General features: G+C 31.6%; 58 protein-coding genes, 1 tRNA gene, 1 pseudogene and 1 riboswitch (1 of these 61 cut by a window edge). Of the genes and pseudogenes, 53 read left to right on the top strand and 7 right to left on the bottom strand.

The genetic code is table 11. The features are described from left to right. The first annotated feature begins 651 nt into the window (after positions 1 to 651). The 17 genes and pseudogenes from ABDZ69_RS04605 to ABDZ69_RS04685 form a co-directional block, all read left to right on the top strand. Positions 652 to 1023: a PH domain-containing protein gene (locus ABDZ69_RS04605; RefSeq protein WP_343767113.1), complete on the top strand. Its 372-nt coding sequence runs from the start codon at positions 652 to 654 to the stop codon at positions 1021 to 1023. A gap of 69 nt (positions 1024 to 1092) precedes the next feature. Continuing rightward, on the top strand, positions 1093 to 1563 hold the full coding sequence (locus tag ABDZ69_RS04610) for a GNAT family N-acetyltransferase (RefSeq protein ID WP_343767114.1): 471 nt from the start codon (positions 1093 to 1095) through the stop codon (positions 1561 to 1563). Positions 1564 to 1649: 86 nt separating this feature from the next. After that, positions 1650 to 1834: riboswitch (cobalamin riboswitch) on the top strand. Positions 1835 to 1954: 120 nt separating this feature from the next. Further along, the gene (locus ABDZ69_RS04615; protein ID WP_343767116.1) at positions 1955 to 2275 is read left to right on the top strand and encodes a CGGC domain-containing protein; all 321 of its coding nucleotides are present in this window, start codon (positions 1955 to 1957) and stop codon (positions 2273 to 2275) included. A 32-nt stretch (positions 2276 to 2307) separates the two neighbouring features. Further along, the gene (locus ABDZ69_RS04620) at positions 2308 to 3321 is read left to right on the top strand and encodes an ABC transporter substrate-binding protein (RefSeq protein WP_343767119.1); all 1014 of its coding nucleotides are present in this window, start codon (positions 2308 to 2310) and stop codon (positions 3319 to 3321) included. Between the two features lie 2 nt (positions 3322 to 3323). Beyond that, complete coding sequence (locus tag ABDZ69_RS04625) at positions 3324 to 4412, top strand: FecCD family ABC transporter permease (RefSeq protein ID WP_343767120.1); 1089 nt, start codon at positions 3324 to 3326, stop codon at positions 4410 to 4412. Continuing rightward, complete coding sequence (locus ABDZ69_RS04630; RefSeq protein ID WP_343767122.1) at positions 4412 to 5182, top strand: ABC transporter ATP-binding protein; 771 nt, start codon at positions 4412 to 4414, stop codon at positions 5180 to 5182. Before ABDZ69_RS04625 ends, ABDZ69_RS04630 begins: the two co-directional genes overlap by 1 nt. Positions 5183 to 5280: 98 nt before the next feature. Continuing rightward, positions 5281 to 6114: a response regulator transcription factor gene (locus ABDZ69_RS04635; protein ID WP_343767123.1), complete on the top strand. Its 834-nt coding sequence runs from the start codon at positions 5281 to 5283 to the stop codon at positions 6112 to 6114. Positions 6115 to 6384: 270 nt separating this feature from the next. Next, positions 6385 to 7131 (top strand): sensor histidine kinase, encoded by a 747-nt coding sequence (locus ABDZ69_RS04640; RefSeq protein WP_343767124.1) that lies wholly within the window; start codon positions 6385 to 6387, stop codon positions 7129 to 7131. A gap of 16 nt (positions 7132 to 7147) precedes the next feature. Further along, positions 7148 to 8581 carry an ATP-binding cassette domain-containing protein gene (locus ABDZ69_RS04645; RefSeq protein ID WP_343767126.1) on the top strand — a complete coding sequence of 478 codons (1434 nt, stop codon included), beginning with the start codon at positions 7148 to 7150 and terminating at the stop codon, positions 8579 to 8581. A gap of 124 nt (positions 8582 to 8705) precedes the next feature. Next, complete coding sequence (locus ABDZ69_RS04650; protein WP_343767127.1) at positions 8706 to 10223, top strand: sugar ABC transporter ATP-binding protein; 1518 nt, start codon at positions 8706 to 8708, stop codon at positions 10221 to 10223. A gap of 27 nt (positions 10224 to 10250) precedes the next feature. Beyond that, a complete protein-coding gene (locus ABDZ69_RS04655; RefSeq protein WP_343767130.1) occupies positions 10251 to 11258 on the top strand; it encodes an ABC transporter permease in 1008 nt (335 codons plus the stop codon). A 65-nt stretch (positions 11259 to 11323) separates the two neighbouring features. Continuing rightward, positions 11324 to 12250 carry a substrate-binding domain-containing protein gene (locus ABDZ69_RS04660; protein ID WP_343767133.1) on the top strand — a complete coding sequence of 309 codons (927 nt, stop codon included), beginning with the start codon at positions 11324 to 11326 and terminating at the stop codon, positions 12248 to 12250. A gap of 79 nt (positions 12251 to 12329) precedes the next feature. Beyond that, positions 12330 to 12986, top strand: a complete 657-nt coding sequence (locus tag ABDZ69_RS04665; RefSeq protein ID WP_343767135.1) for a D-sedoheptulose-7-phosphate isomerase — start codon at positions 12330 to 12332, stop codon at positions 12984 to 12986. Next, positions 12983 to 13933 carry an ROK family protein gene (locus tag ABDZ69_RS04670; protein WP_343767138.1) on the top strand — a complete coding sequence of 317 codons (951 nt, stop codon included), beginning with the start codon at positions 12983 to 12985 and terminating at the stop codon, positions 13931 to 13933. Before ABDZ69_RS04665 ends, ABDZ69_RS04670 begins: the two co-directional genes overlap by 4 nt. Before the next feature lie 29 nt (positions 13934 to 13962). Next, positions 13963 to 14832, top strand: coding sequence for an ROK family protein (locus ABDZ69_RS04675; protein ID WP_343767140.1), 870 nt, complete (start codon positions 13963 to 13965; stop codon positions 14830 to 14832). Between the two features lie 52 nt (positions 14833 to 14884). Further along, positions 14885 to 15409, top strand: a complete 525-nt coding sequence (locus ABDZ69_RS04680) for a hypothetical protein (RefSeq protein WP_343767143.1) — start codon at positions 14885 to 14887, stop codon at positions 15407 to 15409. A 25-nt stretch (positions 15410 to 15434) separates the two neighbouring features. Further along, positions 15435 to 15617 (top strand): annotated as a pseudogene (locus tag ABDZ69_RS04685) (diguanylate cyclase); the annotation flags it as partial. Positions 15618 to 15728: 111 nt separating this feature from the next. Here ABDZ69_RS04685 and ABDZ69_RS04690 read toward each other — a convergent pair. Then, positions 15729 to 16697, bottom strand: coding sequence for a choloylglycine hydrolase family protein (locus tag ABDZ69_RS04690; protein WP_343767146.1), 969 nt, complete (start codon positions 16695 to 16697; stop codon positions 15729 to 15731). A gap of 280 nt (positions 16698 to 16977) precedes the next feature. On the opposite strand from ABDZ69_RS04690, the gene ABDZ69_RS04695 reads away from it, so the two are divergent. From ABDZ69_RS04695 to ABDZ69_RS04750, 12 genes are all read left to right on the top strand, one after another. Next, the gene (locus tag ABDZ69_RS04695; RefSeq protein WP_343767148.1) at positions 16978 to 17709 is read left to right on the top strand and encodes a hypothetical protein; all 732 of its coding nucleotides are present in this window, start codon (positions 16978 to 16980) and stop codon (positions 17707 to 17709) included. Positions 17710 to 17802: 93 nt separating this feature from the next. Continuing rightward, positions 17803 to 18447 carry a hypothetical protein gene (locus tag ABDZ69_RS04700; protein ID WP_343767151.1) on the top strand — a complete coding sequence of 215 codons (645 nt, stop codon included), beginning with the start codon at positions 17803 to 17805 and terminating at the stop codon, positions 18445 to 18447. A gap of 18 nt (positions 18448 to 18465) precedes the next feature. Continuing rightward, the gene (locus ABDZ69_RS04705; protein ID WP_343767153.1) at positions 18466 to 18843 is read left to right on the top strand and encodes a GntR family transcriptional regulator; all 378 of its coding nucleotides are present in this window, start codon (positions 18466 to 18468) and stop codon (positions 18841 to 18843) included. Continuing rightward, a complete protein-coding gene (locus ABDZ69_RS04710) occupies positions 18833 to 19453 on the top strand; it encodes a hypothetical protein (RefSeq protein ID WP_343767156.1) in 621 nt (206 codons plus the stop codon). The genes ABDZ69_RS04705 and ABDZ69_RS04710 overlap by 11 nt, the downstream gene beginning before the upstream one ends. Positions 19454 to 19469: 16 nt before the next feature. After that, the gene (locus ABDZ69_RS04715) at positions 19470 to 20378 is read left to right on the top strand and encodes an ABC transporter ATP-binding protein (protein WP_343767159.1); all 909 of its coding nucleotides are present in this window, start codon (positions 19470 to 19472) and stop codon (positions 20376 to 20378) included. After that, positions 20350 to 21030: a hypothetical protein gene (locus tag ABDZ69_RS04720; protein WP_343767162.1), complete on the top strand. Its 681-nt coding sequence runs from the start codon at positions 20350 to 20352 to the stop codon at positions 21028 to 21030. Before ABDZ69_RS04715 ends, ABDZ69_RS04720 begins: the two co-directional genes overlap by 29 nt. A gap of 289 nt (positions 21031 to 21319) precedes the next feature. Continuing rightward, positions 21320 to 21904, top strand: a complete 585-nt coding sequence (locus ABDZ69_RS04725; protein ID WP_343767165.1) for a DUF5698 domain-containing protein — start codon at positions 21320 to 21322, stop codon at positions 21902 to 21904. A gap of 129 nt (positions 21905 to 22033) precedes the next feature. Beyond that, positions 22034 to 23002, top strand: a complete 969-nt coding sequence (locus ABDZ69_RS04730; RefSeq protein ID WP_343767168.1) for a Rieske 2Fe-2S domain-containing protein — start codon at positions 22034 to 22036, stop codon at positions 23000 to 23002. A gap of 141 nt (positions 23003 to 23143) precedes the next feature. Beyond that, positions 23144 to 23815: a PspA/IM30 family protein gene (locus tag ABDZ69_RS04735; protein WP_343767170.1), complete on the top strand. Its 672-nt coding sequence runs from the start codon at positions 23144 to 23146 to the stop codon at positions 23813 to 23815. 89 nt (positions 23816 to 23904) lie between these two features. Next, positions 23905 to 24927: a TFIIB-type zinc ribbon-containing protein gene (locus ABDZ69_RS04740; protein ID WP_343767171.1), complete on the top strand. Its 1023-nt coding sequence runs from the start codon at positions 23905 to 23907 to the stop codon at positions 24925 to 24927. Further along, positions 24924 to 25736: a TPM domain-containing protein gene (locus ABDZ69_RS04745; protein WP_343767173.1), complete on the top strand. Its 813-nt coding sequence runs from the start codon at positions 24924 to 24926 to the stop codon at positions 25734 to 25736. Before ABDZ69_RS04740 ends, ABDZ69_RS04745 begins: the two co-directional genes overlap by 4 nt. Positions 25737 to 25777: 41 nt before the next feature. After that, entirely contained in the window at positions 25778 to 26752 is a 975-nt protein-coding gene (locus ABDZ69_RS04750; RefSeq protein ID WP_343767176.1) for an SPFH domain-containing protein, read from the top strand. Positions 26753 to 26846: 94 nt separating this feature from the next. Here ABDZ69_RS04750 and ABDZ69_RS04755 read toward each other — a convergent pair whose 3' ends face one another. Further along, complete coding sequence (locus tag ABDZ69_RS04755; protein ID WP_343767178.1) at positions 26847 to 27503, bottom strand: GntR family transcriptional regulator; 657 nt, start codon at positions 27501 to 27503, stop codon at positions 26847 to 26849. 531 nt (positions 27504 to 28034) lie between these two features. On the opposite strand from ABDZ69_RS04755, the gene ABDZ69_RS04760 reads away from it, so the two are divergent. The 8 genes from ABDZ69_RS04760 to ABDZ69_RS04795 all read left to right on the top strand — a co-directional run bounded on the left by ABDZ69_RS04760 (position 28035) and on the right by ABDZ69_RS04795 (position 34383). Then, positions 28035 to 29045 (top strand): TRAP transporter substrate-binding protein, encoded by a 1011-nt coding sequence (locus ABDZ69_RS04760; protein WP_343767179.1) that lies wholly within the window; start codon positions 28035 to 28037, stop codon positions 29043 to 29045. A gap of 42 nt (positions 29046 to 29087) precedes the next feature. Further along, entirely contained in the window at positions 29088 to 29585 is a 498-nt protein-coding gene (locus ABDZ69_RS04765) for a TRAP transporter small permease (RefSeq protein ID WP_343767181.1), read from the top strand. A gap of 1 nt (position 29586) precedes the next feature. Then, the gene (locus tag ABDZ69_RS04770; protein WP_343767184.1) at positions 29587 to 30864 is read left to right on the top strand and encodes a TRAP transporter large permease; all 1278 of its coding nucleotides are present in this window, start codon (positions 29587 to 29589) and stop codon (positions 30862 to 30864) included. 45 nt (positions 30865 to 30909) lie between these two features. Beyond that, on the top strand, positions 30910 to 31782 hold the full coding sequence (locus ABDZ69_RS04775) for a DUF6282 family protein (protein WP_343767187.1): 873 nt from the start codon (positions 30910 to 30912) through the stop codon (positions 31780 to 31782). Between the two features lie 36 nt (positions 31783 to 31818). Next, positions 31819 to 32193 carry a cupin domain-containing protein gene (locus tag ABDZ69_RS04780; protein WP_343767190.1) on the top strand — a complete coding sequence of 125 codons (375 nt, stop codon included), beginning with the start codon at positions 31819 to 31821 and terminating at the stop codon, positions 32191 to 32193. Positions 32194 to 32238: 45 nt separating this feature from the next. Beyond that, complete coding sequence (locus ABDZ69_RS04785) at positions 32239 to 33000, top strand: HpcH/HpaI aldolase family protein (protein ID WP_343767193.1); 762 nt, start codon at positions 32239 to 32241, stop codon at positions 32998 to 33000. Between the two features lie 89 nt (positions 33001 to 33089). Further along, the gene (gene atoD / locus ABDZ69_RS04790) at positions 33090 to 33743 is read left to right on the top strand and encodes an acetate CoA-transferase subunit alpha (protein WP_343767197.1); all 654 of its coding nucleotides are present in this window, start codon (positions 33090 to 33092) and stop codon (positions 33741 to 33743) included. Between the two features lies 1 nt (position 33744). Continuing rightward, complete coding sequence (locus ABDZ69_RS04795; protein WP_343767200.1) at positions 33745 to 34383, top strand: 3-oxoacid CoA-transferase subunit B; 639 nt, start codon at positions 33745 to 33747, stop codon at positions 34381 to 34383. A 60-nt stretch (positions 34384 to 34443) separates the two neighbouring features. Here ABDZ69_RS04795 and ABDZ69_RS04800 read toward each other — a convergent pair whose 3' ends face one another. Continuing rightward, the gene (locus ABDZ69_RS04800; protein ID WP_343767201.1) at positions 34444 to 35574 is read right to left on the bottom strand and encodes a diguanylate cyclase; all 1131 of its coding nucleotides are present in this window, start codon (positions 35572 to 35574) and stop codon (positions 34444 to 34446) included. Between the two features lie 577 nt (positions 35575 to 36151). On the opposite strand from ABDZ69_RS04800, the gene ABDZ69_RS04805 reads away from it, so the two are divergent. The 8 genes from ABDZ69_RS04805 to ABDZ69_RS04840 all read left to right on the top strand — a co-directional run bounded on the left by ABDZ69_RS04805 (position 36152) and on the right by ABDZ69_RS04840 (position 42537). Continuing rightward, a tRNA-Gln gene (locus tag ABDZ69_RS04805) sits at positions 36152 to 36226 on the top strand. Between the two features lie 207 nt (positions 36227 to 36433). Beyond that, a complete protein-coding gene (locus ABDZ69_RS04810) occupies positions 36434 to 36745 on the top strand; it encodes a PadR family transcriptional regulator (protein ID WP_343767202.1) in 312 nt (103 codons plus the stop codon). 13 nt (positions 36746 to 36758) lie between these two features. Then, entirely contained in the window at positions 36759 to 37364 is a 606-nt protein-coding gene (locus ABDZ69_RS04815) for a DUF2812 domain-containing protein (RefSeq protein ID WP_343767204.1), read from the top strand. A gap of 140 nt (positions 37365 to 37504) precedes the next feature. Continuing rightward, positions 37505 to 38746, top strand: a complete 1242-nt coding sequence (locus ABDZ69_RS04820; protein ID WP_343767206.1) for a hypothetical protein — start codon at positions 37505 to 37507, stop codon at positions 38744 to 38746. 163 nt (positions 38747 to 38909) lie between these two features. Next, complete coding sequence (locus ABDZ69_RS04825) at positions 38910 to 39635, top strand: ABC transporter ATP-binding protein (protein ID WP_343767209.1); 726 nt, start codon at positions 38910 to 38912, stop codon at positions 39633 to 39635. Next, a complete protein-coding gene (locus ABDZ69_RS04830; RefSeq protein WP_343767211.1) occupies positions 39622 to 40374 on the top strand; it encodes an ABC transporter permease in 753 nt (250 codons plus the stop codon). The genes ABDZ69_RS04825 and ABDZ69_RS04830 overlap by 14 nt, the downstream gene beginning before the upstream one ends. Positions 40375 to 40383: 9 nt before the next feature. Beyond that, on the top strand, positions 40384 to 41820 hold the full coding sequence (locus ABDZ69_RS04835) for a HAMP domain-containing sensor histidine kinase (RefSeq protein ID WP_343767213.1): 1437 nt from the start codon (positions 40384 to 40386) through the stop codon (positions 41818 to 41820). Positions 41821 to 41841: 21 nt separating this feature from the next. Beyond that, positions 41842 to 42537 carry a response regulator transcription factor gene (locus ABDZ69_RS04840; protein ID WP_343767215.1) on the top strand — a complete coding sequence of 232 codons (696 nt, stop codon included), beginning with the start codon at positions 41842 to 41844 and terminating at the stop codon, positions 42535 to 42537. Positions 42538 to 42583: 46 nt separating this feature from the next. On the opposite strand, the gene tlp is transcribed toward ABDZ69_RS04840, so the two are convergent. Continuing rightward, positions 42584 to 42817, bottom strand: a complete 234-nt coding sequence (tlp, locus tag ABDZ69_RS04845) for a small acid-soluble spore protein Tlp (protein ID WP_343767217.1) — start codon at positions 42815 to 42817, stop codon at positions 42584 to 42586. A 242-nt stretch (positions 42818 to 43059) separates the two neighbouring features. On the opposite strand from tlp, the gene ABDZ69_RS04850 reads away from it, so the two are divergent. The 4 genes from ABDZ69_RS04850 to ABDZ69_RS04865 all read left to right on the top strand — a co-directional run bounded on the left by ABDZ69_RS04850 (position 43060) and on the right by ABDZ69_RS04865 (position 48377). Beyond that, on the top strand, positions 43060 to 44829 hold the full coding sequence (locus ABDZ69_RS04850; protein ID WP_343767219.1) for a PAS domain-containing protein: 1770 nt from the start codon (positions 43060 to 43062) through the stop codon (positions 44827 to 44829). Positions 44830 to 44999: 170 nt separating this feature from the next. Further along, complete coding sequence (locus ABDZ69_RS04855; RefSeq protein ID WP_343767221.1) at positions 45000 to 46697, top strand: methyl-accepting chemotaxis protein; 1698 nt, start codon at positions 45000 to 45002, stop codon at positions 46695 to 46697. Positions 46698 to 46845: 148 nt separating this feature from the next. Further along, on the top strand, positions 46846 to 48096 hold the full coding sequence (locus ABDZ69_RS04860; RefSeq protein ID WP_343767222.1) for a DNA polymerase Y family protein: 1251 nt from the start codon (positions 46846 to 46848) through the stop codon (positions 48094 to 48096). A 17-nt stretch (positions 48097 to 48113) separates the two neighbouring features. Beyond that, positions 48114 to 48377, top strand: a complete 264-nt coding sequence (locus ABDZ69_RS04865) for a hypothetical protein (protein WP_343767224.1) — start codon at positions 48114 to 48116, stop codon at positions 48375 to 48377. 92 nt (positions 48378 to 48469) lie between these two features. Here the strand turns inward: ABDZ69_RS04865 and ABDZ69_RS04870 are convergent, their stop codons facing one another. Both ABDZ69_RS04870 and ABDZ69_RS04875 read right to left on the bottom strand, forming a co-directional pair. Next, the gene (locus ABDZ69_RS04870; protein ID WP_343767226.1) at positions 48470 to 49453 is read right to left on the bottom strand and encodes an asparaginase; all 984 of its coding nucleotides are present in this window, start codon (positions 49451 to 49453) and stop codon (positions 48470 to 48472) included. Between the two features lie 163 nt (positions 49454 to 49616). Then, entirely contained in the window at positions 49617 to 50909 is a 1293-nt protein-coding gene (locus ABDZ69_RS04875; protein WP_343767227.1) for a 4Fe-4S binding protein, read from the bottom strand. A gap of 236 nt (positions 50910 to 51145) precedes the next feature. On the opposite strand from ABDZ69_RS04875, the gene ABDZ69_RS04880 reads away from it, so the two are divergent. The 4 genes from ABDZ69_RS04880 to ABDZ69_RS04895 all read left to right on the top strand — a co-directional run bounded on the left by ABDZ69_RS04880 (position 51146) and on the right by ABDZ69_RS04895 (position 57193). Next, positions 51146 to 52864 carry a methyl-accepting chemotaxis protein gene (locus ABDZ69_RS04880; RefSeq protein ID WP_425544641.1) on the top strand — a complete coding sequence of 573 codons (1719 nt, stop codon included), beginning with the start codon at positions 51146 to 51148 and terminating at the stop codon, positions 52862 to 52864. Positions 52865 to 53139: 275 nt separating this feature from the next. After that, positions 53140 to 54204, top strand: a complete 1065-nt coding sequence (locus tag ABDZ69_RS04885; RefSeq protein WP_343767230.1) for an HD-GYP domain-containing protein — start codon at positions 53140 to 53142, stop codon at positions 54202 to 54204. A gap of 169 nt (positions 54205 to 54373) precedes the next feature. Further along, positions 54374 to 56119 (top strand): 5'-nucleotidase C-terminal domain-containing protein, encoded by a 1746-nt coding sequence (locus tag ABDZ69_RS04890; RefSeq protein WP_343767233.1) that lies wholly within the window; start codon positions 54374 to 54376, stop codon positions 56117 to 56119. A gap of 147 nt (positions 56120 to 56266) precedes the next feature. Then, positions 56267 to 57193, top strand: a complete 927-nt coding sequence (locus ABDZ69_RS04895) for a hypothetical protein (protein ID WP_343767235.1) — start codon at positions 56267 to 56269, stop codon at positions 57191 to 57193. A gap of 40 nt (positions 57194 to 57233) precedes the next feature. Here the strand turns inward: ABDZ69_RS04895 and ABDZ69_RS04900 are convergent, their stop codons facing one another. Then, positions 57234 to 57671, bottom strand: partial view of an EAL domain-containing protein gene (locus tag ABDZ69_RS04900; protein WP_343767238.1) — the end only. 2466 nt of this gene lie beyond the right edge of the window; only the last 438 of its 2904 coding nucleotides appear in the window; the start codon falls outside the window, past its right edge; its stop codon occupies positions 57234 to 57236.

A 57671-nucleotide genomic window follows, 5' to 3' on the forward strand; every position in this document is an offset into this window, starting at 1 on the left:
GCACCAAATAGGACAGGATTCGAAAAGCATTGTATTGATTTACTTAAATCCCGTTTTAAAAATTATATCTCGTTCCGATACAGGACGAGCTTTTATGGATTCGGGATTGCAAGTGCCTTCCAGAACAATATTGGGGCATATTTCAATATATTGGTACATTGGTTCAGTTGTAACCTTTATTATTTACGGCTTAATTTTAGATGGGTTTAGATACTTTCTCAGACATATCTCTAATACCACAAAATGAGCATAATCTGTATTGAATTTATTGTAAAATTTTCTTATAAGATGTTAGCTACAAAAACTAATAAGTATTCTAAACATCGCATTATTCATTAATTGAATTCTGGGGTGTTTTTACGTCATGATTCATTTTTTGAAAAGAGGTAGTTTCTTTTCATATAATAGAACCTGGCGTTAATTCTATAAGAATTTATACTAAGTAACAAGTATGATATAATATATAAAAAGGCAAGTAAGAAAAAATATATGGTTTGAAAGATTTAATGAATGGCTAGTTTCTGAATGGTGGTTTATAGAAATGTGTATTAACGAAAGGTGTGGTTTAAATGAGTAGATTAAATTTTGAGAGATTAAAATACATATTTATAAAGAAAATAGACAGTTTTTATAATATAGGAGGTAAATAAAATGGCAGAAACACAAAATATTTTAACATGGACACTGATAGCTGAATGCCCAATTCCAAACGACGTTAACGATTTATTGGTGGAAGGAGAAGTAGCGGTTGCTGCTTATAAAACATTCCGTGATAGCGCAGTTTTTACGAATAAAAGATTAATTGTAAGAGACTCACAGGGGCTTACAGGTAAGAAAGTAGAGATTTATTCTTTGCCCTATTCTTCTATAAATATGTGGTCTACTGAAAATGCAGGCAAGTTATTTGATCTTAATGCTGAAGTTGAATTATGGACTAGAGCAGGTCATATCAAAATCAACCTACAAAAGGGAGTAGATATACGTAAATTCGATAAGTTAATAGCTAATGCACTTCTAAGATAAAACAAGTAACAGCAGCAATTATTATGTGAAGTAAATTGTATAAATAAAAACTTTAAATGGGGTAGTATAGTGATTGAAACGGATAGATGTATATTAAGATGTTTTGAAGAAGAAGATTTAGATTCATTTATGACTTATAGAAACAATGAAGAGTGGATGAGGTATCAAAGTTTTAAGAATTTAACAAAAGACGAATATAGAAAAGCATTATTAGTTCCTTTAAATATGGAAAAGGGAATGCAAGTTGCTATTGCTGATAAAACCAAAGATAACCTTTTAGGGGATTTATATCTTTCAAAAAAAGAAAAAACTATTACAATTGGATATTCTATTAATCCAACTTATTGCCGAAAAGGATATATAACCGAAGTTTTAAAAGCCTTATTACCAAAACTTAAAATTGACTATCCTAATTGTGAAATAATAGCCATGACTGAGAAAGAAAACATACCTTCAAAAAACTTGTTACTTAAGCTAGGTTTTATATATGATAGATGGATAGAGGAGTGGCAGACAGAAGTTTATGTTTTTTCAAATTGATTGAAATGTTAGGATTATGAGTATAATCTATAGTAAATTTACTATTTGCCAAAAATAATTATCTATGGTAGACTTACTTGGTAAAATTGAATACGCAAAAATTAGGTTTAATAGATATTTAATCTATTAATTAAAAGGGAAGTGGGTTAGAATCCCACGCGGTCCCGCCGCTGTAATAGAGGAGTTCCTGCATTATACCACTGGGAAACTGGGAAGGTTGTAGGAATGTTGATGCTTAAGCCAGAACATCTGCCTAATTTTATTCACAGAAAACTCTACGAGCGATAGGGGGTGTAATAACTATGGAAATTTTCATGGATAAATAGCCCTTTAACTATATGTTAAGGGGCTATTATTGTTATGAATAAAATTTATAGTAAGGAGTTAGAAAATGAAAATAGCTATTGGAGTATGCGAAAAAATAAATGGAGTGTGTTCAACTATGGGGTGTTTTAGAGCTTTTAATAATAGAGAAAAACACTTTAGTATTTATGAAAATCATAGTGTAGAACTTATGTCATTTTTTTCTTGCAATATGTGTACAAGCAATTCAGATGAAAATTTAATAAAGATCGCGGAAAGACTAGAAGGAGAAGGAGTTACAAAACTTCACCTAGGTGCTTGCGTTGTTAAATGTAAAGCGGAAAGAACTAAGGAAATAAAGGGCATATTTGAGAAACATAATATATCAGCAGTAGAAGGTACCCATTAAAATTATTAAACTTAAGAGGGAGAGATATTGAAATGAAAAAAGTAATAAGTATTGTTTTATCAGCAATGATGGTATTAGGAGTAAGTGGATGTGACAACAAAAATGTAGCAAACTCATCCAAAACAGAAAATAAAGTAGAGGATATCAATAAGAACACATCACAGTATCCTCTTACAATTACAACCTATAATTATGAAAAGAAACCTGTTAATATTACATTTGAAAAGGCACCAGAAAAGGTAGTGGCAGTATACCAAAACTCGATAGAAACATTACTAGCATTGGGGTTAGAAGATAAAATCCTATTAGCATCAGGGTTAGATCATGAGGTTAAAGATGAATATAAAGATGCTTTTAGCAAGGTAAAATATCAGGAAAAGGTACCTACAAAAGAAGAGGTTATTGGATTACAGCCTGATTTTATATTGAGCTGGTATTCCTTATTTGGAGAAAAAAGATTAGGGGATGTAGGTTTTTGGCATGAAAGAAGTATAAATACATACATGTCACAAAATAGTGGTGTTATTAAACCAAATACTTTACAAAATGAATATGATGATATTTTAAATGTGGGTAAAATTTTTAATGTAGAAGATAAAGCTGAAAAAATCGTAAATAATATGAAAAATGAAATTGAGAAAGCAAAAGAATTTGTTAAAGGAAAAGAGCCTGTTAAAGCAGTGATTTTGGAAGTAAAGAAAGAGGGAGTATATAGAATTTACGGAGAAGATAGCATCGGGGGAGATATTGCAAAACAGGTTGGAGCAGACTTAGTAGCAAAATCAAACGGCGAAATAGGAAATGAAGATTTAGTAAAACTTAACCCTGAAGTAATTTTTACTGTTTATTACGGCAAGGAAATTGATAGGGATTCGGCATTGAAAAAAGTTATGGATAATCCAGCGTTTGGGAGTATTTCAGCGGTAAAGTCAAAGCGTGTTAATTCTATAATGTTAAGCGAAGTTTATGCAAGTGGTATAAGAACTTTAGATGGTATAAAGACAATTTCAAAAGGATTATATCCTGAATTATATAGGAATAAATAGTAATGAAAAGTATTGTTAAAAAAGATAGGGAAAGTGGTTTATTCAAAGGAACACCTACATACATAGGCATGGGGATTTTACTTATAATAATCTTAGCTTTTTCTATTGTAATAACAGTAACCATGGGCTCTTTTGATATCTCGATAAAAGATGTATACGGAATAATATTCTACAAGCTCTTTGGTATGGGCGATGGAGAACTTTTATCAAAGGGTCCCGTACACGATATTGTTTATTTTGTAAGACTTCCAAGAATTATATTGGCAGTTGCTGTAGGTATGGGACTTTCAGTATGTGGAGTGGTTATGCAGGCTATTGTAAAAAATCCTTTGGCAGACCCATATATACTAGGAATATCTTCAGGGGCCTCTCTTGGAGCCACTTTAGCTATTATGCTAGGTATAGGGATTGTTTTTGGAAGCAATTATGTAGGTATATGTGCTTTTATAGGAGCTTTTGTGATATCAATACTAGTGTTAATCCTTGCTAATGTAAAGGGGAGAGCTAATTCTTCAAAGCTTTTGCTATCGGGTATGGCATTAAGCACTGTATGCTCAGCATTTTCAAGCTTTATTATATATTTTGTTAATGACAGGGAGGGTATACAAACTATAGCCTATTGGTTATTGGGAAGCCTTGCAGGGGCAAAATGGGAAAATATTAGAGTGATTTTTCCTATTGTAATAATAGCTACATTATTTTTTATCACTCAGTGTAGAACTCTTAATTTGATGCTCCTTGGTGAGGAGGTTTCCATAACTTTAGGGACAGACCTTCATAAATATAGACAAGTTTATCTCGTAATTACGTCTATTGTAATTGGTTTTGTGGTGTACTCATCAGGGATGATTGGTTTTGTGGGACTCATTATTCCTCATCTTGCAAGAATGCTGTTTGGAACAGACCATAAAAAAATTATTCCTATATCAGCATTAATAGGAGCTATATTCATGGTCTGGGCAGATGTTTTGTCAAGGATTATGCTACCAGGAAGTGAGCTTCCTATAGGGATATTAATTTCCATGATAGGTGCTCCTAGCTTCATATATCTTATGGTAAGTAAATCTTATGGATTTGGAGGTAATTCTTGATGGAACTAAAAACTATAGGTTTAGAAACCTATTTGGGTGAAAATCACATATTAAAGGGATTAGACATAGATGTAGAAAAAAAGGAATTTGTAGGTATAATAGGGCCTAACGGAAGTGGAAAAAGTACGTTTTTAAAGTGTATATATCGTGTTTTAAAACCACATAAAGGAACAATATTCTTAGATGAGAAAAATATTAAGGATTTTTCTATTAAAGAAACCTCAAAGAAAATGGCTGTAGTATCACAGCATAATAACTATAATTTTGATTTTACTGTTGGCGAAATGGTTTTAATGGGAAGATCCCCTCATAAAAAAATTATAGAAAAAGATAATAAAAAAGACTATGAAATTATGGAAGAATCCTTAGAAAAGGTAGGAATGAAAGACTATGTTAAACGTAGTTTTTCAACTCTCTCTGGAGGGGAAAAGCAAAGGATAATTCTTGCCAGAGCATTGGCACAAAAAACAGAATTTCTTATTTTAGATGAACCTACAAATCATTTGGACATAAAGTATCAGCTTCAATTTATGTCTACAGTAAAAAGCCTTGGCATAACAGTGGTAGCTGCCATTCATGATTTGAATATGGCCGCTTTATACTGTGATAAGATTTACGCCATGAAATCAGGAGAAATTGTTAGATGTGGAACACCAAAAGAAGTTTTAACAAAAAACATAATAAGAACTTTGTATGAAGTTGAGGTTAAAGTTATTGAGGATGAGGAAACTGGTATTTTAAATATAGTTTATAAGCCAATTGTGAAATAGCTAGAAAACAACCATTGCACTTAGCAGTGGTTGTTTTGTTTTAAAGAAATAATATGGTAAAATTAATTAAAGGTTTAAATAGCTAAGGAGTGGGGCAAATGACTCGTGTAATCATAGCGGACGATGAAGTAAGAATATGCAAACTTATTATGAAACTCGTGGATTGGGACAAGATAGGCATGAATATTGTAGGAACTGCCCATGACGGAGTAGAAACTTTAGAAATTATTGAAAGAGAAAAGCCAGATATTGTAATTACTGATATTAGAATGCCTGGTTATGATGGCTTAGACATGATAGAAAAGGCTAAAATAATAAACAAGGATTTAGAATTTATTATAATAAGCGGATATAGTGACTTTGAATATGCCAAAAAAGCCATTGGATATGGAGTGAAAGATTATCTCTTAAAGCCCATTAATCAGGAAGAATTATTGAATGCACTTTTAAAAGTTAAAGAAGACATTATTAGAAAAAAAGATTATATACATTTAGAAAATGAGTATAAATCTTCTCTTAAAAATCACGGAGATATTATTAGAAAACCATTATTAGATAACCCCATGGCGGCAGGGGAAAATAATTTTGAAAATCATGTAGTGGAAGGTGTAAATTCATCACAAATGAATAGGGCAAAAAAATACGTACAGGATAATTACATGAATAGTATCACTTTAGAAGATGTAGGAGCATATATAGGCTTCAATCCAAGTTATTTTAGCAGTTTGTTTAAAAAGGAAACGGGATTTTCTTTTGTTGAATATCTTTCTAAGATAAGAGTGGAGAAGGCAAAGGAGCTTTTAAAAGAATCGGATTTAAGAGTTCAAGATATTTGCGTTATGGTGGGCTACAGTGATGTTAAGTATTTTTCTAAATTGTTTATTAAATATACAGGGCTTAAACCTAAAGAATATAGAAAAATATTTATATAGGAGATTATCATGAAGGATAGAAAAGTTGTTTATTTATTTCATAGGATTTTAATTATTTTTATAATGATGGTAATGATGTGTTTCATTACTTTCTTTTATATAATTTTTAGCCCCTTAAGAAGAAGTTCTTATATTTTTCTTTTTTTATATGCCAATTTTATTATGGGGGTTTTGTATCTTTTTTATAAGTGGGTATACAAGCCTAATAAAGAAATCAATAAGGTACTAAACCTTTTCCACCAGGGATATATTTTTAAAGGAGTTTTTCAAATGAGGGTGTTTTTTAATAAAGAAACCCACCTGGCTTTTGAAAAATTTAAGGAAATTATTGATACCAAGGAGCTAATTGAAGGATCTAAAAAACATGCTGAATATTTAGCTTTACAAAATCAAATTAACCCACATTTTCTATATAATACCTTAGAAGGAATACGGAGTGAAGCTTTAATTGAAGGAATAGATAGCATTGCCAATATGACAGAGGCCCTAGCAACCTTTTTTAGGTACACCATATCTAATGTGGATAAGCTTGTAAATTTAGAGGCGGAGATAAACAACGTTAAAAACTACTATAAAATACAGCAATTTAGATTTGGGGATAAATTAGAGCTTAATATGGAGTTTGAAGTTAAAGATTATGAGGAAATTTTGCAATGGAAAATACCTAAATTAACCTTACAGCCTATTTTTGAAAATGCTATTTTTCATGGGGTAGAAAGAAAGATAGGTAAGGGTATTTTAACCTTGAAGGTTTCTGCAACTAGTCAAAGGTTGATTGTTATAATATCTGATAATGGCGTGGGTATGGAAGAGGAAAGAGTTAAAAAGCTTAATCAAAAGCTTAGGGGAGCTACCCTTGAATATATGAAAGAGGACGGGGGAGAAAAAGGCATAGCTCTACTTAATGTTAATAATCGAATTAAACTTATTTTTGGAGATGAATATGGTATTTATATCTATAGCAAAATAGGAGCGGGGACCGATGTGGAAATAACCCTTCCCTTCATTAAAGATTAAACGAGAGGACAAAGCTATGAGAGAAGAAGTGTTAAGAATTCAAAATGTTATAAGGGAAATAGAAGGTATTATCTATCTTGATAATATAAACTTTAATATATTTAAGGGTGAAATCATGGGATTAATTCCACTGAATAATCATGGCAAAAGTGAGTTGATAGAATTAATATGCCAAAACATATCCATAGATTTTGGCAGAATATATTTTGATGAGAAATTAGTAAATAATTATGAACACAGTAACATGACTAACAATAAAGTTTATTTAATTGATAAAGAAAGACGGCTCATAGAAGACCTTAAAGTTATCGACAATATCCATGTGCTAAATCATAAATTTGATAACTATATTATAAGAGAGAAAGAATTAAAGGGTAAAACCCAGAAGCTGATAAAAGAGCTTAATATTAATATGGAAATCAACCAATTTGTATCAAAATTATCTCCCTTTGAAAAAATCCTAGTTGAAATGATTAAGGCAGTGACTAATGGGGCACAGTTAATTATTTTAAATGAATTATCAAATTTTTTAAGTATGGAGGAACTAAAGAGCTTTCAAAAATTAATTAAATATTATACACAGAAAGGGATATCGTTTTTGTATATGGTAAATCATCATGAGGAGGCCTTTGAGATATGCCATAGGGTAGCTCTTTTTGAAAATGGTAGAGTAATAAAAGTCATTGAAAAAAAAGATTTTTGTGATGAAATACTAAAACCCTATATTATATCCTTTGATAACAGTGTTGGATTAAAAGAAGTTAATGAGAATACAGGAAACTTTGAGTTTAGAAATTTTATTACAACGAATCTTAAAGATATTAGTTTTGACCTTAGGAGTGGGGAATGCATTACTATTCTGGATGTGAACAACAAAGGGATTCAGGATATTGCTGAAATTCTTAGTGGGAAGATTCAACCCATAGAAGGAAATATTATTTTGGATCATAAAAGGATTAATATGATAAATACTCATAGCTTATTATCAAATAAAATTATCTTTATGCCAGAAGATGCTGTTGATAAGATGCTGTTTTATGACATGTCCTATCTAGAAAATTTAACTTTTCTTATGGATTATAAGTTAAATAGGAGTTTAATTAAAAAGCAGGTATTAAAAAATATAAAGGAAGAATATAGATACATAGTAGGGGAAGACATAGAAGTAAAAGAGCTTAGAGGCTTAGACAAAAAGGCTTTATACAATCTAGTCTATTTTCGTGTTCAATTATTTAATCCGAAAGTTGTTTTTATTATGCAGCCTTTTTCAAATGCAGATATGTATTTAAGGGGTAGAATTATTGAACTTATTAATACTTTGAAGAAAAAGGGTATAGCCATTGTTATTCTTGCAGTAAGTATATCGGATACACTAATGGTTTCTGATAGGCTATTAATCATGGAAGAGGGTAGAATTGTAAAAAATTACAAAGAAACATCTAACAAATGACCTACTTAATCAAAAGATTGCCCCACTTATTATTATTTAAATTATGGTATTATAGATGTAAAGGACTACAGTAAAGAAAAACTTCAGCTCTGTAGCCTAATTATTGAGTGTTAGGGGGCTATATATGGATACTTATATTGCTGAACTAGAAAACGTTTTCAAAAGTTTCCCTGGAGTAAAAGCTCTTGATAATGTTTCTTTTAAATTAAAAGCAGGAGAAGTTCTTGCGCTCCTTGGAGAAAATGGTGCAGGGAAGTCAACTTTAATGAAAATTTTATCTGGCGTATATACGAAAGATGCCGGCACAATAAAAATATTTGGTGAAACCATTAATGACATGAGCCCACTTAAAGCTCAGGAAGTTGGAATAGCAATTATTCATCAAGAATTAAATATGTGCGACCATCTTACCGTTGCACAAAACATTTTTTTAGGACGGGAAATTACTAAAAATGGTGTGTTATCCGATAAGGAAATGAATCAAAAGACCAGAGAAATCTTAAGTAAATTAAATATTGATATTCATCCAGATGATATAGTAGGAAGTTTATCTGTATCAAAACAACAAATGGTGGAAATTGCAAAGGCTTTGTCTACCAATGCAAAAATACTTATAATGGATGAACCTACCTCCGCTTTAACCTCTAAGGAAATTGAAGAGTTATTCACCATTATTAAAAAATTAAAAAGCGAAGGCTGCGGAATAGTATATATATCCCACAGACTAGAAGAACTTGAGCATATTGTGGACAGGGTCATGATTTTGCGTGATGGACAGTATATCACCACCATGAATTATCAGGATACAGACCTTAAGGAAATTATTTCTCACATGGTGGGGCGTGAAATCACTGAAAAATTCCCCCGTATAGAGAAAGCTATAGGGAAAAAAGTACTGGAAGTGAAAAACTTAAATGCAGGAAATCACGTGCGTGATGTTAGCTTTTCCCTTTATGAAGGAGAAATAGTAGGCATAGCTGGACTAATGGGAGCAGGAAGAACAGAAACCACTAGAGTATTATTTGGTGCAGACCCTAAGGAATCAGGACAAATTTTCGTTGATGGGGTAGAAGTGAAAATAAATAAACCATTGGATTCTATTAAAGCAGGAATAGTACTTGTACCTGAAGATAGAAAGAAAGATGGACTTTGCACAAAGTTGAGTATAAGAGATAATATTTCACTGCCCAATTTAAATTTTATTTCATCTAAATTAGGAGTTATAAATAGAAAAAAAGAAAAGGATATGAGCAAAACCGCTGTAGAAAACTTAAGAATTAAATTGGCCAGTATAGAAAGCAATGCAGAAAGCCTTTCAGGCGGAAATCAACAAAAGATTGTAGTTGGAAAATGGCTTGCAAGAAACTCTCGAGTGGTCATATTTGATGAGCCTACTAGAGGCATTGATGTGGCTGCTAAAGTTGAAATCTATAATCTCATGAATGAGCTAAAGGCACAAGGAATTGGCGTGTTATTTGTTTCTTCTGAAATGCCAGAGATACTTGGGATTAGCGATAGAATACTAGTTATGGCAGACGGAAAGATTACTAAAGAACTAGATATTAAAGAGGCTACCCAAGATATCATATTAGAACATGCCACTAAATTCGATAAAAAAATTGAAACGAAAAAAGAAGCTTAAACAAAGAGAGTTGGAGGAGATTGATATATGGAAAATGAAAAAATATCAAAAAAATTCATGAAGCTATTTTCTCAAAGGGGAATGGGACAAGTAATTACAGTATCCATTGGGCTTGTTGTTTTAATAATAGTATTTGGAATATTAAATCCTAACTTTTTTTCAAACAGAAATATTTCCAATTTACTTAGACAGATTGCCCCAACTATATTAACTGGTGTAGGACAATCCTATGTGCTGATTACAGGAAATATAGACTTATCCATAGGTTCCGTAGTAGGAATGAGCTGTATGGTTTCAGCAACACTTATGACAAAGGGTATGAACCCATGGCTGGCAGTGGCTGTTTCTTACTTATCTGCCATCCTTATAGGATATTTAAATGGACAGTTAATATCTAAGGCTAAACTTCCAGCTTTCATAGCTACCTTAGGTACAATGACCATAGCTAGAGGTATTGCACAGATTGTAAATAATAACTATAATACAGACTCCATAGGAGCTAAAGCAGAAGGATTTAGGGACTTTTTCTACTATGGAAAAACTTTTGGCCTATATAACACCATATGGATTGCTTTGGTAATTTGGTTGATATTTAATTTTATACTTAGCAAAACTAGAACTGGAAGACATATTTATGCAGTGGGCAGTAATATCCATGCGGCAAATCTTTCAGGAGTGAATATTTCAAGTACCATAACAAAAACTTATTTAGTAAGCTCCATATGTGCAGCCACAGTGGGACTTATAATAACTGCCACCAGTGGAATGGGTACTATGGACGCTGGAAACTCTTACGAACTTTATGCAGTGGCAGCTTCCGTTATAGGGGGGGTAAGTACCCTTGGAGGACAAGGGATACTACTGGGAACAATTGTAGGTGCGTCAATTTGGGGAGTGCTTCAAAATGGTCTACAATTTGCTGGAGCACCCGTTGCTATCAGAAATATAGTTATAGGAATTATTGTTATCATATCCGTTCTTTTAGATATTGTGGTAAGGGCAAATAAAAATAGAGCCAAAACTAAGACAAAATAGGGATGGTAATTTTGTATTTAAAGCAATTGCTTTAAAATAAAATAAAAAATGAGGGGGAATATTTTATGAAGAAAAAACTTATTGTTTCACTATTAAGCCTATCACTAATTTTTACAGCGGTGGGATGTGCATCAAAGCCAAAGAGTGATGCGGTAGATGGAAAAAAAGCCAACCATAAAGTTTTCTTAATTACCATGGACCAAATGGACCAACACTGGGTTACTGTAGACCAGGGAGCTAAAAAGGCAGCAGGTGAATTAGGTAATGTAGACTACAAATGGCTAGCACCAGATGTAAAAGATGATGCTAAACAAATTGAAAGTATTAACAATGCCATTGCAGGTGGAGCAAATGCAATACTTCTTGCAGCTAATGGTCCCAATGCTGTAACAGCATCTCTTAAAGAAGCGGAAAAAGCAGGAATTAAAATTGTTTATGTAGACTCACCAGCAGATTTCCCAGCAGTACAAACTCTAGCTACAGATAATGAAGCAGCAGGTAAAACTGCAGGAGAAGAAATGCTTAAGGCTTTAAAAGAAAAGAATATAACTTCTGGTAAAATTGGTATAGTAAGCGTAAATGCATCCACAGATTCAACAGTAAAAAGAGAAAAAGGATTTAGAGCTGCCTTTGCAGGAACACAATTTACAATTCTTGAAACTCAATATGGAGAAGGAGATGCAGCAAAATCTAAGGATATAGCAGCAAACTACATTACTGAAGGTGTTGTGGGAATCTTTGGAGGAAACGAAGGTTCTACAGTGGGAACAGGAAACGCTATAAAAGAAGCAGGTGGAAAAGTTATTGGCGTTGGATTTGATAAATCTGATACCATCATGCAATTAATCAAAGAAGGACACTTACTTGCAACTATGGCACAAAACCCAGATGTTATGGGATATGAAGGAATGAAGACAGCAGTTAATGCCTTAGAAGGAAAAGCTATAGACAAAACTAATGTAGATACAGGAGTTTCTGTTCTTAAGAAGTAATAATTATTAAAGAGCATTAAAGAGGTTACCTAGGTAGCCTCTTTACTATATAAATTAAGCTTTAGGAAGGTGAGGGAATTTGAAGAAAAATACGGAAGCAATAATTAAAGAATTTAAAGAAAATTACCCTAATATGGATTATCTAGAAAAAGAGCTTAAAAGACTTATAGAAGAAGTGGTAAAGAGAGCAAAGACAGGGGGTAAAATATTAGTTTGCGGCAACGGAGGAAGTGCCTCAGATAGTGAACACATTGTGGGAGAACTTTTAAAGGAATTTTATATTAAAAGACCTGTAGAAGAGGAATTTAAAGAAAAACTTAAGGGTATTTTTAAAGAAGAAGAACTTAGTCACGTTGCAAAAAGTCTTCAAGGGGGTATTCCTGCCATATCCTTAGTTTCTCAGTCAGGGTTTTTAACTGCTTACGGAAATGACGCTAGCTTTGATATGGCTTATGCTCAACAAGTATATGTCTATGGGGAGGAACAAGATGTATTTATTGGACTATCTACTTCGGGAAATTCACAAAATGTTTATTATGCCGCTAAGATAGCCAGGGCAAAGGGACTTTTTGTAATAGGCTTTACTGGTGAGACAGGGGGCAAACTTAAAGAGGTAAGCGATGTTTTGTTAAATGTGCCAGCAAAAGAAACCTTTAAAGTGCAGGAGTATCATCTACCTTTGTACCACCTTATATGTAGAGCGGTGGAATATGAAATTTTTGGTGAAGAGCTATGATGGTATTAGGTTTTGATATTGGCGGAACTAAGTGTGCAGTAATTTTGGCAGAGGAGAAAGATGGTGATATTTTCTTCTTACATAGAGTTGAAATAAAAACTGTTGGAACATGGAAAACAGTTCTAGATAAACTAATTAAAGAGGGAAAAAAGATGCTAGAACTTTTTAGTGTGGAGGATAAAAACTATAAGATTGGCATTTCCTGTGGAGGGCCTTTAGATGGTAAGAAAGGAATTATTAAGTCTCCTCCTAATCTTCCAGGATGGGATGAGGTGCCCATTGTAGATTATATTTATAAAGCTTTAGGGGTAAAACCAAAGCTTCAAAATGATGCAGATGCCTGTGCTCTAGCAGAATGGAAATATGGAGCGGGTAAAGGCTATGAAAATATTATTTTCTTAACCTTTGGAACGGGACTAGGAGCTGGACTTATATTAAATGGACAACTATATACGGGGGCTAGTAATATGGCTGGAGAAGTAGGTCATATAAGGCTAGAAGAAGAAGGACCCATGGGATACGGAAAACATGGAAGCTTTGAAGGATTTTGTAGTGGAGGCGGTATTGCTCAAATCGCCAAAGATAAGGCCTATGCTCTTAAAGAACAAGGAATTAAGGCATCTTTTGTTAAAAGAAGCATTGATGAGGTTGCTACAAGGGATGTGGTGGAAGCTGCTAAAGAAGGTCATGAAGATGCTTTAGAGGTTTTAAAAATCTCTGGAAAATACTTTGGCAAAGGCTTATCCATATTAATTGATATTTTAAATCCTGAATTGATAATAGCAGGTAGTGTATATGCTAGGGCAGGAAAGTTTTTAAATGATGAAATGTATAAGGAAATTGAAAAGGAAGCCTTAGAATATTCTAGAAAAGCAGTTCAAATAGTTCCAGCAAAGCTTGGGGAACAAATAGGAGATTATGCAGCAGTAGTCACTGCATTGGTGTAAACATAGAGTAATTTATTGGAGGTGTTATCATGATAGGTGCTATTGAAGCTGGAGGCACAAAATTTGTTTGTGCCGTTAGCGATGAAAACTTTAATATAGTGGAAAGGGTTTCCTTTAAAACCACTCATCCAGAGGAAACTATGAAAAATGTCTTTAGTTTTTTTGATTCATATAAAGAGTTAAAAGCTATAGGAATAGGATCTTTTGGCCCTATTGATATTAATAAAAGCTCAACTAAATACGGTTATATTACCTCCACGCCTAAACCAGGGTGGAGAGATTTTAATTTTCTTGGAGAAATTAAAAAGCATTACAATATCCCTATTGGATGGACAACAGATGTAAATGCAGCTTGCCTTGGAGAATACGAAATGGGAAGTGCCGCAGAAAATAAGAGCTGCATTTACTTAACCATAGGCACTGGAATAGGTGGAGGAGCAATCTTAAATGGTAATTTTGTAGAAGGCTTTGGACACCCTGAAATGGGACATATACTTGTAAAGCCACATCTAAAAGATAATTTCAAAGGTTGGTGTCCATACCATGGTAACTGTCTAGAAGGGTTGGCCGCTGGGCCTTCAGTTGAAAAAAGATATGGTACAAAGGCTCAAAACCTAGAGAACAATCATGAGATTTGGCAAATCCTTGCCTATTACATAGCACAAGCCCTAGTGAACTATAGTCTTATCTTAAGACCAGAAAAAATTATTTTAGGTGGCGGAGTAATGAAAGGACCTGGTATGTTAGAATTAATTAAAGAAGAATTCAACGTACTATTAGCAGATTATATTGAAATACCTCCTGTGGATGAATACATAGTTAAACCTTCATTAGGTGATAATGCTGGTATTATTGGTGGGTTAATTTTAGCAAGGAAGTTAGCATTTGAATCCATATGATGAAAAGGGTAAAATATAGTTAAAATATTACTACAAGGAGTGGAGATGGAATATGAAAAAAACACATAAATATATAATCAGAATACTTCTTGTAATGGGAGTTATTACTTTGTTTTTTTATGGTGCAGGAAATATAGGTGTATCTAAAACAAGAATAGAAAGAGATGCACGTAAATCCCATAGGATTGAAGAAAACTATGAAGTGGCAAAATCTGTATCAGATACCATGGCTGCAATGCTCTTTTATCATAAAGATTTAGATAAATTCACATATTCTTTATACTTAAATCCCAAAGGTCTTTCTTTTGGATATTATTATCGTAGTGGTGGCTCAAGAGGTGAAATTAAAGAAGGAATTTGTGAATTTCGCTATGATGAATATGGCAGAGCATTACTTTCTATGAATAAAGAGAAGGTTCAACGTGTTGAAATAAATAACGGACAAGAAATTAAAAGCATTGATATAGATAGTGAAAAGCCTTTCTCTATTGTGTTACCTGAAAATTGTGGCATAGTGAAAATTTATGATAAAGATAATAATATTGTTCCAATAACAAGTACATTGATAAACGATTAAGTAACTAACTAAAAATTGGAGGAATAATATCAGAGAAACAGATATTATAGGAAGATATGGTGGAGAGGAGTTCATGATTATATTTAGCAATACTACAAAAAGTGTTACACAAACTATAGCTGAACAAATAAGAGTGGCAGTTGAAAACCATTATTTCCAAGGCAATATTAATATAACTATTCTCTTAGTTAACGTCGTAGAAGTATAGAATTGTACATTAGCAAGAGCCTGATAGCTCTTGCTATTATTTTTACGGAATGTATTATTTTGTCCATTTTTCATGTAAAGACAGTATGTCTGTTCAGTGGAAAGTAGTGAGTTAAACAGGGAACACAATGCTTCCAAGAAAGATTGGCTTCCTAGTATGAATATAATCCCAAAGACTTACCTTTATGATTTGATTGTTTTCATAGGTTTTAAAGAAATACTCACATGTATTAGTGTTTATAAAAGCAACATATTTCGTGTAATCATCAGTTCCTCTATCAGTTAATACAATTCCCTTAGGAATAAAAACGCTATTCATAATATGAAAGCATGTCATAAGTGCTTCTGATCTATTTTCAGGAACTGGCACATGTGTTTTTAGAAATGCTGTGCGAACGAAACGCTCTGGAGATGTGAAGCCACCAGGGAGACCTAGGGTTCCTGCACCTTGACCAAAAGGAGTTAATGATACGTTTTCCCAGTAAACTTCATTTTGTTGACTAGTTGATACATTCATATAATTTCTTAGATTGGTCATATGCCAATTAAAATCAGGACTATTGGCCATAACTCCTATAGGATTATCAATTACTTCAAGACCTCGTTTTGTTTGCTCAATAACAACAGATTTCCCACTTCTATCCGTAGCAATCCAATGCAAAGGAGCAGCTGTTTTGGTAACGGGGTCTTCTATACCCATTATGCGAATGTTTTTTAATAAGTCTCTTAAATCATCCACGGAACCACAACGTCCTAAAATATAATGTAGAAAATCTAGAGAGGCAATCTGTTCCTTACCACTTGTCGGTAAATCATAATAAGCATAACCTGCGAAGTACAAGACGGCAGCAGCAAATCCACGTTCATTAACGCCATCAAAAAAACCCAGCATTCCATCGGTTTCTTGACCAATGGAGATAAAGCTATAGTTATCAATATATTTTTTTCTTGTTGCAAGGCTATACCATTCATAATTTTTTGGTATTACATAAACTCCAGGTTCAATGGGATGGGAAAAATCCATGGTTCTTCCAAAGAAGTTTTCCTCTTGCATAGTTTGAAATGTAATAGCAGTACACATACTATAAAGCCTCCAATATTATACATATTATAGTTATAATGTATGTTCTCGCAATAAATAAGGTGAGCTTTTCTTTTTTGTAATTAGCCTACACTATGGAAATCATTCCACCTAACTTTTCAATGGCAAATACTTATAGGAATTATCTCAAGGGCAGGCTCAGGAATGTCTATTATAAAGTCACTTGGTATTAAATTATATTTTCCTCCTTGTAATTTAACTTGGTTAGTGGTATAGTTAGTTATATAAGTAACTAACTAAAAATTGGAGGGAAAGTTATATGTATAAAGAAGTCTGGAAGGAATATAGGAAAGGATTCAAATTTCTGATACCATTTATTTTAGTACTGGTGTTATTTGAAAGTGTAACTGATAACTTTAGTTTTAGCCCAATTAACTTTTTCGGAGGAAGTTTCTCAGCCTTTAAGGATGCAGCGGTAAATAATTTGGGGCAGGTTTCCATTGGTTTATTACTAGGTTCATTATTTTACCCCTTTTTAATGGTGGTTATGAAAGTATTAGTAAATGAAGGAAAGGTAAACTATAGGGAAAGCTTAAAAGAAAGCACAGGCCTTTATTTAAGGTATTTAGCATTGAATATAGTTACTTCAGCTATATTAATAGGCATAATGCTTTTAGGATTTTTGCCTATAGTAATGCCCCTTGCCCTTATTTTATTAACCTTGGTTAATGCGCTTCTAATTCCATGTAGTGCATATTTAATATACTATCATGCAAGTATAAAAGAAGCTTTAAAAAAAGGAATGTTAATAGGTAAAAAATATTTTTCAGAAATATTTTTATTAAGTATTTCAATGATTATTATAGGAACTATTATATTAGGTATAATGTCAGGTATAATGTCATTAGCCAATATTGATATAAAAACTAATCCCGCAGGCAATGTGCTTATAAATCTTATAAATGTAATTATAATGACCTATTTATACATGTATATAGTGGCTATTTGTAAAAGAGAAGAGGAAATACAAGGGAAAATACTAAGCTATTAATTCCTTAAAACTATGGGAGGGATAGCCCTCCCAGTACATATGAAAATTCATAAAAAGAGGTGGGGATTGGTGAGGTTTAAGGCTCTAATAAGTATGGCGCTAGCTGATACTAAAATGATATTAGGAATTCTGTTCATGTTGATTAATATGTTCTTTCTTTCCACAACGTTGACAACTAAAGTAAGATTTGTAGGTCAAGATTCTATTTTTAGTGTTTTTAACTTGATATTTTTCTTTGTTATAACTGCCTATTTCAGCGGATGTTTTATTATAAACTTTCGTTATTACACTCCTTTAGGATTTACAAGAAAGGAATTAATAAACAATCTATATTTAATTTATGGAGTTATAGTTTTAATAATTTCCTTTTTCGCAATTATCCATTTAAACTCTACGGTGGGGAATGGAGAGAAATTTTTGTTTTTTTCAAAAGAGATGGAAAAGGTAGGGGTATTATCGTCACTATTAGTTTTTATAAATTCCTTTATAATGCTATATTTTATATGTTCTTTAACGATTATTTTCCATATACATTCTAATAAGAAAGTTGCCATTTTTATATTGATATTTAACGCAGCTATATATTTTGATAAGACAGGTATAGTAATTAAGATTTTTCAATTCTTAACTAAGAATATACTTATTAACTTACCAATGAATAGCTTTCTATTGCTTGTTATAAATTACTTTTCCTATAAAGTTTCTTTAAATAAAATTACGAAAATTGATATTTTATAAGATAGAGGTGGTAAGTATTTGAGAATTATTTTAGATGACTCAAAGCCTATATATATTCAAATAGCAGAAGCTATAGAGGATGATATTTTAAATGACTTTATTAAAGAGGATGAACAGGTTATGTCTACAAATCAATTTTCTCAAGTTTATGGAATAAATCCTGCTACCTCAAGAAAGGGCATAAGCATTTTAGCGGATGAAGGAGTACTCTATAAAAGAAGGGGAATTGGAATGTTCGTAAAACCTGGGGCTAAGGAATATATTAAAGAAAAGAGAAGGAAAACATATTTTGATGATTATATAATAAGCGCTATAAAGGAAGGGGAAAAAATTGGGGTTTCCACTGATGAAATAGTAAAAATGATACAGGCATGGGGAGGGGAAAATGAAAAATAAATTAGAAATTTTATTGTTTAAAATCAAGGTTGGTAGTAAAGTAAGTTTACCATTAGTGATTTTTGTCATACTCTATCCATTTCTTTTATTTTTAAGAAGTGGTCAGCCACCAGGACAGCAAAGTGTACCAGTAGGAACTATAACTTTATTAATGGCTGTACTATTTTTTCAAAACGTTAAATTTCTAGAAACCTTTTTAAGATTTGGGGGAAGTAGAATTAGATATTTTAAATACAGATTAAGTGAAGCTTTTATAACTTCCTTGGCTTTCATAGTGTTACTTTGGATATATTATTATTTTATTATGAGAGAAGATATAAATTTTAATATTATGATAAAGCTATCTATCTATTATTTTGTTTATATTTTTCTTTGTTTTAGCACGAAGATTTTTGCAGAGATAGTTAATAAAAGTCAGTATTTAGCTATTAGCTATTCAATGATATTCTTTTATGCAATACTTTTCCTAAGATATGGAATTTGGCTCCTTGTAAGTAGTATAGATACTATTATGTTGAATTTTAATCAGGCTATCCTGTGGGAGCTGATAATTATTATTTTCAATATATGGATGAGCTATATTGCACTAAAAACTATTGAAGTACATTAAGTTAGGGGGAATTAAGATGGATTTAGCAGTAAGAATTAGAGATTTAAATAAAAGTTTTGGTAGAAAGAAGATATTGAATAATTTTTCAGTAGATATAGAAGAAAATAAAATATACGGTTTGGTTGGAAAAAATGGAGCTGGTAAAACCACTCTTTTAAAAATAATTAGTTGTTTATACGTAAGAAGCTCTGGAGCAGTAGAAGTTTTTGGTGAAGATCCCTTTGAAAATGAAAATATTTTATCTAAAATGTGTATGGTAAGTGACGGAGACATATTTATGCCCGGAATGAGTAGCTTTGAAATATTTAAAATGGGAAAAATATTTTATCCTAACTGGGATGAGGATTTTAAAGAAGAGCTAGTAGAGGAGTTTGCTTTAGATATCTCAACACAATATTCCTCATTATCCAAAGGGATGAAAAATGTGGTAAATATCATAGTTGGTTTAGCATCAAGAGCTCCTTTAACTATTTTTGATGAACCCTATTCAGGCTTAGATCCTACTAATAGGGATATATTTTATAGGGTGTTACTAACGGATTACGAAGAGAATCCAAGAACTATAATATTTTCTACCCATTATTTAGAGGAGTTTGGAAAGCTCTTTGAAAAGCTAATTATAGTGGATAAGGGGAAACTTTTATTATGTGAAGAAGTGGATGAATTAAAAGAAAGAGCCTTATATTTAACGGGAGTAAAAGGAAGCTCTGATAAAATTATAGAAAGATTTAATGTTTTAAATGTAGAAAGAGTCGGAGGAGTGGAGGTAATATCCATATTTCAAAAGCTAAATAGTAAGGAAAAACAGGAGTTAATAAAAGAGGGCTTTTCCATTGATAATATGCCAATACAAAAATTATTCATTAATTTAACTTCTAGCAAGAGGGTGGAGAGCCATGGACAAGAAAATAAAAACATTATTTAAAACTATATATTTAAATGATAATTTAATAGCATTTTTATTAGTTATTTCACTGATGTCCTTTTTTACAGCTGCATTCTTTCCTTATAGCATGGAAGAAGAAGTTAATAAAAGAGCACTATATTTTGGTATGGCCTTTGCTAGCATATATTTTTGCTATCCTGCCGAAGAAATAAAATTTAAGGAAGCAGGCTATTTTGTAAGATTTGGAGTTAGGAGAAAGGATTATATTATCAATGCTCTTTTAATAGAAAACCTAATAAGTATTACATTTTCAGTCAGCACTTCCATATTCGCTTTCATACTATGTGATTATAGTACCTTTGGTTATATAGGTTTCGAAATAAACAAAAATATGGTTGGATTTATTAAATTAATATTAGTAAATCACATATACTTTAGTTTCGTAATGAGTATTGGGAAGATTGTATTTATTATCATATCTATCATTGTAGATAAGTATATTTCAAAATGGATTAAAGGTTTTTCAGGAACGGCAATTATATATCTTATGGGAAGTTTATTATTTAATATGAAAATTAATGTGGATATAATCCATGTTAGTCAAGTTTATAAAATAATACTAGCTCTAATTCTAGTGGTTGTAACTAATTACTTGAATTATAAGGCTTGGTTAAAAAGGGATGTTAACTGATTATAGAAAAAACAATTTGCAAGTATTTTTTATTTATGATATACTTAATAAGTTAGTCTTAAAATAAATAAAAAATACTTTTCATTTTATCTCTAGAACTTGTAAGAAATTATAAGTTTTCAAATTATCTAATCATGAAAGTAAATTTATTCGATTCTTGAATTTTCAATATAGATTATTAAAACGAACAGAGTTTTTGAAAATACTGATTATTTGCTAACATGCTACTATGTTAGCTTTTTTTATTGAGTAACAAATTAAAAATTAAAAATTAAAAGGAGGTGTCATAATGACACAAAACTTAATATTAACACTTTTGGGATTGTTTTTGGTAACGGCATTTACCAATGTTTTGGCAACGCTAAAGAGCATATTGATGGCAAAGAGAATTATGAATCCAGTATATGTTTTAGTATTTGCAGATTCTATCATTTTTGCAACGGTAGTGGGTAAGGTGACTAGTTCGGAAGGAATTACCTTTGGAATTGCATATGCTTTGGGAAAAACCTTGGGAGTTTACATGGGTAATAAAATCGAAGAACGACTTGCACTGGGTATTTTAGAAGTAGATGTGTTTTTAAATAATAAAGTTAAGATGATGGAAATATCAGAAAAACTTAGAGAAGAAGGTTACACAGTTAATGACTTTTTAGCAGGAGGAATAAATGGGGATAAAAGATACAAAATTGAGATTGTTATAGCGAGAAAAGAGTTTAAAGTACTTCTAGATATTATGGATAAATGTGGTGTAACAGATCCAACTTTAAAGATTAAAAATCTTAACAAAGTAGAAGGTAAAATCACTGCAACAAGAGATATCAGAAAAGGATCAGACTCTCCTGGAGGCTTGATACCAAATGTTAAATATAGCTAAAAATTTATTGTTAAAAAAAGAAAAATGTGATATTATTTATTAATAACTAATATTTGTAGATAAGTATTATTTGCTGATATTCACCTTAGTGGAGGGTGTATTCATATAAATTGAAAGGGGCAAATAAATATGATATTAAATCAATGGTATTCAATTTTACCTTCAAAGTCTATTAAAAAAAATCAAATTGTTGCGGTAAGAAGGTTAAACTTAGATCTTGCATTGTATAGAAGTGAAAATGGGGAGTTGGGCTGTGTTGTAGATCAATGTTCCCATAGAGGCGCTGCTCTTAGCTTGGGAAAGGTAAAGGGTGATTGTATTCAATGTCCATTCCATGCTCTGGAATTTGATAAAAATGGAAAATGCACTTTTATTCCCGCCAATGGCAAATCTTCAACTGCAGATATGACTAGATACAATGTAAAAAAATATTTGGTAAAAGAAGCAAATGGTATTATATATTTATGGTACGGTGATGAAGAAAAAGCCACAGAGTATCTACCGTTTTTCTATGATTATGTGGATAATTCTTATGCATATAGTGAAATTGAGGATCATTGGAATTCACATTACTCTAGATGTATAGAAAATCAGCTAGATGTTGTTCACGTACCTTTTGTTCATTATAATACAATAGGAAGAGGAAATAAAACACTTATAAACGGTCCTAAAGTGGAATATGAAAACAATATATTGAGAACCAGTGCAAACAATGAAGTAGATGAAGGACAAACTCCTAAGTCTCCTGAGGAATGCACCATAAAAAAGACCAACTTAAATTTTATGTTCCCTAATATATGGATGAATTATATTACGGAAAAAATAAAAGTTATTATATACTTTGCACCTGTAGATGATGAGAACACAATATTATACATTAGGTTTTATTGTAAAATTTCCAAGATGAGGTTTATAAATAACATAATTGCATTTTTCGGTAAGTTTGCAAATAAAATAATAGAAAGACAGGATAAAAAGGTAGTTATAACACAAAAACCAAAGGCATCTTCTCTAAAATCAGGTGAAAAGCTATTAGTTGGTGATGGACCAATTATTATGTATAGGAAGATAAGAGAAGAACTGAAAAGTAAAGTATAATAAATATAAATGCCATAGCAGATAGAATTAACATTCTTAAGCTATGGCATTTTTCTATAAAATTTAAGAAAATTAAAGGAATAAAAACTTTGATATAGAAATAAATAATAATGGTATAAATAATATAAAAAGGAGTACATCATGAGTATTTTAATAAGATTTAAAGAGATTATGTTAAGTAACATTAATGCATTATTAGATAAGGCTGAAGACCCAGAGAAAATGATAGACCAATGCTTAAGAAATCTTAATGGTGACCTAGGTAAAGTGAAATCAGAAACTGCTTCTGTTATGGCAGAAGAACAAAGGGCAAAAAGAGCCTTAGATGAATGTACATCAGAAATTGATAAAATGCAAAAATATGCAATAAAAGCATTAGAAGCTAATAACGAAGATGATGCTAGAAAATTCTTAGAGAAAAAGTCTGAATTAGCAAAAAAAGAAACGGAATTAGGAGAAGCATATAATATAGCTTCCGCTAATGCTGCTCAAATGAGACAACTACACGACAAACTTGTTTCTGATATTGGAGAGTTAGAAGGACGTAGAGCCATGCTTAAAGGCAAGATGGCAGTAGCAAAGACTCAAGAAAGAATTAATAAAATTGGTTCATCAATGAACAGTGCTAATAAATCTATATCCGCCTTTGATAGGATGGAGGAAAAAGTAAACAAAGCTTTTGACGAAGCAAATGCAATGGCAGAACTAAATGCAGGTCCTAAAGATGATATAAAAGACTTAACTGCTAAATATGACAATGATATAAACGTAGAGGATGAATTAGCTGCTCTTAAGGCAAAATTAAACAAGTAATTGTGCCTTATGCATAAAAGCTGTAGCCAAAGCTACAGCTTTTATGATAATAAAATATCTTCTTATCAATAATTAGAGGTGAAAAATTTATGGTAATACATTATAAATGTCCTAGCTGCGGTGGTGATATGGCATTTGATAGCGGATCAGGAAAGCTATCTTGCCAAAGTTGCGGAAGAAAAGATAACATAGAAGATTTTTCTGAAGAATTTATTACCACTACTTTTTCAGAAGATGAAGCAAAAGAATACCATTGTAAAAACTGCGGAGCAATAATTATGACAGATGCAGAAACTACAGCAACAACCTGTAGTTTTTGTGGTGCAGGAGTTGTCCTTGGAGATAGATTATCTGGAGCAATGACTCCAGCAAAAATCATTCCCTTTACCATTAGTAAAGAAGAGGCCATGAAAGCATTTACCTCTTGGTGTAAGAAAGGACGTCTCACTCCAAAGGGATTTATGACAGCAGATAGAGTAAAGGGTATAACAGGGATGTACGTTCCATTTTGGTTATACGACTTAAATAGCAGGGCTAAGGTAAGTGCTCACTGTACTAAGGTTTCAAAATACACCAGCGGTGATTATATATATACAGAGACGAAACATTACGAGGTGTATAGAGATATCAACATTGATTATGTAAAGGTACCTGTGGATGCTTCTCAAAAAATGAATGATGAAATCATGGATAAGTTAGAACCTTATAGCGGTTTTAAAGATTTTAAAACACCTTATCTTGCAGGTTATATTGCAGAAAAATACAATTTTAATGATAGAGATTTACTGCCAAGGGCTAAATCTAAAATAGGAAAATATATAGAGTCCTATATAAGCTCTACCATCACTGGATACACTTCAGTTAACTATAATAGTAAGCAAATAGATATCAGTCAAAAGAAAGCTTATTACACTTTGCTTCCTGTGTGGATGGTTTGCTATGATTATAATAAAGCGGAGCATACCTTTGCTATGAATGGACAAACAGGTAAGGTTGTAGGTAAACCACCTCTTTGTTTTAAGAAAGTATCCATGTGGTTTGGAGGAATTGCAGGGGTTACATTTATAATACTAAAAATAACATCATTGATTATGGGAGGTGGCCTTTGGTGAAAAATAAAATATTTATAAAAGCTATACTATTTTTCATTATCTTAATTGTGGTATCTCCTTTCTTCACAAATGTAACAGCAGCTGCTCCAAATGAAAAGCAAAGAATTTACGATTTTGCGGGTCTTTTAAGTGAAGAACAAGTAAAAGACCTTGAAGCCATAGCTAATAAATACTCTTCTAAAAGAAAGACAGATATGGTTATACTAACCTCCAATGATATGAAGGGGAAAGATGTAGTAAAATACATGGAAGACTTTTATGATGAAAAAGCCTTAGGATATGACAAGCCTCATGGTAATACTGCTATATTAACAATTGACATGGAAAATAGGGAAGTTTATTTAGCTGGTTTTTATCTAGGAAAGGAATATTTAGATGACAGCAGGCTTGATCTTATAAGAGATAAAATTACACCTGATTTATCAAAAGGAGATTATTATAACGCATTTAATGATTTTATTAAAACTTCCTATAAGTATATGGGAATAAGGCCAGGAGTTAATCCGGACAATATACTGTTCAATTTATGGTTTCAGATCATTGCGTCCCTTGCAACAGCTGGAATTGTAGTTGGCGTTATGGCTTATAATTCAGGGGGCAGGGTAACTGTTAAAGAAAGTACTTATAGAGATTTTGGTAATTCTAGAATAATTCAAAGAAGAGACGATTATATAAGAACATCAATTACAAAAGTCAGAAAACCACCTAAAAATACTTCTAGTGGAGGTCGTGTAGGAGGAGGCGGTGGTGGCGGAGGTGGAGTTTCATCTGGTGGCCACTCACATAGCGGTAGTAGAGGAAGTTTTTAGATTCTCGTAATAATAGGATGAAGTGAAAGGAATGATAATATATGGCGTTTTTTAAGAATCAATTTGCAAACGTAGTTGAATGGGAAGAATTTAGAGATGATATGATTTTCTGGAAATGGAGCAATCGTGAAATTAAAAGAGGGAGTAAATTAATTATCCGCCCTGGCCAAGATGCTATATTTTTAAATAATGGTAAAATAGAAGGTATCTTTAAAGATGATGGAGATTATGACATAGAATCTCAGATTATACCTTTCTTATCCACACTAAAAGGCTTTAAGTTTGGCTTCAACAGCGGTATGAGAGCGGAAGTATTATTTGTTAACACAAAGGAATTTACAGTTAAGTGGGGTACTAAAAATGCTATTAATATACCAACTCGCGAGCTTCCTGGAGGTATGCCTATCCGCGCCAATGGAACATTTAATTTTAAGGTCAACGACTATATTGCTTTAATTGATAAAATTGCAGGGGTAAAAAATAGCTACCTTGTGGAGGACGTTAAGCTAAGGATTACTTCTATTTTAGATCAACTTTTAATGAAGTGGATATCTAAGGAAGGGAAGGATATGTTTAACCTTCAAGCTAATGCCTTTGATATTTCAAAGGGAATTAGAGAAGACCTTGATATGGAAATCTTAGATAGCGGAATAACAATCACAGGTTTTAATGTTATGAGCTTTAGTTATCCAGAAGAAATTCAAGAGATGATTAATAAAAATGCTTCTCACAGTATGATTGGGGATTTAAATAAATACCAACAGGTATCTATGATTGATGCCATGGCTTCTGGTAATGTTAAGGGCGGAGGTGTTGCCTCAGATATGGCCAGTATGATGATGGGAATGAATTTAGCAAATCAAATGATGAAAAATATTGAGCAAAATCAAAGTACGCAAGGGCAGCCTAATAATATTGCTACTGGGAAGAGTGCAAAGCCTAATTTCTGCCCTAATTGTGGTGAAAAAACTGGACAGGCAAACTTTTGCCCTAATTGTGGGCAAAAGTTAGTATAAGGAGAGTATCATAGGACGTGTTAGGCATGGCACGTTCACTCTCTCATTAAGAAGTTATAAGGCTTCCACAAAAGTGGGAGCCTTATAAATAATGTTACTTTGAAGTTTGCGCTTTTTCTAATTGTTCAATATGAAGAGTTATAGCATTATGTTTCTGTTCCCTTAGTATTTGCGCAGCTTTTTCTCCATTTCTTTCTTTAATAGCTTCAAGCCAAGCCTTATGCTCCATAAGAGATTCTTCATTTCTAGATGCTAATAGTGTAAATACCTTGCGAGAATATTCTGAGCGATTCCAAAGGGTTTCAATTAGTTCGTATAAAATTTTATAAGGGCTGGCACCATAAATAGTCATGTGAAACTGTCTGTTTAATTTTCCATACTGAATATTATCCTTATTTTCAATACATATTTCCATTTCATTAATTAAATTTTCTAGTTTAGATATAGTAGGAGCATCAATATATTCTGTAGATAATTTAGCAGCTAATCCCTCTAATTCAACTCTAATCATCATCAATTCTTTATATTTCTCTATATTAAAAGTAGAAACACTAGCTCCTATATGAGGAATAACTTCAATAAAACCATCTTGTTGCAATCGGTTAATTGCTTCTCTGATTGGCATAGCGCTAACATTATATCTTTTAGCAACCTCAGATATGACAATTCTCTCACCGGGAATTAACTTTCCTTCTATGATCTCATCCTTTAAATTTTCATAAATATAATTATTTTTTGTACTAAACTCCATTGTATAATAGCATTCCTTTCTTATATATACTACAAACTATTATTAGCATACAATATTATACATCGTATATTATATATCATATCAAATATATAATGTATGAATATATTATATATTAATATAGAGATTTTGGCTAGGTGAAAAAAGATTATTTTGTTAAAAAATTCAAGTTAAATCCTACTAAAGCATTCACAAAATATTAATATTTAAGTTGACGCGGGAAAATATATTTGATATTATATATCATATCAAATATATTATATCAAATATCAAATATATTATATATTTGATATTGTTAAGAGTAACCGTATTGGGTATAATGTACTTATTTTATAGATTAGAATTGTGTGCTTTAGCGGAAGTAAAATTACATTTGAAACAAAGCAATGTATTTATACAATAATAGAGGTTACAAAATGTATATTCCAAAAAGAAGGGGGGATATTAAAGCAAATGTTTAAACGTTTGCAAAATACATGGAAAACTGTGTACTAATATATAGGTTGTGAAAATAATAGTAGGAGGTTATATAAAATGAAAAAGAGAGCAATATATCCTTTGTTGTTGTTATTAGTAGTGAGTTTGATTTTATCAGCATGCTCAAATAAGAAAAGTCTAACCACAAAAACTGAGCAAATTACGTTAACCTTAGGTGCTGCTGGACAAACTAGTCTGCCTGCCATTGGGGCTTCAGAAAGGTTTGCTGAACTTGTAGCAGAGAAGACAAACAATCGTATCAAAATTAAATTTTTTCCAAGCCGTCAGCTAGGAGATGATGATCAACTAATAGAACAGGTCATGATTGGAGCTGTTGACATAGCATCTATTTCCACCTCAAGCTTTAGTAAGTTTACCCCGCTTTTGCAAAGTCTACAGATGCCTTTTTTACTGAACTCTTATGAAAAAGAGTATAAGGCTATAACAAGCAAAGAAATGCAAGATATTTATAAAAAACTAGAAGAACTAAACATAAAAACATTATCAATTTATGATAACGGTATTAGACACTTTGCTAATGTGAAGAGGCCAATCAACAATACTTCTGATTTAAAAGGTTTAAAACTTAGAGTTCCCGGTAGTAAGCTTTTGTTAGATAGCGTAAAGGCATTAGGGGCCAATCCCACACCTATGGCTTATGGAGAAATATACACTGGGCTTCAAACAAAAGTAATAGATGGAGAAGAAATTAATTTAACATCTATATACTCAGAAAAGCACTACGAAGTTCTAGATTATGTATCTACTATAGGATTATGGCCATTCCCAGCATCTTTATGTATGAATCTAGAGGCATTTAATAAACTTAGTCCAGAAGATAGAAAAATAATTCAGGACTGTGCTGATGAAGGTTTAAAATATAACATGAATCTTTTTGAAGAAAAAGAAAAAACCGCCATAAAAGCAATGGAAGAAAAGGGTGTAAAGATTAATAAGATTGATAATACTAAGCCTTTTGTTGAAGCTACAGAACATATCTACGAGGAATATATGGCTAAGGATCCCCTAATTAGAAGTTTTGTAAATATGGCTCGTGAGATAAAGTAATAAATAATTAACTTATATATTATGAAGGGGGAGTATAATAATATGAATTTGTATAACAAAATTGAAGTTGTTTTAGAAAATTTGATTAAATTCATTGTAGTTCTTCTATTAGCTGTAATGACTATGGTTACAGTAATAGAAGTAGGACGTCGTTACATATTGGGACTATCTTTTCCTTGGGCTGAGGAACTAGTAAGATTCTCCTTAGTTTGGGTAACCTTTGTAGGAGCTAGCATGGCATTTAAAAAAGGAGATATGGTTGTGTTTGATATGTTTACGGGTAGCTTATCAGAAAGAAAAAGAAACATTCTCGCTGTGATAATGAATACCTTGTTAATAATATTTTTAGCTTTTCTATTTCATTATAGCTACAAATTTTCTTTTTCGCCAGTAATAGTAAAACAAATTAGTACAGGCCTTGGAATATCAATGGCAATTCCTTATAGTTCACTTCCTATTGGCTTTGCTTTAATGATTTTCTTTGGAGCAGGTAAATATCCTGCCTTGTTAAAGAATTGTAGAGGGGAAGGAGGAAATTAATATGGGATTAGTAGTAATAGTTTTTGTAGTATTTCTTTTACTGGGAATGCCTATAGCTTTCATGTTAGGTTTAACGGGAGTAGCTCATCTTTTCGCTATTGGTAATCCTACTTTTCTAAGCATTATTCCACAAAGAATGTTTGGAGGAGTTAATCAGTTTAGTTTATTGTGTATTCCATTCTTCGTATTGGCGGGAGACTTGATGAACAAGGGTGGAATTACGGAAAGAATTATGGGATTTGTTAGAGAGTGTGTAGGCTTTTTAAGAGGAGGTCTTGCATATGCCGCAGTAATCGTTGCTATGATTCTTTCAGCTATTTTGGGTTCTGCAAATGCAGTAGCAGCTATTCTCTGTGCGGTTTTAATAGCTGAAATGAAAAAAGATGGTTATGACGAGGATTTTAGCGCATCGCTAATCGCCAGTTCAGGTGTTTTAGGTCCTATCATTCCACCTAGCGTTACATTTATTCTTTATAGCGTTCTAACTGGAACTTCTGTAAATAAGATGTTCATTGCAGGTATTGTACCGGGAATTTTAATCGGATTAGGATATATATTAGTTATAAGATATTACACCAAAAAAAGAAATTATCCAAAAATAAAAGAAAAGTTTGAGCCTAAAGAAGTTTTTAAGGCATTCGTAAAAGCAGCGCCATCTTTAGTGGTACCAGTTGTTATTGTTGGAGGTGTTTTAGGTGGAGTATTTACACCTACTGAATCCGGAGCTGTAGCTGTAGCCATTGCTTTAATTAGTGGACTAGCCTATCGTACACTAAAGATTTCTGAACTACCTGAAATTTTACTTAATACAGGTATAACAACAGCAGCAATTATGTTTATCGTTGCCTTTGGAAATATCATAGGATGGACTTTAGCTATTGACCAATTACCTGCAAAAATGGCACAAGGAATATTAGGTGTTACTACAAATAAAAATTTAGTTATGCTTATGATTCTTTTAGCTTTAATTATTATTGGTTGTGTAATGGAAGCTTTTGCAGCATTATTAATCTTCGTTCCAGTTTTTGCTCCTATAGCTAAAGCGGTAGGCATTGACCCAATCCATTTCGGTATAATATTTAGCGTTATGATAAATATTGGACTTATTACGCCTCCGGTAGGCATGTTGCTCTTTGTAACCTCTAATATATCTAAGGTTCCTTTGGGTAAGATTAATAAAGCTATTCTGCCCTTTGTTGGTGTGGCCTTTGTTGTAACCTTTATTCTAGCCTTTGTGCCTGATTTAGTTATGTTTTTACCAAATTTGATTGCTAAATAAAAATACATATCCATATTAATAAATGAGAAAACGAGGAGGATAACTATGAAAGAAATTCTAAGAGGAGTTATTGATTTACATGTTCATGCTGGTCCTTCAGTAGCTAAAAGAGAAGTTGATGCTGCTGAGATGCTAAAAGAGGCTGTTGAACATGGCTATAGAGGATTTTTAATTAAGGATCATTACTTTCCAACAATGATGAGTGCACAGTTAGTTGAGAAACATTTAGGTAAGGATAATGTTAAGGTATTTGGAGCTATTGCGCTTAACAATTCTGTAGGCGGATTTAATCTTAAAGCTTTGGATGTTGCATATTCCATGGGAGCAAAAATTGTTTATATGCCAACAGTTTCTTCAAATCAGCATATTGAAGACCATAAAGGTCATAGCTTCCCAGGCTCTGGTAACGCTCAAGTGGAGGAAAAACCAATAATTTATGTTGATGAAAATGGAAATCTTCAAGAAGAGGTTAAGGATATATTAAAGTATGTTGCCAAAAGACCTGATTTAATTTTAGGTACAGGACATGGAAGTGCTAGGGAAGTTGATGCTTTGATTACTGAAGCTGTAAAGGCAGGAGTGAAAAAAATTCTTGTTAACCATCCTTTCTACTTAATAGGTGCTAGTATGGAACAAATAACAAAGTGGGGAAAAATGGGGGCATATATTGAATTAAATGCTTGTGTATTCCAACCATCAAACTTTGGAGTAACCCCTTTAGATATTGCTAGACAAGTATTAGAAAATGTGCCAATAGAGCAAATAGTTTTAGACTCAGATTATGGACAAAACAAGAATGGGTCACCAGTAGAAGGATTATATAAATTTATTCAGATATTAATGAATGAACTAAATGTTACTGAAGAACAAATTAATATTATGGCAAAAGAAACACCAGCGAAATTGCTTGGAATTTAAATATATTGATTATTTATTTATGAGGAGGAAAATATTATGAAAGCTGAATATGGAAATTGGAATGAATCAAAATGGCAACCAGTAAGAGAAGGTATTGATAGAGTGGTTTTAGGATTAACTGCTGAAACTATGAGCTGTACAGTGGCAGAATGCAAAAGCGGAAACGAAGTAAAACCTCACAGTCATCCTAATGAACAAATAGCTATTATTCTTCAAGGAACTTGTGATTATTATGTTGATGGGACACCTTATGCAATGAAACCAGGTTCATGGATAGTTGTACCAGCTAATGTAGAGCATTATATCCATGTATATGATTCAAAAGAGCCTGTATTAAATCTGGATATATTTGCTCCAAATAGACCGGAGTATACTGAATCTTTTAAGAAGTTTCTAAGCCAACAAGAGTAAAAATTATGAAATAAGAAGGTGAAAACAAGTATGCTTAAACCTGATTTGAAACAGAAACTTTCAAATGGAGAAGTGGTTTTTGGAACTTTCTTCAAGTTAAATTCAGCTAGTTTAGTAGAAATGCTTGGTTATGCAGGGTTTGACTTTGTAATTATTGATAACGAACATTCTAATTATAGTTTTTCGGAAATGGAAAATCTTATTAGAGCAGGAGACTGTGTTAATATGCATACTATCGTTAGAATACCAAGTGCTACAGAAGAAAATATTGCCCATGCTTTAGATTCAGGTGCCAGTGGTGTACAAGTCCCTGGGTTAACTACAGTAGAGCAAGTTAAAAAAGCAATGGTTCATACAAAATATTATCCCTTGGGAAGAAGAGGTTTAACAACTGTTCAAAGAGCTTGCAAATTTAGTTTTATGAATAAAAACGACTATATTAAAGCATCTAACGAGGATACTTTAGTAGTTGTTCACGTTGAAAATAAAGAAATGGTAGACCAAATTGAGGAATTATGCCAAATTTCTCAAATAGATGTTTTGTTTGCAGGACCTGCAGACTTAAGTCAATCCATAGGAAAGCCAGGAGAAGTAAATGATCCAGAGGTTATGGCTCTTATAGAAAAGATATTTACAGTAGCAGCAAAATACAAAAAGGCTGTTGGTATATATGTAGGAAATGCTGCCAGTGCAGAAAAATACATAAAGATGGGTGCTCAATTTATTGCATTCCAATCTGACGTGGCTATAATTTATGATGCAATTAAGAATTACAACAAGATTTTTAATGAGTTAAAAAATAAATAAGATTTTAATAGTAAGGATGTTGTCTTTAAGCCAGCATCCTTCCTATATAAGGGAACAAATATTAAAATAATTAGCTGGGAGGAAAGTGTGTGAATAAGTTAATTACTTTAGAAGAATCTGTTTCAAAGGTTAAGGATGGTATGTCAATAATGGTAGGAGGATTCCTTGCAGTAGGTAGCCCATGTAAAATCATTGACGGCCTAGTAGAAAAAGGAATTAAAGATTTGACAATTATCTGCAGTGATACCTCTTATGTAGATAGAGGGGTGGGCAAGTTAGTTGTAAATAATCAAGTTAAAAAAGTAATTACTAGCCATATTGGAACTAATGCTGAAACAGGAAGAAGGATGAATGCTGGAGAACTAGATGTAGAATTAGTTCCACAAGGAACTTTAGCTGAAAGAATTAGATGTGGTGGAGCTGGTCTTGGAGGATTTTTAACTCCTACTGGCATAGGGACAATAGTAGAAGAGGGAAAAGAAAAATTCACTGTGGATGGTAAAGAATATATTTTAGAAAAACCTCTTAAGGCGGATATAGCCATAATATTTGGTTCTAAAGTAGATACAAGAGGAAATGTTTACTATAATTATTCCACTAGAAACTTTAATCCTCTAATGGCTACAGCTGCTGATATGGTTATTGTGGAAGCTGAAAGTTTAGCAGAAGTAGGTGAAATTGATCCAAATCATGTGATGACTCCTGGAATTTTTGTTGATTATATTGTAAAGGAAGATAAGTAATATGGATAAGAAGAACTTAAAAGAAATAATTGCAAGAAGAGTAGCGAAAGAGCTTAAGGACGGGGATGTTGTAAATCTTGGAATTGGTCTTCCCACAATGGTTGCTAACTATATACCAGAAGGAATGGATGTTACACTTCAATCTGAAAATGGATTTGTAGGTATTGGGCCTGCACCTGAAGTAGGAAAAGAAAATAAAGATATAGCCAATGCTGGTGGGGGATTTGTAACTATTCATCCAGGAGCTGCTTTTTTTGATAGCTCAATGTCATTTACAATCATAAGAGGGGGTCATGTTGATATGACTGTTCTAGGGGCTTTACAGGTGGATGAGAAAGGTAATTTAGCAAACTGGACGATTCCAGGAAAAATGGTTCCAGGAATGGGGGGAGCTATGGATTTAGTCGTGGGAGCTAGAAAAGTTATAGTTGCTATGGAACATACTGCAAAGGGAAGTCCGAAGATATTAAAAGAGTGTACCCTTCCACTAACAGCAGCAGGTCAAGTAAATTTAATAATAACTGAAATGGGAGTTATGGAAGTAACTAATGAAGGATTAGTATTAAGAGAATTGGGAGAAGGATATACTGTGGAAGATATTAAAGCTGCTACAGGAGCAGAACTAATTATAAGATTATAAGGTGACAAGTAAAAGGACACAACCTTTGAAGGATACAATGGTTGGCCCTTTTATTTTGTTTTATAATATTATTTTATTCATATAGTAATTCTCAATATTTTCGTCATAAATAGTACACTGATTTTTGCCTTGAACCTTAGAATAATACATGGCTTTATCTGCATTATCAATTAAAATATTGATAGGGCTATCTCCTCCGCTTATACCTAAACTTAGAGTTAAATTTCTTTTATAGTTACATTCTTTTAGTGGCATTGAATTCACACTACTTTGAATCCTCTTAGCAATTAAATAGGCATCTTTAACACTAGTTTCTTCTAAGATTATTAAAAATTCGTCTCCGCCATAACGTATGACTTTTTCATTATCTCTAAGGCATTTTTTTATATTCTTACTAACCTGCCTTAAAATATCATCGCCAATTAAATGTCCTAAATTATCATTTATATTTTTAAAATCATCCACATCTATAAATATTAAAACAAGATGATTTTTTGTTAAGGGAGTTTTACCGGAAATTAAATCATTTAAATATCTTTTATTATAAAAACTTGTTAGTGGATCTATGCAAGACTGCTCCATTAATCTATCGTTTTCAGCTTTAATAGTTAATTTATCCTTTGTTATATCTATAATTTCTAATAATTTAATAGTTGATTTACTGCTTGTCTTAATAGGAAATTGCCATATATTCAAATAGCGTAATTCATCCTTTATTGTAATTGTAATCTCTTTTTTATAATAATCCTCATTAAATTGGTATTGTTCAATGAATTCACTAATTTTCATGCCTTTATTAATTTCGCTATTCCCTAAAATGCTCTTAGCAGCATTGTTAACACATATTATAGTTTTATATTTATCAATTAATAGTATACCTTTATTGGAATGTAAAAAAAGTTCTTCATATATATACTCCATTTCTACATTCAAAAACTTTTCCTTTGTTACGGCTACAACAAGAAATAAAACTAAAATTAAAATGGCAATATACATGAATGAATGTTCATCCAAAGCTGGTATAAAAACAGGAATTATATATTCGGAAAAATAACTAATTATACCTGCTAAGGTTATTCCAATTAAAACATACTTTAGCTGCTTTTTAACTCTTTTATTTTCAGTTAGCTTGTACTGTCTAAAGATTAAGTAGCTTCCCCAAATTAGAGGCAATGAAAAAACCGTTGACATAAATGTTGCAACTCCAACACTGCTTAGACGCCAAAAGTTAGGCTCGGAATAATTAATTGGATATAAAAAATATCTAGACAATATGGTAAGGGTATTTAACATAAAAACTATATAGTATATAAAATCATGTTTTCTTTCTAATAATTGATAAATGAAATTTAAAAAAACTATAGCTATATTAAGTAGGGATATCCAATATACGGATTGAATAATAAAATTTACTTTATAACTAAAATTATAAAAATTTATAAAACTCAATATCATCCATAATAATATAACACCTAAAAATAATAGAAAAGATGAATTAACTTTATCTTCTCGCTTTGAATTTGCAAAAACATAACTCCAAATAAACAGTAAAATAGTATAAATAATAATAAAGTATAAAGACTTTACCATGTAAAACTTATCCTTTCTAAAAATATTGATGTTACATTATAATATAACACTGATAAATACCATATCCAATACTAAATTTTAAAATTTTATAAAGTTTTTCATGAAAAATATTGACAAAATCACTTATACTTAGTAGAATAAAAGACGTCGCTGGAAATAATAGCGATGATAATTATATTGGGATGTCGCCAAGCGGTAAGGCACGGCACTTTGACTGCCGCATTCGTAGGTTCGAATCCTGCTATCCCAGCCAAAGTAAAAGCTCCATTTAGATATATTCTAAATGGAGCTTTTGTGTTATGAAGAAATTACAGATATATAAATGCGGTAGTTTATAGAATTAATATTCTTAGACTAACGCATTTTTCTATTGACATATACAGTCGAACTGTATATAGTTATATTATATAGTTCAACTGTATAGTATAACTGTATAAAATGAAAATGTTAGGAGAAAACAATGAGTTTAGATAAGTATTTACCATTAACTGAAACAACATTTTATATCATGCTGGCACTTACGGAGTGTGGGCACGGATATGTGATTATGCAAAGGGTAGAAGAACTAAGTGAGGGTAGAGTGAGAATTGCTGCAGGCACCATGTACGGTGCAATTGAAAATCTCACGAAACAGGAGCTAATAGAAGCGGTACCTACAGAGGATAAACGAAGAAAGGTTTACCAGTTAACTCATAAGGGTGGAGCTGTATTAAAACTGGAGATAGAGAGATTAAAAGGGTTAGTAAAAATAGCGGAACAAATAGGTTTTTAAAGAGGGGATAGAAATGAAAAAATTTAAAGTATTTGTAGACATGAATGAGGAAGAAAAGTATTTAAATGAAATGGCTAAGGGAGGACATATTTTAAAAAAATATTCAGCCTTTGGAAGATATCATTTTCAAGAGGGAATGCCTCAGGATTTGCGTTACAGAATAGACTACCGTGTCTTTAATAATAAGTCTGATTTTCAAGATTATGTTACATTGTTTGAAGATGCAGGGTGGAAACATGTATATGGAACAAGATATTCTGGGAGTCAGTACTTTTTGCCATTGTCAAAACAGCCATCAGAGGATATTTTTTCTGACAAAGAATCAAAGGCAAAAAGACATGAGAGATTACGAGAAAATTGTATGAACTCTGTGGCTATAATGATTATTTACTTTATCATAGTTTTAATAAGCATTAATTTTAATTTATCAAACTTGTTTTTCTTAACCCCTGGGTTATGGGGAATGCAGGGAGCACAGTTTTGGAAAGCCTTTTGGTTTGAGTTTCCCTTTATGCTGATGAGAGTTGTGCCACAAATAATTTTCATTATGATGGCTGTTATATATGGAGTTTGGGCTTCTAAAGCAAAAAAGGTTTATGAAGAATCAATGAAGAAGTAAAGGTGTTTTAATAAGAAGTTCTTAAAGTTAAGAATTTCTTTAGAATTGCTTTAGAAGATTTATAGATAATTAGTCTAGAATAAGATATAGGGAAAGCTTTCCTAGTTGATATTGAATAAAAGATAAGGAGATGTTAAAAATTGAAAATTAAAAAGAAAACCGCTATGGCCATAAGTTTTACCATGGGGATTTTAATGTTTGCAACAACTGCTATGGCTGAAATTTCATCAAAGAGCGGCTATGAGCAAGCAAAAGACGCATTAAAGTATTCTGCTGAAAGTTTTACAACCAAGCTTTCAAACTATACTCTTGATGTATCTATGATTATGAAGAGCAATGACAAGATTATTATATCGGAGAGTACATTAAATAAGTACGACTTAACAAAAAATGCTTCTGAAAATGTTTCAACAAGCGTTGAAGGAAGTAAAAAAACATCAGCATATTACTATTCAGATAATAACATTATGGTTAACAAAAATGACCAAGATGGTACCTACTATGTAACGGAATATGAAACTCCACGTAAAGGAAGATCCTTTACAAATCCATTTAAAGAAAAAGAAGCAGCAGATGTAGAAAAAATAATAGATGCTGTTGTAGGAAACTTAAAGGATTATGTTGTAGTAGATGAAAAAGCTGATGGAAGCAAAGAATTATCAGGTTCTATAAGTGAAGCTCAGATTCCTGCATTAATAAATGCAGTTGCATCCTATACTTTAAAAAATGAAACTGCTATAAATAGAATCAATGATGAAGAAAACATTATGCCTAAAATTACTAAGGATGTATATGTAAAAGAAGTTAAAGGTAAGATGACTGTAGACCAACATGGGTTAATGCAAAATTTCTTTGGTACAGGAATACTTGTGGGTAAGGACAATGAAGGTAAGGAACACAACCTAACTTTTGAACTACTTGGAAAAATATATGATATTAACTCCACTAATGTAAATAAGCCAAATCTTTCAGGTAAAAAGGTAGAAAAGCATATAGAAAAGAATAGAGATTCATTAGCAAATCTTGAAATGTATGTAGGTAAGTATAAAAATGATATCATTATAGAAAAGAACGGTAAGTTCCAAAAAATTGGGGAGAGAATTTTAGAGATTACACAATCTAATAATGAATCAATTGTTGGAAGATATCATGAAGAATATGTAAAGGGATATGAGAACTATTCAGAGAAGAAACAGGATATTAACTTCAATGCTAAATACACTGGAGAAGACAGACATGATGCAGAAATTGTTATTGAAGGTTATTCATCTAAGGGTAATATAAACCTTTATAGAGGGGACGCAAAGATTTATTTTGGAGTACCTACTTCATCAGACGGTAGAAGATGGTATAGTGGAGAGTTTTATAGAGTGTTTGAATAAAAAATTGTGAACAATTTTTATTAGTTGTTTAGATTTTTAGATTATTAGTTTTTTAGTTTTTGTGGAAATTCCCTTAAGGAATTTCTGCATTAACTAGGAAACTATTAACTATTTAACTAAAAAACTATAAAAATTGCTATGCAATTTTTAAGGAGGGTTACAATTGGAGACGGTTATTGAGATAAATAATTTAAGCAAAGTGTATAAAAACGGTAGAGGTATAACTGATATTAACCTTAAAATAGATAGGGGAGATATCTTTGGATTTTTAGGGCCAAATGGAGCGGGTAAAACTACGGCTATGAAAATTATGACAGGTCTTATTAAACCAGATAGTGGAGATGTTAAAATACTAGGGCATAGCGTATTAGAAGAATTTGAAAAAGCTATGGAAAAGGTAGGATGCATTATTGAAACTGCGGAGAGCTATCATTATTTAACCGCCTATGAAAATCTTAAACAGTTTTCAAGATATTATAAAGATGTAGATGATAAGAGAATTGAAGAGGTTTTGGAAATTGTAGGTCTTAGTAGGTTTAAAAATGAAAAGGCAAGGAAATTTTCCCTTGGAATGAAGCAGAGACTTGGCATTGCAGCGGCAATTATATCTAGACCAGAGGTTATTATTTTAGATGAGCCTTTAAACGGTTTAGATGTAGAGGGTATGATTGATATGAGAAACCTTATAAAAAAACTGGCTGACGAAGAAAAGACAACCTTCTTTATATCTAGCCATCTTATTCACGATGTAGAGCTTACTTGCAATAAGATAGGGGTTCTTTATAATGGAAGGCTACTTAATGTGGATACTACAAAAAATATATTAAATAATTATGCTTCACTGGAGAACTATTTTATAAGCGAGGTGGAACGAAATGGTAGAATTTAGAGCTGCTGTGATTAATGAAATTGAAAAGTTATATAAGAAGAAAAAGATTTTAGTGGCAGCCATAGTATCGTTGATTTTTATTGTCATGGGACAACTTGCTATTACAGGATTAAGAAGCGGCTTTGGATTAAGGGGAGCTTCTAGCATGGAGTTTCCAATAGTAGTGCTTTCTATGTTAGTTAATACTATATTACCTCTTTTTACTGCCCTTGTTACTATAGATAGTTTTTCGGGGGAATTTTCACAAAACACCATGAAGATTACCATTACAAGGCCAATCACAAGATTGAAGTTTTTTACCGCTAAAATAGGGGCTATAATGTTTTTTGTATTAGCTAATCTTTTATTTGTAATGATTCTTTCAACCCTTGTGGGAATTATATTTAATTCAAATTCTTTTAACCTACAAGGTATAACTAGAATACTTGTAAGTTATGCAGTTACCCTGCTTCCTATGACTGTTTTAGTATTATTAATAGTAATATTTACTAACCTTTTAAGAAGCGGAACTGGGGTGTTTTTTTTATCCGTTCTTTTTTTCATTGGGTTTAAAGCTATAGAGATTATTTTTTCAAAGTATTCAGGAATACTTTTTACATCCATGTTTGGATGGTATAATTTATGGATAATGAGTAGTTTCCCACTTTTAAAGATTTTCCGTCAGTTTATGATTATGGGTAGTTACGGAATATTATTCTTTACAATTGGTTATTATTTATTTGATAATAAAGAATTTTAAGGTGAAAAAATGGATATAAAAAAGAGGTTAATAATATCTAATACTATAACAGCTATACTTCCGCTCATTATAACAATCTTAGCTTTGTTTAGTTGTGTATTTATTTCTTCAAAAATTTTTAGAAAAAATGTTGATTATGATAAATTTAAAAATATAATATATGTAAGATCTGAACTAGTAAATGTTAAGAATGATATATTAAAACAAAATATTAAAAGTACTGAAGATGATAGTTTGCAAAAGGATTTAGAAGATAAGCTTTCGGGGTTAAATGGAAAATTTATTATTACTAAGGATAATAAGACTATAGCTAGTCCTAAAGAAATTAACAAAATAGATATAGAAAAAATTAAGGAAGTAGCTAGAGGAAACATCTTAGACAAGGGAATTATAGTTAATGGTATTTATTATATTATTGAGGGGATAGATTTAAATTTAGAAGGTGATAGGACACCAAATATAATACTGTTGGCTCCTATAGGAAAAAAGGTGCATATATTTAATAAACTTATGGTTTTAGCTATTGTGGTTTATATAATATCTTTTATAATAATAAACATAATTATGTCATATCTTTTTTCAAAGAGAATAATAAAACCTATTACCCACTTAAAGGAAGCCACAGATGAAATTAGTAGGGGAAATTTAAATTATGAGGTTATTGAAGAAGGAGATCGGGAGATTAAGGAGCTATGCCACGGCTTCGAAGCTATGAGAATACAACTAAAGGACTCTATAACGGAGAAGATGAAGTATGATGATAATAGAAAAGTTCTTGTTTCTAGCATATCTCATGATTTGAAAACTCCTATAACCTCTATAAAGGGATATGTGGAGGGAATTTTAGATGGAGTAGCAAATACAGCGGAAAAAAAGGAAAGCTACTTAAAGACCATATATTCAAAAGCGGAGCATGTTGACCATATGATTGATGATTTGCTTTTATATTCAAAGCTAGATTTAAACCAAATTCCTTTTAATTTTGATAAAGTTGATATTATTGAGTATTTAAATTTTTGTATAAGTGAAAGTGAACCAGAACTTATAAAGGACAATATAAAAATAAAGTTAAAAAACGATTTAAAAAATTTCAAATATGTTATCATGGATAGAGAGAGAATGAGAAGGGTTATTTTAAATATCATAGGAAACTCTCGTAAATACATGGATAAAAAAGAGGGAGAAATAATTTTAAATCTTAGAGAGACAAATTCAAGTATTATAATAGAGATAAGAGATAATGGGGCTGGAATTGACGATGCAGATGTAAATAAAATTTTTGATAGATTTTATAGAGGAGACCTAGCAAGAAGTGGAGCTAAGGGTAGTGGATTAGGCCTTGCTATTGCAAAACAAATTGTAGAAGGACATCAAGGGAGAATATGGGCCATTAGTCACGGAAATGAGGGCACAAGCATAATGATATCTCTTGGAAAAGTAAATTAACGTTTGGAGGTTGTTAGGTTTATGAAAAAAATATTAATAGTTGAAGATGACCCAAGCATTGCAGAACTTGAAAGAGATTATTTAGAGGTTGCGGGCTTTGAAGTAAAAATATGTATGGATGGGGTTTGTGCTTTAAATGAAATAAAACAAAATGAATATAATCTGATAATCTTAGATATTATGCTTCCTAAGATCGATGGTTTGGATATTCTGAGGACTATCAGTGAAAATAAGGATATCCCCGTTTTAATAGTTTCTGCTAAAAAAGAAGAAATCGATAAAATAAAAGGATTAAGCCTTGGGGCTGATGATTATATAACTAAGCCTTTTAGTCCTGGAGAGCTAGTGGCTAGGGTTAAGTCACACCTTCAAAATTATGAGAGAATGAGAAATAAGTTTTCCAACAAGCCAAGAGAGAAAAATATAGTTATCAGAGGACTTGAAATACTTAAAGACTCGAGACAGGTGTTTATAAATGGGAAAGAGGTTACTCTAACACAAAAGGAATTTGAATTGTTATATGTTATGGCTCAAAGCCCTAATAGGGTTTTTGGGAAAGATGAGCTATTTGAGAGAATTTGGGGTCTTGATTCCCTTGGAAATAGCGAGACCGTTACAGTGCACGTTAGAAAAATAAGAGAAAAAATTGAAGCAAACCCATCAGAACCACAGTATATTGAAACTCTATGGGGAGTTGGATATAGGGTTAAAGTATAGCGACAGGTTTTATATACCTGTCGCTTTTATTTTTCAAAAGTAGTTTTTATTTATTTATTCCAATTTTTTCATTTATTGCTTCATCTTTAATTTCGCTTCTCATACCCTCAAGGGCATCTAATCTTCTTTCGTTTTTTTCTTCTAAGGAATTTTTCATTTTGTTATCTTCAGTTTTTGCAATGGTTTCTTCTGTAAGTCTATAGTTTTCTATAGTATTGCTGATATTATATTGGATTTTCTCTACGTTATCTCTTCTATCATCTGGTTTGTTTTTGCTCATAATTCCACATCTCCTTATCTCTACAAAAGTTATATAAGGTATTAAGAAATACCTTCAGAATTATTATTCTACAAAAGATATTTATTATTCCACTCTATTTTTGCTAAATATCTGTATTAATAATATGAATTTTTCAAATAGTATATATTAAGTTGTTTACCTTGAAAAGGAGATATGGTACAATATAAATATAAATGATAATCATTATCAATTAATCCTAGATAAGAGAAAGGAGAATTTCTATGAAAAAAGATATAACTTATATAACTATAGATGGTAGAGGTGAGCATGACTCCTTTAGAGATTGTGTTACTAAAACCTTGGAGACTTTAAAACCTAATGAGGGAATACATGTGATTAAAGACTTCGAGCCCTTTCCAATGTATAAAATGATGGAGGCAAAGGGTTTTGATAAATATGTTGAAAAAATAAGTGACGAAGAATACCATGCTTACTTTTTTCCTTCCAATGACTTGGGGAATATTGAAATGAATAGTCACTTAAATAATATAGATAATTCAAAAATTAAAAAGATGCTGGATATAAAGCTTGATTATCTTAACAATGTGATTACCTTAGAAGAGGCTAAAAAGAAGATGTCTTCTTCTTTTCATAAGGTAACTGCAGAAGAGTTTGCTATAGCTGAACAACATATGCAATCCTTTGGAATATCAGATGATGTTTTGGCAGAAAGAATGGATGAAATATTAGAAATATATGAAGGTATATTAGTTTCAACAAAGTTAAATCTACCTAAAGGCCATCCTATAAGAACTTACCAGGATGAGAATTTAGAAATTACAAATGTTCTTAATGATATGGATGAGATGCTAAATAAAAAATTTATAAAGAATCAATGGCTAGAAATATATGATAAGCTTAGTGAATATAACATACATTTAAGTAGAAAACAAAATCAATTATTTTCTGCTTTAGAAAGAAAGGGTTTCGATAAACCTTCAAAGGTAATGTGGACTCTTGATAATAATATTAAATCTGCAATAAGCAAGTCAAAAGCTTTGCTTGAAGATAACAAAGATGAAGAGTTCTTGGAATTACAAAAAGAAGTTATAGAAATGATTAAGGATATGATAGTAAAAGAAAATGAGATACTTTTCCCTACTTCCATGGAACTTTTGACTGAAGAGGACTTTGTAAAAATGAGGATAGGGGATGATGAAATTGGGTACTGCCTTATAGATAGTCCCCCAGCTTTCAACAAGCCTGAGTCTGGAGTTGTGAATACCAGTGAGGTCAGCTCAGAATTATTAAAAGATTTAACAGAAGTTCTAAATAAGCATGGAATAATATCAAAATCTAAGGAAAGTGAAGAGTTAAATGTTAGCCAAGGGCTTCTAACCTTAGAGCGAATTAACCTTATTTTTAAGCATTTGCCAATGGACTTATCCTATGTGGATGAAAATGAAATTGTAAAGTTTTATAGTGACACAAAACATAGGATTTTCCCTAGAAGCGCAGGAGTTATAGGAAGAAAGGTTCAGAATTGTCACCCTCGTGAAAGTGTTGATACTGTAGAAAAAATAATTGAAGCTTTTAGAAATGGTGAACAAAGTGAGGCAGAATTTTGGCTTGAAATAGGAGGAAAGTTTATCTACATTATATATAATGCAGTTAGAGATGAAAATGGTAACTTTAAGGGCGTACTAGAAATGATGCAAGATGTGACTCACATAAGAAGTCTAACAGGAAGTCAGCGTTTATTAACTTGGGATAATAGTTCAAAATCAAAGCCCAAAGAAGAAATAGTATTAAAAGAAAATGAATTTGGAATTAATGCTGATACAAAAATTGGAGAGTTAATTGAAAAATATCCCTATTTAAAGGAACATATAGTTTCATTATCGCCAAAGTTTCAAAAACTAAACAATCCAGTATTATTTAAAACTATGACTAGCTTTGCTACTTTAGGCATGGTTAGCGACCGTGGCAATTTAAAAGTTGAAGAAATAATAGAAAGTTTGGTAAATATAATTAGAGATAAATCTAATTAAAACTTATAAAAGTTCATCTAATAGATGGGCTTTTTTATTTGTGGATAGTTACAATTGGGAATAATTACATAAAAAAATGTGCAGAATTTACTAAATAACCATTATATAGTTACGATAATAATGTATTATAATGTCATTATTTGACGAAATCTATTTAATGGGGTGGTAAAATGTCTATATCAAAATTTATTAAATTAACTAGTTCAATATTCATTACCTTGCTATTAATAATAGCGGTCAATACATATTTGTTAAACAAAAATTTTGCTAATGAGAGAGTTGCTGTTAAAAGGCAAGCAGAATTTAAACAATTAGGTATAGACTTGGTTAATTCATCAGACTACTTAACCAATGAAGTGAGAAGTTATGTTCAATTTGGGAATAAAAAACATTACGATAACTATTGGAGAGAGGTAAAAGAGACTAAAACACGAGATAGAGTAGTAGAAAAATTAAAGGAACTAAATGCACCTGAGGAAGAATTAGATTTAATTGAGGAGGCTAAGAAAAATTCTGACAATTTAGTAATTATTGAAGATGAAGCAATGAAGGCTGTAGAAAATAAGGACTTTGAAAAAGCGAGAACTTTATTGTTTGATGAAAGTTATGATAAGCATAAGAGTGAAATTATGCAACCTATTGATGAGTTTATAAATAAAATGAATACCAGAGCAGAAAATGAAACTAGTAAAATGAAAAAAGCTTTAGATATAAGTATAATTACCACTAATGCGTTATTGGGTGTATTGGGTGTATTTTTAATGATTACATTTTTGATATTAGGAAGAAAAATCTCTAATTTGAATGAGATATCAAAGAGATTAAGTGAATTAGCAGATAATGAGGGAGATTTGACTTCTAAAATAATGATTAATAGTAATGATGAAATTGGAATAATAGCTAATTCTTATAATAAAATGATAGAAAGTTTAAGAAATTTAATAAAAGAAATAACACATACAACGGACCAGGTATTAAGTGGCTCTGTTGAATTAAATTCTACTATAGAAGAAATAACCCTTGATATTAAAACTGTAAATGAACTTACTAAGCAAATATCCCAAGGTACAGAAGATTTAAGTTCTAGCACAGAAGAAATTAACGCCTCATCAGAAGAAATTAACTCTACTATGAATGAACTTGTAAATAGAGCTAAAGAAACAGATGATTCAGCAGAAATCATTAAAGAAAGAGCTATAAAAATAAAAGATAAGGCGGTAAAAGCTCTAGAAAATGGTAATAAGGTTTATAGTGAAAAAGAAGTAAACATAGTTAAAGCTATGGAAGAGGGCAAAATAGTTGGAGAAATTAGGATAATGGCTGACTCCATAGCAAGTATAGCAGAACAAACAAACTTATTAGCGCTAAATGCGGCCATTGAAGCTGCAAGAGCTGGGGAGGTAGGAAAGGGTTTTGCAGTAGTTGCTGATGAAATAAGAAAATTAGCAGAACAGTCCTCTGTATCAGTATCCAGCATACAAAATATAGTTAGTCGTATAGAGAAGGCATTTAAAAATATGTCAGATAGCGGAAAGGAATTGCTTGATTTTATGCTATATAATGTTAAGCCAGATTATGAGTTTTTGGCAGAAACAGGTGAACAGTATGAAAAAGATGCTGATTTAATAAAGGTAATGTCTAAAGAAACATCTACATCAATGACTTTAACCATGGAATCAATGATGCAGGTTAATAAAGCTATAGAAAATGTGTCAGCAACGGCAGAGGAAGCAGCGGCGGGCTCTGAAGAAATTTTAGCTAATGTAGAACAAACAACTATGCATATGAATAGTATAGTAAAATCATCACAATACCAGTCTGATATGGTAAAGAAACTTAGAGAAATGATAATAAAATTCAAGATTTAATATAAATAGTAACTATAAGTTTACCTCGTGGAGTGAATCTAGGGGTAGACTTTTTGATTTTAAAAATATTTTTTCAAAACCTATTATAAAATATGGAAATATAGTATATAATATAATATACGAACTAATGTTCTTGAGGTGATTTATTATGAGTAGATTAATTTTTCATATCGATGTTAATTCCGCTTATCTTTCTTGGGAAGCGGCATATAGGCTTCAACAAGGAGAAGAATTGGATTTAAGAACAATTCCATCAGTAGTAGGTGGTAATGAGGAAAGTAGGCATGGGATTGTATTGGCAAAATCAATGCCTGCTAAGAAGTTTAATATAAAGACAGGAGAAACTTTGTATAATGCTAGAATGAAGTGCCCAGATATAGTGGTTGTACCACCAAGGTACTCCCTTTACATGAAATGTAGTTCATCTATGCATCAGATATTACAAGAATATACTCCTCAAATTCAAAAATTCAGTGTAGATGAAAGTTTTTTAGATTTTTCTAATATGGAGCATTTATATCCAGACTATATGAAACTTGCTGAAACCATAAAAGAGAGAATAAAAAAGGAGTTAGGGTTTACAGTAAACATAGGAATATCAAGCAATAAACTCCTTGCGAAGGTGGCCTCGGATTTAAAGAAGCCTGATAAAATTATTACTTTATTCCCTCAGGAGATAAAGGATAAGATGTGGCCACTTCCCGTTGAAGATTTGTTCATGGTAGGTAGAGCCACAGCGCCCAAACTACATAAGATAAACATCAACACCATAGGCGATTTAGCCAACTATGATGTTAATATACTAAGGGACATTTTTAAGAGTCATGGTGAATTGATATGGAATTATGCCAATGGTATAGATGATTCAGAAGTGAGAAGGAGCAACTATATACAGATGAAGGGTATAGGAAATTCTACAACAACAGCTTTTGATGTTTTGGATAGAGAAATAGCGCATAAGATATTGTTATCTTTATGCGAAACGGTAAGTATGAGGCTAAGAGATTCCTGTAACTGCTGCACTGTAGTTTCCGTAAGCATAAGAGGTTCTGACCTAATTTCCTATTCGAGACAGAAGAAGTTAAATACAGCTACGGACTCTACTAGAAAAATATATGAAGTAGCTTCCTATTTATTTGATAATGTGTGGAAGGGTAATCCAATAAGGCATTTAGGGGTTCATATAACGGATTTTTGTAATAATGACTACCATCAATATTCTTTACTAGATACATTTAATTATGATAAGAATAGAAAGCTAGATAAGGTAGTTGATGAGATTAGGTTAAGATTTGGCAATAAATCCATTGTGAGGTCATGCTTTCTTCATTCTGGTTTAAGTTCCATGTGTGGAGGAATAGGAGAAGAAGACTATCCTTTAATGAGTTCTATGTTATAAGGGAAGGTGGTATTATAATGAAAATTGTAGCACGTCCAATTGAGGTAGTTTCTTATACTGATAACAAAGGTGATGTGAGGCCTTTGAAATTTAGGCTTCAAACAGAGAATGAAACAGAAATGGTAATAAAAGTAGATAAAATTATTAGTAGGGAAATTGAAAAATTAGCAGGAAATCCAATGCTCTTGTTTAGATGTCAAAGTTTAATAGATAATGTGCAAAAGCAGTTTGAGGTTAAATATGAACTACAAACTTGCAAATGGATGTTATATAAAATTTAGTAGGATGGGTATATTTATGTTGTTTTAGTTTTGCATATATTTAAAGTAAACTAAGGACAGTGAAAACCGTCTCTTAGTTTACTTTATAGTTATTAATAATAGTTTTTTTCGAAAATATCCTTTAGTTCACATATGCTATTGGTGTATCCAAGAGCAACCATAAGTTTAATTCTCGCTTTATGTCCATTAAGATTATCTCCGAGTATTACACCCTTTTGGGTAAGCTCTCGTCCAGCGCCTTCATAGCCGTAGTCATCAAGAACCTTTCCCATAAGACATCGTGAAACTAAAACTACGGGAATATTTTTACTTAAAGCATATTCCACGCCACTGACCATTTTAGGAGGAATATTTCCTCTTCCCATTCCCTCTATAACTATACCTTGCGTACCTGAATCTACACAAAATCTTATAAGACGGTCGTCCATACCGCAACCGCATTTTATTATATCCACCTGACTATTAATTTTTTCTACTGGAATGTATTGGCTTTTTGTATAACTGTAATAAAAGTATACTTTGTTGTTGTCCACAAAACCAATAGGGCCAAAATCCATGCTTTTAAACGTATCAAGGGTATGTGTATTGGTTTTGGTAACTTGAGAAGCGGCATGGATTTCATTATTCATAACTACCATAACCCCTCTATTATATGCTTCATCTGATGCGGCGGTATTTACTGCATCTATTAAGTTAGTAGGGCCGTCCCAACCAAATTGGGAGCTGTTTTTCATAGAACCCACGAAAACTACTGGGTTAGGATATTTATAAGTAAGATCCACTAAGTAGGCAGTTTCTTCTAGGGAGTCTGTCCCATGAGTAATTACCACCCCATCATAGCCCTCGGAGGTAACTTTGCTTTTTATTATTTTTGATAGTTCAAACATTTTTTCGGGAGTCATGTGAGGTCCCGGAAGCATGCCGTAGTTTAAGAAATCTATATTTGCGATTTTTTCAATACCAGGTGTAAGTTTTATAATGTCGTCCCCTGTAAGTCCGGGCACAGCTGCGTGAGTGGTTTCGCTTTCTTTCATAGCTATTGTTCCGCCAGTAAAAATAATAATAATTTTTTTCATTGTCCTATTCCTTTCTTCATATATAATATAAAAATATTATTATTAACCCTATTAGTTTAACATCCATAAATTCATGTGTACATGCCTTCTTAAAAAATAAATAAAAAAATGCGTTAGTGCAATGAATTGATATTTTAAAACTAACGCATTTTATTTTTTAAAATTATTTTGTAACTAAATTTACAACATGATTATCAATATATTTGATTTGCTCTTCTGTAAGACTTCCTTTTTCCTTAAGTATTTTTACAGCGGGTTCAAGAAGATAGGTATCCTCATTTAAATCATAGGGCAATCCTTTATATAGTGCTACAAATAGCCTTACAGAACCAGTTCCAATTTCATTAGGTAAATTTGCATACTTAGTTTCTAAATCTTTATTTTTAAAGGTTTGGGCTTCCTTTTCATCTACTACAAAGGCTTCTACTAAGGCATTAAGGGGGATATCAAAGGATTGGCTCACATTACTAAAACTATAAGAACCTCGTATATCAGCTGGATTAAATTCGCCTTTAAACGCCCCTTCTTTAAAGGCAACAGGGACTTTTGAGGATTCGGTTTGCCAAAGGTCTAAGGATTTTGAAACTTCTATACCACCGAAAAACAATACTATTAGTGTAAGTGCCATAAATTTTTTATTAATCTTAAATTCAACAGTATTTTTTACAGGACAACTTTCTTCAGAGGTACATTTCATGCAAGCTATACATTGATGTTCTTTGATTATTGAACTACTAGCCACATTGATATTCATTGGGCAAGATTTATTGCAAGCATTACATGATATACAAGTATTTTCATGTCTTCTTATTTTAAATATCCTAAATTTATTAGTAATTCCTAGGATTGCACCATAAGGGCAGAGATATTTACACCAAGGTCTTTCTATAAATAGTGAATCAATAAGTACTATTATAAGTATTATAATTCCTCCAAGGGCAACTTCATCAGTCCATAGATGAAATAGTGCTGAATAAGGATCTATGTCCGAAAAAGCAAGCTTTCCAGTTACAGCTGTGATGTATATTACCCATGCTAAAGCTAAATATCTTAAATATCTAAGGTATTTGTCATATTTATAAGGAATAAATGAATTATATTTTCTTCCAAGGAGCTTCCTACCTATTTTGCCAATCCATTCTTGTATGGAGCCAAAGGGGCATAGCCATCCGCAGAATACAGCACCAAAAAATGCTGCTACAACTAATCCAATAAACATAAGTACAAAGGATGACTCGTGAATTTTTTGAAGTAAGCTTCCTACTGTTATAAATCTATAAATAGATTCAACTCCTCCAAAAGGGCATATTGCGTGAAGAGATGCAGAAGGTATAAAAGAGAATCCTCCGCCTTTCTCCGCTAAGGTATGGTTTATTGTAATTAATAATACTACTATAAATAAGATAATTTGAGTAATAAGACGTATGTTTGATTTTTTCTTTAACTTCTTATTCAATTTGATTTCCTCCCTCATTAATTTATTGATAGATTAAGTTTATATTTTAAATGTGATAAGTTATTGGTGAAAATGTGAGGGATTTGTGAAAAGTAAAGTTTAATATGTTTTTTAAATTAATTTATTCCTATAATATACCTTATAGTAGCTAAATAAATATTGATATTACTATGCGGAAAATGTAAAATAATATTAAATGATGTAGAAATATGTAATAAAAATTCAAGGAGGGATAAATTGTGTTAAGCAAGTTTAAAGTAAGGACAAAAATATTTATGTTATTCCTTGTTATGTTAATTTTAGTTTCTATGATTGCAGGCATTGGATACATTAATATGCAGAAAGCAAACAATGACATGACAAATATGTATGAAAATTATTTAAAATCCATTGAAATAGGTTCGGATTTAAGAACTCAAACGCGTGCCAATAGTTCAAATTTGTTAAGCGTAATTTTAAGTAAAGATAAAAAGGAAAAAGAAGAAATATATGAAGATATTTCTATAAGAAAAAAAACAATAGAAGATAATATGGCAAAATTAGAAAGCTTGTCAAAGGATGATAAACAAAGGGAGCTATATAACTCGGTTAAAGATAATTTAGTTAAATGGAGAGATGTTTTGTTTCCAGCGGTGGATATGGTGAAAGCTGATAAACAAAATGAAGCATATGATTATTTTATTAAGAACAAAAATACATTAGAAGATTATCAAACAAGTGTTAGAGAGTTAAATAATTATAATATAAAAATGTCAGGAGAATTAAAGTTACAAAATGGCATGGAATATAGAAGAACGGTAAATTTATTTTTAATATTGATAGGTGTTTCTCTTATAATTGGAATAGCATTTACCTATGTAATATCAAAGAATATAGCGCAGCCTTTAGGGATTGTAGTAAATCATTTAGAGTTAATGGCTACAGGTGATTTTACAATGAATGTACCAGAGCATTTTTTAGAAAGAAAAGATGAAATAGGTGGAATTGCCAAGGGTTTACATATTATGGAGGGCTCTGTAAAAACCCTAGTTAAAAACGTAAAGGATGAAACGGATTTAATTTCAAATGTTGTAGATATTGTAAAAAATAACGTATCGGATTTAAATGAAAGTATAGAGGAAGCATCAGCAACTACAGAAGAATTATCTGCAAGTATGGAAGAGTCTGCGGCATCAGCAGAAGAAATGATGGCAACCTCCCAGGAAATTGAAAGAGCAGTTTATTCCATTGCAGAAAAATCACAAGAAGGTGCAGTCCAAGCAGGAGAAATAAATAAAAGAGCAGAAGGAACAAGGAAGAATGTACAAGCTTCTCAAAAAAAATCTAATGAAATATTTATAAATTCAAAAGCTGAGCTAGAAAAAGCAATCGAATCATCAAAGGTTGTGGAGCAAATAAATCTTCTTTCAGAATCTATAATGCAGATAACATCACAAACAAATCTTCTAGCTTTAAATGCTGCCATTGAAGCGGCAAGGGCTGGAGAAGCAGGAAGAGGATTTTCAGTGGTAGCTGAAGAGATAAGAAAGCTGGCAGAACAATCCAAGGATACAGTAATAGAAATTCAGAATACAACAGGTAAGGTAATAGAGTCAGTAAAAACCCTTTCAGAAAGCTCAAGTAAATTGTTAGCATTTATGAATACTGATGTACAAAATGATTATAAAGCTATGCTTGATGTGGCGGATAAATACAGCAAAGATGCAGAGTTTGTTGATAATCTTGTAGCGGAATTTAGTTCAACTTCAGAAGAACTTTTGGCTTCCATAAGTGATGTACTAAAAACTATAGATGGAGTGGCGCAAGCAGCTAGCGAAGGAGCGGGAGGAACTACAGACATCGCAAATAAAGTATCGGAGATAAATTCTAAATCAAACTATGTTTTAGAACAATCTTTAAAATCAAAGAAAAGTGCTGAGGTGCTAAAAGCAGGGGTATCAAAGTTTAAGGTTTAATTAAATCAATAGAGCATAGATAGATTTCTATAAATCTACCTATGCTCTATTTTTATGCTCATTTATGATAAGAATCAAAACCACAACCGTAGAATTTAAGTTTAATGGATTTTTAAATTTAATTTATTTTTTGATTATAATTATTGCTAAAAATATAGAATATTATTGTAGTTTATTATATAATAAAAATTAACTAACTTATTACGATGAAGATATAAGCAAGGTTTATAAAGGGAGATGAGTAAGTTTATTATATTAAAGCGAGGTTATTATATATGGGGAATAAAGATGCTCTTATAAGTATTAATGATTTAAGGGAAGGTATGATTGTAGCAAAGGAAATAGTAGTCAATAATAACGTTCTAGTAGTAAAAGGGACAAGAATTACTCAAAGTATAATAAAAAAATTAAGGGATGTCTATTTAGAAAATGCTTTAATAGTTGATGGTGAAGAAATAATTAAACAAAATAAAAAGCTAGATTATAATAAAGAATTAAAGGAAGTTAGAAAAACTCTTAGAAACTTTGCCTATCAACTAGAAAACATGTTTGAAAAAATAAAACTTAATGGTAAAACAGATATAAATGATCTTAGAAATTTTTCTCAAAGAATAATTGATGAGTTGATTTCTCCAAGGATGATAGTTAAAAATATAATTATGGAGGGAAGTAAAGAAGACTGCATATTTAAGCACTCTGTAAACGTATCATTACTTAGTTTATTTTTGGGAAAATGGTTGAGATTTTCTGGAGAAGAGTTAAATCTATTATTGTATACAGCGATTTTACACGACTTTGGGAAGACTAAAATAAATAATAAGTCAATATGCAGACCAGGGCAGCTTTCTAGCATAGATATGGAAAATATAAAAAATCATCCTGTGATAGCTTATAACTTGGTTAAAGATATAGCTTATTTAAGTAAATCTGTAAAATATGGCATAGTAATGCATCATGAAAGATTAGATGGTTCAGGATATCCACTGGGACTAAAGGATGATGAAATACATAAGTTTGCAAAAATTATAGCAATTGCAGATACCTTTGACGATATAATTTCAAATAGGGAGAAGGAGAAAGATGTGAATCCTTTTAAAGCTTTAGAAATTATCAAAGGTTATAGCTTAGGAAAACTTGATTATAATTATTGTAATATATTTATTGAAGGCATAATAAATTATTATTTTGGAGAGAATGTGGTACTTAATAATAATAAAGTATGTAAAATAATTAATATAGATATAAATAATTTATCACAGCCATTACTACAATGTGATGAGGATTTTATTGATTTTAGAAAACATAAAGAACTAAAAATAAAAGGCTTTGTAGTAAATTAAAAAAATGAGTTAGTTTAAGAAGATAAGTTCTTAAACTAACTCATTTTTATTTAGCTAACTTCCACTATATTAATTTACAGCATTCTGTAAAGGATGTATAATGGTACTATAAATACCATTATTTTTCCAAGGAAAAATAAAACAATGAGGGATAGGAAGGGGAAGTTTTATGTTTAAACAGTTTAAACTTAAGAAATGGACATCCTGGTTAATAACATTAGTCATGGTATTAAGCTTTGCTACACCGCTTACGGTATCTGCAGCAGGAGAAGACACTAAGATAGTAAATATTATATCTTTTAACGACTATCACGGTATAGTAAAAGAATCAGGAAAAGATGTGGGAATAGCTAAATTTGTAGGGGCTGTAAAAGAATTTAAAAAGGAAAACAAAAACACTATAGTTGTAGCAGGGGGAGACTTATATCAAGGTACAGCTCTTTCTAATTTAAATTATGGAGCACCTATAACTGATATGCTAAAAGAGCTAGGCTTAGTTGCTTCAGCATTAGGAAACCATGAATTTGACTGGGGTGCTGATAAAATAACTAACTGGTCAAAGGATGGAGGATTTGATTTCTTAGCATCAAATATATATGATAAGAAATCAGGAAAGCCAGTTGATTGGGCAAAACCATATAAAATAGTAGAAATGGATGGCTTAAAGGTAGGATTTATAGGACTTGCAACTCCAGAAACTACTTACAAAACTAAACCAACAATTGTAGAAGGTTTAGAGTTTAGAGATCCTGTAAAGGCAGCAAAGGAATGGAGCGAAAAATTAAGAAGTGGTGAATTAAAAGAAGGAAAAGCTGATGTAGTTATAGCTTTAACTCACTTAGGTTCAGAGCAAGATTCAAAAACTAAAGAAATCACAGGAGAAGCAGCAGACCTTGCTAAGGCAAATGTTGGAGTGGATGCTATAATTTCTGCTCATACACACATGCCTGTATCAGGAAAGGTTAATGAAATTCCAGTAGTTCAAGGAAATAAAAATGGTAGAGCATATGTAAAACTAGAAGTAGCTTTCAATACTAAGACTAATAAGGTAGTTATAGAACCAGCTTTCATCGATTTATCAGCAGCAGTTAAAACATTACCAGAGGATGAAGCAGGAAAGGCAATAGCTAGTAAATACGAAGAAGCTTCAAAAGCTAAGTTAGATGAAGTAGTAGGAACTACAGATAAGGATTTAACCCACGATAGATTCAACGGACCTTCATTGCTTGGCGAATGGGTTACTGAAGTAATGGCTAAGACTGCTAATTCACAAATTGCAATAACAAATGGTGGAGGACTTAGATGTCCAGTAGAAAAAGGCAACATCACTGTAGGAAAGCTATATGAGCTTATGCCTTTTGATAATACACTATTTACAATGGAATTAAAGGGATCAGACTTAAAGAGAGTTATAGAAAATGGTATAGATAACAAAACTATAGGATGGGTAGCTATTTCAGGAGTAAAGGTTAAGTACGACTTAAAGCAGCCTATGGGAGATAGAATATACGAAATGACTTTAAAAGATGGTTCAAAAGTTGATATGAACAAGTACTATACAGTTGTTACTAACGATTTTATGGCTACAGGTGGAGATAACTATGACTTTAAAGGGGCTAAAAACTTAAAGGATACTAATCTACCAATAAGAGATGCTTTAATAAATGACTTAAGACAGGTTAAAAATCTTTCAGTAGTTAAAGCCAGCTTCTTAGAATCAGGAGTTAAGCCAGCTACAACCCCTGAATTAAAGCCAGTAGATAAAAAGGTTGTATATACAGTAAAAGCAGGAGATTGCTTATACTTAATAGGACAAAAGTACAACATTCCTTATAAAAAAATAGCAGAAATAAACAATATTAAAAATGTTGATTTAATCCTTATAGGACAACAACTAGTAATACCTGTAAACTAAAAGTGTAATTTCAATTTTAAAATGCCAGATGCGTTTAAAACGTATCTGGCATAATTTATTTGATTGAACTGCAAAATAAAGAATTGATACTTTCTGATTTTATAATCGTAATATAGTTATGAATAATAATCCAAGGGAGGAAAAATAATGATTAAGAGGAAAGTAGTTTTAATATTAACTTGTATTACTTTAGCATTACCTATGGGAAGTGTTTCGGCGGCCAAGGATTTGAAAAATGATCTACCTATGATTTGTGAAGTAAAACCAATTAGTAACAGTGCTAGTGGAGAAATATTAAATATAATAGAAAATAAAAATGGTATAATGCTTTTCATGGAGGATATCAATATTTCTATCGATGATAAAAGTGAAATAGTTAATGAGTTTGATGGAAAAAAGCTAACTAAAAATGACTTGAAAAAGGGCATGAAAATTAAGGCTTATTACGGGCCAGCTGTTACTCTAAGCCTTCCACCTATATCCTATGGTGAAAAAATTATAGTTTCACAGGAAAATGACACTATAGGCATTGCAGAACAAAAGATAGGTAGCATAATTAATTTAAAAGATGAAAAAACTGCATATATAAAGTCAAAGGATGACTCCACCTTTACTTTTATTACAGAAAAAACTGAGATAGTAAATGAAGAAGGAAAAAAAGTATCTCTTAAGGATATAAAAGAGTGGAACAAAATAAGAATGTACTTTTATAAAAAAGATGGAGTTATAAATTTAAAAGGATTTTCAACTACTATATATATGGCTGAAAAAATAGTGATTTTAGGTAAAGTAGAGAAAGACTTATTAGCTACTCAAGGAAAAATAAGTGATTTAACCCATAATAAAAATGGAGGAGCTATTCTTTTAGAAGGTAAAAAAGTTACGGAGTTTGGATATGATGTAATAAGGCTTAACATCAACGAAAATACAAAAATAATAAATGCAAAAGATAAAAAACAATTATCCTATAAAGATTTAAAAAAAGGCGCTGAGATAGTAGCTTATTATGATGGAGCAGTTACACGAAGTATACCTCCTATAGGAAATTGCATGGAAATAATAGTTTTACAGTAACATAGCAAAAGCAGTAGGTTTTTCTACTGCTTTTGTTATGCTATATTTTATCTAAAAAATTATCATAGTATATTTTTTCTATTTCTTTCATATATAAAGGTTTACTGAAAATATAGCCTTGAATATAATCACACCCACTTAATCTAAGGTATCTATAGTGTTCTATTTTCTCTATTCCTTCCGCGGTGACTTCTAAATTTAAGCTATGTGCTAAAGAAATTAACTTTTCCATAACTTGTCTTTCAGTTAATTCTAAAAGTTTATCATTTAAAGATTTGTCTAGTTTAATCTTACTAACGGGTACAAAAGTTAAGTAAAATAAGGAGGAATAACCTGTGCCAAAATCATCTAAAGTAATTTTAACACCAGTTTCCTTTAGATTATTAAGAAACTCTATTGAGTCGGATGTTCTCTTTAACAATATACTCTCTGTTATTTCGATTTCCAAGTATTTGGAGTCTACATCATTTTCTTCTAA

It is taken from the genome of Clostridium malenominatum, assembly GCF_039521365.1.
GTDB lineage: Bacteria > Bacillota > Clostridia > Clostridiales > Clostridiaceae > Clostridium_AW > Clostridium_AW malenominatum.

Excerpts from the sequence above, each read along its gene's own strand:
- ABDZ69_RS04605 (WP_343767113.1), top strand. The coding sequence starts at position 652 with ATGGCAGAAACACAAAATATTTTAACATGGACACTGATAGCTGAATGC.
- ABDZ69_RS04615 (WP_343767116.1), top strand. The coding sequence starts at position 1,955 with ATGAAAATAGCTATTGGAGTATGCGAAAAAATAAATGGAGTGTGTTCA.
- ABDZ69_RS04620 (WP_343767119.1), top strand. The coding sequence starts at position 2,308 with ATGAAAAAAGTAATAAGTATTGTTTTATCAGCAATGATGGTATTAGGA.
- ABDZ69_RS04625 (WP_343767120.1), top strand. The coding sequence starts at position 3,324 with ATGAAAAGTATTGTTAAAAAAGATAGGGAAAGTGGTTTATTCAAAGGA.
- ABDZ69_RS04630 (WP_343767122.1), top strand. The coding sequence starts at position 4,412 with ATGGAACTAAAAACTATAGGTTTAGAAACCTATTTGGGTGAAAATCAC.
- ABDZ69_RS04635 (WP_343767123.1), top strand. The coding sequence starts at position 5,281 with ATGACTCGTGTAATCATAGCGGACGATGAAGTAAGAATATGCAAACTT.
- ABDZ69_RS04640 (WP_343767124.1), top strand. The coding sequence starts at position 6,385 with ATGAGGGTGTTTTTTAATAAAGAAACCCACCTGGCTTTTGAAAAATTT.
- ABDZ69_RS04645 (WP_343767126.1), top strand. The coding sequence starts at position 7,148 with ATGAGAGAAGAAGTGTTAAGAATTCAAAATGTTATAAGGGAAATAGAA.
- ABDZ69_RS04650 (WP_343767127.1), top strand. The coding sequence starts at position 8,706 with ATGGATACTTATATTGCTGAACTAGAAAACGTTTTCAAAAGTTTCCCT.
- ABDZ69_RS04655 (WP_343767130.1), top strand. The coding sequence starts at position 10,251 with ATGGAAAATGAAAAAATATCAAAAAAATTCATGAAGCTATTTTCTCAA.
- ABDZ69_RS04660 (WP_343767133.1), top strand. The coding sequence starts at position 11,324 with ATGAAGAAAAAACTTATTGTTTCACTATTAAGCCTATCACTAATTTTT.
- ABDZ69_RS04670 (WP_343767138.1), top strand. The coding sequence starts at position 12,983 with ATGATGGTATTAGGTTTTGATATTGGCGGAACTAAGTGTGCAGTAATT.
- ABDZ69_RS04675 (WP_343767140.1), top strand. The coding sequence starts at position 13,963 with ATGATAGGTGCTATTGAAGCTGGAGGCACAAAATTTGTTTGTGCCGTT.
- ABDZ69_RS04680 (WP_343767143.1), top strand. The coding sequence starts at position 14,885 with ATGAAAAAAACACATAAATATATAATCAGAATACTTCTTGTAATGGGA.
- ABDZ69_RS04690 (WP_343767146.1), bottom strand. The coding sequence starts at position 16,697 with ATGTGTACTGCTATTACATTTCAAACTATGCAAGAGGAAAACTTCTTT.
- ABDZ69_RS04695 (WP_343767148.1), top strand. The coding sequence starts at position 16,978 with ATGTATAAAGAAGTCTGGAAGGAATATAGGAAAGGATTCAAATTTCTG.
- ABDZ69_RS04700 (WP_343767151.1), top strand. The coding sequence starts at position 17,803 with ATGGCGCTAGCTGATACTAAAATGATATTAGGAATTCTGTTCATGTTG.
- ABDZ69_RS04710 (WP_343767156.1), top strand. The coding sequence starts at position 18,833 with ATGAAAAATAAATTAGAAATTTTATTGTTTAAAATCAAGGTTGGTAGT.
- ABDZ69_RS04715 (WP_343767159.1), top strand. The coding sequence starts at position 19,470 with ATGGATTTAGCAGTAAGAATTAGAGATTTAAATAAAAGTTTTGGTAGA.
- ABDZ69_RS04720 (WP_343767162.1), top strand. The coding sequence starts at position 20,350 with ATGGACAAGAAAATAAAAACATTATTTAAAACTATATATTTAAATGAT.
- ABDZ69_RS04725 (WP_343767165.1), top strand. The coding sequence starts at position 21,320 with ATGACACAAAACTTAATATTAACACTTTTGGGATTGTTTTTGGTAACG.
- ABDZ69_RS04730 (WP_343767168.1), top strand. The coding sequence starts at position 22,034 with ATGATATTAAATCAATGGTATTCAATTTTACCTTCAAAGTCTATTAAA.
- ABDZ69_RS04735 (WP_343767170.1), top strand. The coding sequence starts at position 23,144 with ATGAGTATTTTAATAAGATTTAAAGAGATTATGTTAAGTAACATTAAT.
- ABDZ69_RS04740 (WP_343767171.1), top strand. The coding sequence starts at position 23,905 with ATGGTAATACATTATAAATGTCCTAGCTGCGGTGGTGATATGGCATTT.
- ABDZ69_RS04750 (WP_343767176.1), top strand. The coding sequence starts at position 25,778 with ATGGCGTTTTTTAAGAATCAATTTGCAAACGTAGTTGAATGGGAAGAA.
- ABDZ69_RS04755 (WP_343767178.1), bottom strand. The coding sequence starts at position 27,503 with ATGGAGTTTAGTACAAAAAATAATTATATTTATGAAAATTTAAAGGAT.
- ABDZ69_RS04760 (WP_343767179.1), top strand. The coding sequence starts at position 28,035 with ATGAAAAAGAGAGCAATATATCCTTTGTTGTTGTTATTAGTAGTGAGT.
- ABDZ69_RS04765 (WP_343767181.1), top strand. The coding sequence starts at position 29,088 with ATGAATTTGTATAACAAAATTGAAGTTGTTTTAGAAAATTTGATTAAA.
- ABDZ69_RS04770 (WP_343767184.1), top strand. The coding sequence starts at position 29,587 with ATGGGATTAGTAGTAATAGTTTTTGTAGTATTTCTTTTACTGGGAATG.
- ABDZ69_RS04775 (WP_343767187.1), top strand. The coding sequence starts at position 30,910 with ATGAAAGAAATTCTAAGAGGAGTTATTGATTTACATGTTCATGCTGGT.
- ABDZ69_RS04780 (WP_343767190.1), top strand. The coding sequence starts at position 31,819 with ATGAAAGCTGAATATGGAAATTGGAATGAATCAAAATGGCAACCAGTA.
- ABDZ69_RS04795 (WP_343767200.1), top strand. The coding sequence starts at position 33,745 with ATGGATAAGAAGAACTTAAAAGAAATAATTGCAAGAAGAGTAGCGAAA.
- ABDZ69_RS04800 (WP_343767201.1), bottom strand. The coding sequence starts at position 35,574 with ATGTCAACGGTTTTTTCATTGCCTCTAATTTGGGGAAGCTACTTAATC.
- ABDZ69_RS04810 (WP_343767202.1), top strand. The coding sequence starts at position 36,434 with ATGAGTTTAGATAAGTATTTACCATTAACTGAAACAACATTTTATATC.
- ABDZ69_RS04815 (WP_343767204.1), top strand. The coding sequence starts at position 36,759 with ATGAAAAAATTTAAAGTATTTGTAGACATGAATGAGGAAGAAAAGTAT.
- ABDZ69_RS04830 (WP_343767211.1), top strand. The coding sequence starts at position 39,622 with ATGGTAGAATTTAGAGCTGCTGTGATTAATGAAATTGAAAAGTTATAT.
- ABDZ69_RS04835 (WP_343767213.1), top strand. The coding sequence starts at position 40,384 with ATGGATATAAAAAAGAGGTTAATAATATCTAATACTATAACAGCTATA.
- ABDZ69_RS04840 (WP_343767215.1), top strand. The coding sequence starts at position 41,842 with ATGAAAAAAATATTAATAGTTGAAGATGACCCAAGCATTGCAGAACTT.
- tlp (WP_343767217.1), bottom strand. The coding sequence starts at position 42,817 with ATGAGCAAAAACAAACCAGATGATAGAAGAGATAACGTAGAGAAAATC.
- ABDZ69_RS04850 (WP_343767219.1), top strand. The coding sequence starts at position 43,060 with ATGAAAAAAGATATAACTTATATAACTATAGATGGTAGAGGTGAGCAT.
- ABDZ69_RS04855 (WP_343767221.1), top strand. The coding sequence starts at position 45,000 with ATGTCTATATCAAAATTTATTAAATTAACTAGTTCAATATTCATTACC.
- ABDZ69_RS04860 (WP_343767222.1), top strand. The coding sequence starts at position 46,846 with ATGAGTAGATTAATTTTTCATATCGATGTTAATTCCGCTTATCTTTCT.
- ABDZ69_RS04865 (WP_343767224.1), top strand. The coding sequence starts at position 48,114 with ATGAAAATTGTAGCACGTCCAATTGAGGTAGTTTCTTATACTGATAAC.
- ABDZ69_RS04870 (WP_343767226.1), bottom strand. The coding sequence starts at position 49,453 with ATGAAAAAAATTATTATTATTTTTACTGGCGGAACAATAGCTATGAAA.
- ABDZ69_RS04885 (WP_343767230.1), top strand. The coding sequence starts at position 53,140 with ATGGGGAATAAAGATGCTCTTATAAGTATTAATGATTTAAGGGAAGGT.
- ABDZ69_RS04890 (WP_343767233.1), top strand. The coding sequence starts at position 54,374 with ATGTTTAAACAGTTTAAACTTAAGAAATGGACATCCTGGTTAATAACA.
- ABDZ69_RS04895 (WP_343767235.1), top strand. The coding sequence starts at position 56,267 with ATGATTAAGAGGAAAGTAGTTTTAATATTAACTTGTATTACTTTAGCA.